The organism is Mesorhizobium sp. P3_B5, assembly GCF_056402815.1.
In genome coordinates this window covers 223,523-280,018 of sequence record NZ_JBFUGR010000006.1, presented here as the reverse complement: position 1 = coordinate 280,018, position 56,496 = coordinate 223,523, and the positions used below count along the sequence as shown (strand labels likewise).

Here is a 56,496-nt window from a genome sequence, read left to right as displayed (position 1 = left end):
GATGCGGATGGCAAGGCTGGCGCCGACGCGGGCGCCAAGGAACTGGGCGACACCCATCATCAGGCCGATCTTCCAGTAGACGACGCCGACAGAAGCGAAAACGATGAAGCCGCCGATGTTGGAGGCGAAATTGAGCAGCTTGGTGTGTGCGGTTGCCTTCAGCACGCCATAGCCGGCAAGGGTGACGAAGGCCAGCATGTAGAAGGAGCCCGCGCCCGGTCCGAACAGACCGTCATAGAAGCCGACCAAAGGCGCGACCGTCAGCCCGAACACGAACGGCGACAGGCGCTCCGCGCGGTCGACGTCGTCCATGTTGGGTTTGAGGGCGAAATAGAGCGCAATGGCAATCAGCAGCAGCGGCAGGAGCGCCCGCAAGAAATCGCCCGGCACGATGGTCGCCAGCAAGGCACCGGCAGCACTGCCGGCAAGCGCCAGCAGCGCCGAGGGAAGCTGCCGGCGAAGGTCGACATGGCCTTTCGAGGCGTAGTGGATGGTCGCCGAGCCGGAGCCGAACATGCCCTGCAGCTTGTTGGTTCCCAGTGTCGCGACCGGCGAAAACCCGGCGAGAAGCAGCGCTGGAATGGTGATCAGGCCGCCACCGCCGGCGATTGAATCGACGAAGCCGGCGGCAAAGCCGGCGAAGGCGAGCATGGCGACGGTCTGGGTGGCGAGGTCGAACATCGGATTTCGGGATGCGTTCGGGCGGGAAAACGGTGCAGCGGGTTCGACCACGACCACCCAGTTTGCGCAAGGCCGATTCCGCGCTACCTATGGACGATTCGAAAAGGGATTGATGGCGATGGCATTGCTCGACCAGATACGTTCGATCTTCGAGGGCGACCCCGGCGTGCGCAAGGTTGCCGACGATCCGGTGCTGTCGGCGGAACTGCTGATGCTGTTTCGCATGATCCTGGCCGACGGTTCGGTCTCGGAGAGCGAAATGGTCGCCTTCAGGCGCATCTGCAAGGAAGCCTTCGGCATTCCGGAAGCCAGCATCGACAGCGTCATCGAGTATCTCAACGAGTTCGGCTACGAGACCAACGGCTCGCAAGCCATCGCGCAATTCCGTGACCTCGACATCGAAAGGCGCAAGCTGCTCGCCCGCCATATGGCCGAGATCGCCAAGGCCGATTCGCACCTTGCCGAGAGCGAGGTGCGGCTGTTGCGCCGTACGCTCGACCTGCTCGACATCAGCCCGGTCGATGTGGTGAAGCCGGAGGAATAGGGGCAGGGCCGCCCGGCTGGGTCCCAGCTGCTTCGCTACGCGAACCGGTCGCTCACCCTTGCTCTTGCATCCGGCGTGCGATCGCGCGGTGCAAATCGGGGGCAGCCGTGACCAGCGCCTTGGCGGCCTCGGATTGCGGGTGGTCGAGCACCTCGTTGGTCCTGCCGCGCTCGACGATCTTGCCGTCATGCATCACCAGCACCTCGTCGGTGATGGCGCGGGCGACGGTCAGATCGTGAGTGATGAACAGATAGGCGATGCCGAGTTTCTGATTGAGCTCGGCGAACAGGTCGAGGATCTGGGCGCGGATCGAGACGTCGAGCGCCGAGACCGGCTCGTCGGCGACCACCAGTTTCGGCCGGGTGATGATGGCGCGGGCAATCGACAGCCGCTGGCGCTGGCCACCTGAAAACTCATGCGGATATTTGTCCATGTCGCGTGGGCTGAGGCCGACCTCATGCAACGCATGGGCCACCATTTCGCGCCGCTCGCCGGGCGCTGGCTTCTTCTCCAGCACATGCAGCGGTTCGGCCACCAGCTTTTCGACCTTCTGGCGCGGGTCGAAAGAGCCATAGGGGTCCTGGAAGACCACCTGCATGTCGCGCCTGACGGGCTTCAGCTCGGCTTCGCCCTTGCCGGTGGTGGTCTCGCCGCGAAACCGTATTGTCCCCGACGTCGATCGGTCCAGCGCCAGGATCATGCGGGCAAGTGTTGACTTGCCGCAACCGGAGCGTCCCACAAGCGCCACCGACTGGCCCGGCCCCATCGAGAAAGACACATCGTCGACGGCGCGGATCGGAACCGCGTGCTTGAACAGGGAGGTGCGCCGCCCCGGATAATCGCGGGTCACGCTTTCGACCTGAAGCAGAGGCTTGCCCTGGCCAGAATCGTGCGTTCTGGGGCGCGCCGGCACATGCATCGACGCTTGCGCCAGCTGGCGCGTGTAGGGATGCAGTTGTTCGGACAGCGTGCGCGCGGTGTCGCCGGCCTCCATCACCTCGCCATTGCGCAGAATGGTGATGCGGTCCGCCATCTCGGTCACGACAGCGAGGTCGTGCGAGATCAGCAGCAGGCCCATGCGGCTTTCCGCGACCAGGTCGCGCAAAAGGTCGAGGATCTGCGCCTGCAGCACCACGTCGAGCGCCGTGGTCGGTTCGTCGGCGATCAGCAGCTTGGGTTTCAGCGCACAGGCAATGGCGATGACGACGCGCTGGCGCTGGCCGCCGGACAGCTCGTGCGGATAGCGTGACAGCGGGAATTTTGCCGAGGGCAGGCCGACCCGATCGAGCATTTTTCGCGCCCGTTCCTCGGCATGGGCGCGGCTGGCCCTGGTGTGCCAGCGTATGCCTTCGGCAACCTGCTCGCCAATGGTCTTGACCGGGTTCAGAGCCGTCATCGGCTCCTGGAACACCATGCCGATGTCGTCGCCGCGCAAGGCGCACATCTGGTCTTCGCTCGCCGCCAGGATGTCGATGCCGTCGAAGCTGACGCGCCCGGTGGCGCGTGCCGCGAAGGGCAGCAGCCGCATCACCGTCAGCGCCGTCATCGACTTGCCTGAGCCGGATTCGCCGACCAGCCCCATCACTTCGCCGGGCGCGACGGACAGCTCGATGCCCTTCAGGATCGGTGTGTCGCCGATCGTCAGCGACAGGTTCTCGATGTCGAGCAGGCTCATCGCTGCCGCCGCGATTTTGGATCGAGAATGTCGGCGATGCCGTCGCCGAGTAGGTTCAGGCCAAGCACGGTGATGACGATCGCCATGCCGGGAAAGATCGCCATCCATGGCGCCACCACCATGCGGGTCTGCGCGTCGAACAGCATGCGGCCCCAGCTCGGCATCGGCGGCTGAGCACCAAGGCCGACATAGGACAACCCGGCTTCCGCCAGGATGCCGAGCGCAAACTGGATGGTGCCTTGCACCAGAAGCAGCGTGGCGATGTTGGGCAGCACATGTTCGATGGTGATCAGCGTCGTGCTCTTGCCGGCGGCACGCGCCGCGAGGATGAATTCGCGCGGCCAGATCGCCAGCGCGCCGGCGCGGGCGACACGCGCAAATACCGGAATGTTGAAGATGCCGATGGCGATGATGGCGTTGACCGCACCAGGCCCGAAGATGGCGGTGATCATAATTGCCGAGAGAAGCGCAGGGAAGGCGAAGACGAGGTCGTTCAACCGCATCACCGCTTCGTCGACGAGGCCGCCACGTGCCGCGGCAAAGGCGCCGAGCGGCACGCCTACACCCATGCCGATGCCGACGGCGACCAGCGCCACGGCGATCGAGTTGCGAGCGCCGACCATGATCATCGACAGGATATCGCGGCCAAAATGATCGGTACCGAACCAATGCACCAGCGAGGGCGCCTGGGTCTTGTCCGATATGACCAGTTTGGTGACGTCGTCGGGTGTCCAGACGTAGGAGAGGACCGCGATCGCCGCCACAAAGGCGGTGATGATGAAGCCGGCGAGGAACGAGCGGTTCTTGAATGCCTTGGCCAGAATGCCGGCAAGATTCTCCTCGGGAATGTCGAAGCGAAGCGTCATTGCCGGCTTCTCAGGCGCGGATCGATGACCGCATAGGAGAGATCGACCGCGAGGTTGACGGCGATGACGGCGGCGACCAGCAGCATGACGACGCTTTCGACGACGATCAGGTCGCGCTGGGTGATCGCCTGGAACACCAGCCGACCAAGGCCGGGCAGGTAGAAGACATTCTCGATGATGATGGTGCCGGCAAGCAGGAAAGCGAATTGCAGGCCCAGAATGGTCAGTACCGGGATCATGGCGTTGCGCAGCGCGTGCCGCCAAAGCACATTGCGATAGGGCAGGCCCTTGGCGCGGGCGGTGCGGATATAATCCTCGTTCAGCACTTCTATCAGCGCCGAACGGGTAACGCGGGCCAGGATCGCCGCTTGCGGCAAGGCAAGCCCCACCGCCGGCAGCAACAGCGATTTCAGTGCCGGCCACACACCGGCGCTCCAGCCGGGAAAGCCGCCGGCCGGCACCAGCCGAAGCCAGACGGCAAACAGGTAGATCAGCATCAGCGCGAACCAGAAGTTCGGTACGGCGACGCCAAGCTGGGCAGCGCCCATTGCAATCGTGTCGCCGGCCCGCCCACGCCGGCTGGCAGAGAACAGCCCGACCGGTATGGCAATCACCGTGGAGAGAGCGAGCGCGATTAGCGCCAGCGGCAGCGAGACGACAATGCGCTCGCGAACGAGGTCGATGACCGGCACCGAATAGGTGTAGGAGCGGCCGAAATCCAGGCTGAGCAAGCCGCCGGCCCAATGCAAATAGCGCAGGGCAAGCGGCGCGTTGAGGCCCATCTGGTTGCGCAGCAACTCGACCTGGTCGGCGCTGGCGTTCAGGCCCAGCATCAGCCGCGCCGGATCGCCGGGAATGATCTCCAGCACGGCGAAGACCACCATCGAAGCCAGCACCAGCGTGAGCACGGCGATGATGAGACGTTTGAGGAGGTAGGTGGTCATCGGCGCAGGACAACAGTAGCATCGTCATCCTGGGGCGAAGCAGGAGCGAAGCGACGTTGCGGAGACCCCGGGATCCATGCCGTGACGGAGGTCAAAGAGCGCGACGGTCCAAAACCAGCGTCGCCTCTCTCTGTCCCCACAGCTATGTCTCCCAGATTCTGCACCGCAGGGGCGCTAGTAAGTCACGGAATGGATCCTAGGGTCTACGCAGTTCGCTGCGCTCGCTGCTTCGCCCTAGGATGACGAAACCGAGTAAGCCTCACTCGCTCCACTTCACCTTGGTCAGGTCGTTGGCCTGGATCGGTGCGTTCTCCCACAGACCCTGCAGCTTGGCGTCCCAGACGCCGACTTTCGGCAGTTCGTAGAGGAAGCCGACCACGGCATCGTCCGCCAGGATTTTCTGCGCCTGCCCCAGCAGCTCTTTGCGCTTGGCCTCGTCGGAGGTGAAGTTGAGGTCGGCGATGATCTTGTCGAAGGCCGGATTGTCGTAGTTGAAATAATAGTCCTTGCGCGAATAGATATCGATGTCGTTGGGCTCGGTGTGGGAGACGATGGTCAGGTCGTAATCCTTCTTGGTGAACACCTGATCCAGCCACTGCGCCCATTCGACCGGAATGATCTCCAGGTCGATGCCGACGTCACGAAGCTGCGAGGCGATGATCTCGCCGCCGAGCCTGGCATAAGAGGGCGGCGGCAGCTTCAGCGTCGCCTTGAAGCCATTTTCCAGGCCCGCCTCCTTCAGCAGTTCCTTGGCTTTCGCCACGTCGTGCGGATAGCGGCCGGTGAGGTCGACATAATCCTTGCTGGCGGGCGACATGTGCGAGCCGATCGGCACGCCGAGGCCGGCCGAGGCGCCGTCGATGATCGCCTTGCGATCGAGCGCGTAGGAGATCGCCTGTCTGACCTGCAGCTTGTCGAAGGGCGGCTTCTTGTTGTTGATCGAGAGGATGGTTTCGCCCTCGGTGGCGCCGATCACCACCTTGAAGCGCGGGTCATCCTTGACCTGCGCGACGCTGTCGGGATCGAAGAACGGGAAAGCCTGGATATCGCCCGAAAGCAGCGCCGGTACGGCAGCAGCGGCATCAGGCACGATGCGGAACTCGGCCTTGTCGAGAGAAACAGGCGCGCCCCAGTAATTGTCGGATTTCACCAGCGTGATCGACGAGCCCTTGGCCCAGCTCTGGAATTTGAACGGACCGGTACCGATCGGCTTTTCCTTGTTGGTCTCGGCCGTCTCGGGCGCGACAATGACCGCGTCGCCCCAGCCCATATTGTAGAGGAAGGAGCCTTGCGGGTTCTTCAGCGTGACTTTCACTGTCGCCGGATCGACCACGTCGACCTTGTCGATTGCCGCGAACAGACCCTTTTGCGCGTTGACGGAATTGTCGGCGCGGGCGCGGTCGAGCGAGAATTTCACATCGTCGGCATTGAAGTCGGTGCCGTCATGGAATTTCACACCGGTGTGGAGCTTGAAAGTGTAGGTCTTGCCGTCATCGGAAATGGTCCAGCTCTCGGCCAGATCCGGCAGCACCTCGCCATTCGGACCGATACGCGTCAGGCCCTCGAACACGTTGGCGTAGAGCACCTCGTCGATCGCCGCCGCGGCACCGGCGGTCGGATCGAGATGCGGCGGTTCGAGCGGAATGCCGATGACCAGGTCGGTCCGCGCGGCAAAAGCCGAGGTGCCGGTGGCCAGCGCCAGTGCTGCAGCAGCGAGAATGGTTTTCCACAATTTCATCGTGCAACTCCCAATGTGCTCAAAACCCAATGTGCTCAAAACCAGGGGGATAGAAGCGTGATTTTCAGCCATAGTAAATCGCGTTTCATGCTGCGCGGGCCTGTCGGGGGGAATGTTTTTCTCAAACTGTAGGCCTGGCCAATCAAAGCGTGCCGCCGGGGCCGGCGCCCCTGAGCAGCACGTTGAGCCCGATCGCCATCACCTTCGCCGATTCCACCATGTCCGAGATACCGACCCATTCGTCGGGGCGGTGGGCGAGGTCGAGGATGCCCGGACCGTAGGCGATGCAGTCGTAGATGTGGCCGATGCGGGCAATGTGCTTCTGGTCGTAGGTGCCCGGCGAAATGACATAGTCGGGTTCGCGGTCGAAGATCGCCATGATGCCTTGCGCCACCGCCTTGACCACCGGCGCGTCGCGTTCGGTCATCAGCGGCAGCACCTCCATCAGGTCGCGGATCTCGTAGTTGAATTTTTTGCGCTCGCGCTTCAGCCGCTCGAGGATATCGGTCACTTCGCTTTTGACGGCGCCCAGATCCTCTTCCAGCAGGAAGCGGCGGTCGATGGTCAGCCGGCAGGAATCGGGCACGTTGGGCGAGGGCAGGCCGGGCCGGAAATCCTCGGTCTGGCCGCCATGGATCGAGTTGATGTTCATGGTCGAGCGCTTTGCCCCTTCGGGCACGACCGGCATGCGGGTCATCTTGCGGTCGAGGGCGGGAAACAGCTCATCCTCGAAGGCCTGCAGCACGGCACCCATGTGGCGCACCGCATTGTCGCCGAGGAAGGGCATCGAGCCATGCGCGATCTCGCCCTTGGTCTCGATCTCCGCCCACCAGACGCCGCGGTGACCAAGGCAGATACGGTCCTTGTTCAAAGGCTCGGGGATGATGACATGGTCGACCTTGGGTTTTGAGAAATAGCCGAGCCCGGCCAGATGGGCGACGCCGCCGAAGCCGCCGGACTCCTCGTCGACCGTACCCGATATTTCGATGGCGCCGGGAAAGTCCGGAAAGACTTCCATGAAGGCTTCGGCGGCAATGATCGAGGCGGCCAGGCCACCCTTCATGTCGCAGGCGCCGCGACCATAGACCTTGCCGTCCCTGACGATGCCGGCGAAGGGATCGACCGTCCAACCGTCGCCGGCTTCGACGACGTCGATGTGCGAGTTGAAATGGACGCAGGCGCCGGGCGAGCGGCCGTCGAAGCGGGCGACGACATTGACGCGCGGATAGCGGTCGCTGTCGCCGGGCGTGCCTTCGGCGCGGATGAATTCGATTTCGAAGCCGCGCTTCTTCAGTCGCGCGCCGACATATTCGGCGCAGGGCCGATAGGCCTCGCCGGGTGGGTTGATGGTCGGAAAGCGGATCAGCTCGGCAGTCAGCGTAACCAGATCATCGACGCGATCGTCGACTGCTTTGAAAAGTCGTTCGTTCATCCGGCGATTTGAGCAGGCAAAGGGGTGGTTTTGCAAGCCTGCCACCCGGTCGATATTGCGTGTCGCTGTAGCAACTATGGCGGGAAAATCGTTCAAATTCGCTGCTTTGGATTGGCGAATTTGTCAATGAGTGTGTGTTACTTCATTCACCTGTCTTTAAAAAAATGAAATACGGCGTGAAGCTGGGCAGGCAAAGGGCATCAAAGGGGTTTGATCGCATGAAGAAGTCCATTCTAGTAGCAGCAGTGATGCTGGCAACCGCGCTGTTTGGTGCGCCGACCGCAAGTTACGCGGCCATGTTGGAAGCGAGTATCGACGTGTCGTCGCAGACGATGACTGTCAGATATGGAATGTCGATCTACCGATGGACAGTCTCTACTGCTCGTCCTGGCTATTTCACGCCACGCGGCACCTACCGGCCGCAACGCACGGCGAAAATGTGGTATTCGAAAAAGTACCATATGTCGCCGATGCCTTATTCGGTGTTCTTCCACGGCGGCTACGCCATCCACGGCACGGGTGCGGTCAGGCAGCTTGGGCGTCCGGCCTCGCATGGCTGCGTGCGGCTGCACACCGCCAACGCGGCAACCTTCTATTCGATGGTACGCGAAGTCGGCTTCGGCAACACGCGGATCGTCGTTACCAACTAACTCGGCGACAAGACAGTCGATCTTATCGGACGCCGGTGTTTCACCTTCGTCTGTAGCATGCGGCTGGTTGTGTGGTTTCAAACAACTCTGACGCGAAATGTTGCAGGAATATCGCATTGGCCAACGGACTTGGTCCATGCGTCAGGTTTGGCGCTACTTATGCTTGCATCAGTGGACAGTAATGGTAGATGCCGAACAGGCAAACACGAGGGGGCTCTGTGATGTATCGACTTCTTCTTGGCGCGGCGCTTGCTGCAACAGCCACATCGGCCTTCGCCGCCGATGCCGTCGCTCCGATCGTCATGGATCCCGCTATCACCCAGCCGCATATTTCCGGCTACGTTGAGGCCTATCTCGGTGGGATTTATCTGTCGGCCGAAGGTGGTCACGAAACGGCAACGACCGCCGGCGGCGTGGGCCGCGTCAATTTCCCGATCGATTCCAGCTGGAACGTCCAGACTGACGCGTTCGTCGATTCGCTTTGGATCGAGGACATCAACATCTACGGCTACGGCGGTGCTGTTCACGGCTACTGGCGCGATCCGAGCGCCTATGCGCTTGGCGGCTTTGCGTCGATCACCGGCTATGGCGACGACTTCGGCGGCGGCCCGAACCTCTACAGCTTCGCGGTCGGACCCGAGGCCCAGGTGTACATGGGCAATGTCACCCTCTATGGCCAGGTTTATTACGGTCAGCTTCGGGCCTCAGGCGAATCCGGGCATTTCGACAATTGGGGTGGCCGGGGCGTAGTGCGCTATTTCGCCCAGGACAATCTTCGCTTTGACGGCGAACTCGGTTTTGCCCGGCTCTCGGGATTTGGCGGCCATCTCGACACCGTCACCGGCGCGCTGCAGGCCATGTACCGATTCTCCGGCACGCCCATCTCGCTGTTCGGCCGCTATCAGCTGGACCACATCTCCGCAGGCGGCGGCATAGGCGGCGGAAGCATAAACGTTCACAAATATGTAATTGGCCTGCGGGCAAGTTTCGGTTCGGACACGCTGCTCGACGAAGATCGCAACGGCGCCACGATGGATACCAATCGGCCAAACATTATTCTCCCATTGTTCTAGCAGCTTCCAACGGGCCAAAACGGACACGGATTAGACTGGAACCGCGGAGAGCAATCTCCGCGGCTTTTGTTTTTTTGCCTGCCATGGCGGACAGGCCCGGCAGCGGTGCAGGCAATGTTGCGACGCGAAGGCTTCGCTACTGGCTGGCGGCTTCCTTTGCCTGCCCGCGCCGACTGCGTCGGCGGCCGCTGATCTCCCACCTCTTGTGGAACCACATCCACTGGCCGGGATCCTCGCGCACCCAGCGCTCGACCACGTCGGCGAGAAGCTGGGTGGTGGCCGGAACATCGACGCTGCCGGCCTCGGTGCGCGGCAAAGTCAGCTTGTCCTCGATCTCCAGACGGAAACGGTTGCCCGGCAGCCGCACGCAGCGCGCGGGATAGACGTCGCAGTCATAGTGGCGGGCCAGCATGCCAAGCACCGGATTGCTCTGGCATGGACGGCCGAAAAAGGTCGTCTCCAGCCCACTCGAGAATTTCTGGTCGACCAGCACGCCGATATTGCCGCCGTTTTCCAGAATGGCGGCAAGCGCGAATGAAGCGCCGGTCGCAGAGGGCAACAAGGCGCCCATGGTCGAACGGCGCGTCGAGAGGATGTAGTCGGCCAGATAGGGATTGTTGGGCGGACGAAACAGCGCGGTTATCTTCATGCCGAAGGTGGCTGCCGCCACCGGCAGCAGTTCGAAATTGCCGAGATGGCCGGTGAACAGGATATGCGGCTTCTGCTCGCCGGCGATTTGCAGGAAATGATCGGCGCCGCCAACCTCGACCCGGCCAGGCTTCGTGGCTTTCGGATCGTAGTCGAAAAGAACGTCGAGGAAGATATACTCGGCGGCAAGGCGAGCCATGTTGCCCCACATGTCGGAGGCGATGGCTTCGATCTCGGCGTCGCTCTTTTCGGGGTAGGCGAGGCGCAGATTGCCGGTTGCGACACGGTGGCGCCCGACCAGCGGCCCGATGCGGCGGGCGACGCGATCGGCGAAATTGAGCGCCTTGTCGGCCGGCAGCAGGCGCAGCAAGGAGATGATCGTCATCGCGACACGCGCGACCAGCCAATGCTCCATCTGGCGAAGCCGCCGGCCGTAGCGAAACCCCAGGTCCCGGCGGGTTTTCTTGAAGAGTTTGTTCAAGGTTCTAGCCGACGCGCAGGATGATCTTGCCGAACACGTCGCGACCTTCCATGCGCTTCAGCGCGGCGTCGATATCGCCGAAGCCGACTTCGGTGTCGATGACCGGCGCGACGAGACCCGCCGCCATCTTCTGCATGGCGTTGGCCATGTTTTCCATGCGGCAGCCGAAGGAGCCGAGCAGCTTCAGCTGCTGCTGGAACAGCTGCATCAGGTTGATCTGCGTCGACACGCCGGAAGTCGAGCCGCAGGTCACCAGGCGTCCGCCGCGCTTCAGGCACAGCATCGAGGCGGCAAAAGTGTCTGCGCCGACATGCTCGAACACGACGTCGACGCCCTTCTTCTTGGTCAGCTTGCGCACGACGCCTTCGAAGCGGTCGTCGCGGTAGTTGATGACATGGTCGGCGCCTAGAGCCTTGGCCTTGTCGATCTTGTCGTTCGAGCCGACGGTGGTGATCACCGTGCAGCCCATCTTCTTCGCCAGTTGGATGGCTGCCGAGCCGATGCCGGAGCCGCCGGCATGGACGAGAATGGTCTCGCCGGGCTGCAGCCTGGCATTGTCGAACAGCATGTGCTCGACGGTGCCGAAGGTAACCGGCGCGACAGCCGCGCCAATGTCGGTCACGCCGGGCGGGGCCGGCACCAGCAGGCGCGCCGGCAGGTTGATTTTCTCCTGCGCAAAGCCGTCGAGATGGAAGCCATGAACGCCGGAGACATGCTCGCAGAGATTGTCGCGGCCTTCGCGGCAGGCGCGGCAGAGTCCGCAGGTGCGGGCGCCATAAATCGACACCAATTGCCCGGGAAGGAGATTGGAAACACCGGGGCCGACGGCTTCGACCTCGCCCGAAGCTTCGGCACCGACGACGAGCGGCAGCTTGCGCTTGGCGAAAGCCATGCCGCGCCAGCCCCAGACATCTATGTGGTTCAGCGCCACCGCCTTGATGCGCAGCGTGACTTCGCCGAGCGAAGGCGGTGGGGGAGACGGCAGGTCCACCGTCTCAAGACGGCGATCCTCGATAAGTTGCAATGCGCGCATTGAGCCTGTCGGTTCTGATTGGCGGAAAGAGGTCGCTTAGACCGGTTCCCGCGCCATGACAAGGCAAGTGTTCTGGCCGCCGAAGCCGAAGGAGTTCGACAAGACGGTGCCAACCTCGGCGTTGCGCTTCTTGTTGGGCACCACGTCGAGCACGATCGCCGGATCGGGATTGTCGTAGTTGATGGTCGGCGGGATGACGCTTTCGCGCATGGTCATCAGCGAAAACGCCGCTTCGACGGCACCTGCCGCCGATAGCGTATGGCCGATCATCGACTTGTTCGACGAGACCGGCATCGAGCCGATCCGATCGCCGAACACGGTCGACAGCGACAGATGCTCCATCTTGTCGTTTTCAGGCGTCGACGTGCCATGGGCGTTGACGTAGTCGATCTCGTCTTTGCTCAAACCGGCATCGGCAAGGGCGGCGCGAACCGCGGCGATCGCCGGCGAACCGTCGGGCTTGGAGCGGGTGCGGTGGAAATCGTCGGCTTTTTCGCCGCAGCCGCGCAGGATGCCGAGGATGGTCGCGCCACGGGCAAGAGCCGCTTCCAGCGATTCCAGCACAAGCGCACCCGAGCCCTCGGCCAGCACGAATCCGTCACGGTCCTTGGAGAACGGCTTGGATGCCTTCTCCGGGATGTCGTTGTGGGTCGACAGCGCCGACAGCAGCGAGAAGCGGATCAGCGCCTCGGCGGTCGCCGAGCCATCGGCGCCAATCGCCAGCGCCCGGTCGCATTCGCCGCGGCGGATCGCCTCGACGCCGAGCTGGATGGCCGTGGCGCCCGAGGCGCAAGCCGTCGATAGCGTGATCGGCAGGCCCCGTGTGCCGAAGGCGTCGGCAAGCCGGTCGGCGATCGACCCGAACTGGGTGGTTTCGAAGATGTCGAATTCCTTCAGTCCGCGCGCCACCCGCAGCAGCCTTTCGGCGCCGGCATCCTGGCTGTCAGAATTGTAGAGCGAAAATCGTTCGCTCCAGTCGAGTTCGACCGGCGGTGAGGCGAGGAACAGCGGTCCGCCGAAATCGCCGGAATCAAGACCGGATTCCGCGACCGCTTCGCGCGCGGCGGTCTCGGCCAGTTCGTAGGTCAGGAGGCTGGCTCCCTTGGAACTGGACGGCAGAAAGTCGACCATGCCCGAGATGCGCGTGTTCAGATGATCGACCGGAAAGCGTGTGATCGGATGGATGCCGGACTTGCCGGAGGTCAGTGCCGCCCAATTGTCGGTCTTGCCGACGCCGAGCGAGGTCACCACACCGATGCCGGTGACGGCGACGATCGGCCTGCCCATATGATCGTTCAGATTGGCCATTTTTTCTTGAACCTCAGTCGGCAGCGTTGACCAGCGCCAAGCCCTCGAATTGGTGATAGCCGATCGCCGTTGCAAGCACCGTCTTCGGAACGCCTTTAAATGGCTTCTCGGCAGCGGCATCGAAGGCGGGGTAGGCGGCCTTACGGTCGACGGCCAGCGCCGCCAGCGCCACGGCAAAGGGAAACTGCGCTTCCTTCATATGGCCGGTTAGCGTCGAGAAACCGCGCGCTGATATCGTCGGATTGGCATCGAGCGCCGATTTCTCGGCTGCGGTCGCGGCATGCGCGCCTGAAGCGCCGGAGATGGCGAGCAATTCGCCGTTCGGCAATGCGGCCTGCTTGAGCAGCGCGGCAATGCTGGCGTCGAGTTCGCCCTGCCGGCGCTTGGCGCGCCCTGAAACAACCGGGCCGAGTTCGGCATAGATTTTTCGCCCGCGGTTTGTCGCGTGTTCACGCTGTTCCAGCACCAGGAAGGCGCCGCCGGATCCGGTCACCACGCCGCCGCCCTCGGCGCCTTGCCTTTGCCAGACCGGCTTCCAGGCGCCGCGGTGCAGATAGCCGGCCAGTTCGTAGCCAAGCAGCATGTCGGAATGTTCGGTCTGGAAGGCGCCGCCGACCAGTATATGCGTCGACTGGCCGGAGCGGATGCGCGCGGCAGCCGTCTCTACAGCGGCGACGCCTGCCCCTTCCTCACCCATGAAGGTGCGCGAGGAACCGGTCACCTTGTGGACGATCGAGATGTTGCCGGCGAGCAGGTTGGAAAGCTGGGCTAGAAACAGCGTCGGGCGCAGTTCCGTGGTCAGCTTCTCGTTGAGCAGCACGTCGCGGTCGTTGCGGCTTTCCGAAGCGGCGAGAATGGCGGCGTCGACCGCTTCGTCGCGCTCGCCGCCGCCGGCGGCCACCACCATGTCCATGGTCGTGCAGAGCTCGTCATTGCCCTTGATGCCGGCATCGTCCAGCGCCAGGCCGGCGGCATAGGTGCCGAGCCGCTGCCAGGTTTCCATCTGCCGCTGGTCGCCGCGCTTGACGATCTGCAGGTTCCAGTCGATCTCCGGCAAGGGATGGACGGTGTAGGGCGAGAAGCGCGCGGCTTCGAGCACGGGGGTCAGACCCGGCTGGGCGAGCTTCTGCCAGTGCGCATCCGGTCCTTCTCCCAGCGAGGAGACAAGGCCAATGCCAGTGATGACGACGTCGTGGGGGCTCATGGGCGGCTGTTGTGGGTCAGGCTGCAAGGCGCGTCAAGGTCGCGCGGCTTGGACCACATCAGGCGTTCTTGGCCGCGACCAGCGCGTCGATCTTGGCGCACAGGTTCTTCATGACGAAATAGTCGTCGGTCGAAGCCTTGCCGTCATTGACTTCCTGGGTCCACTTTTCGAGCGGTACCTTGATGCCGAATTCCTTGTCGATGGCAAAGACGATGTCGAGGAAGTCGAGGCTGTCGATGCCGAGATCGTCAATGGTGTGGCTTTCAGGCGTGATGGTGTCGATATCGATTTCGCTGGTGTCGGCGATGATCTTGGCGACTTTGTCGAACGTGGTGGACAAGGGCTTTTCCTTCGGTTGCGGGCGGAATCTGTCCGCATGTGTTTGGGCGCTGTCTAATCGGTTTTTCCCGGCAGGAAAAGGCCTGATACGCCGGGCACAGATGGGATGGCCGTTTCGCGAACGCAAGAAGGGGCCGCCGGTGGCCCGGCGGCCCTTCCCATTAACGTTTCGTCAGCTCAGCTGTCGCGGAGCTTGACCAGGTCGTTGAGCAGCCCGGCCGTTCCGTTGTGGACGGTCAACCGCTCGACCTTGCCGGCGATGGTCTCCAGAGCCTCGAGCTCCTTCAACCGCAGCATCACCGGGTTCTCGGCCATCACCCTGGCCGTGTTGAGCAGGGAACGCGTGGCGTTCGTCTCCTCGCGGCGGCGGATGATGTTGGCCTCGGCCTGCTTTTCGGCCGACACCACCTGGTTGAGGATCTCGCGCATCTCACCCGGCAGGATGACATCCTTGAGGGCGATATCGCTGACCTCGACCCCGATCTCGGCCATGTCGGCACGGACCTTGCCGGCAGCCTCCTCGTCGATCGTCACCTTCTTTTCGAGGATCTGATCGAGCGTGAGCGCTCCTAGGGCCTTGCGGAAGGCATACTGGAGGGCGCGGTAGAGGGCTTCGGAGAAGTCCTTCACAGCGCTCACCGCCTTGACCGGGTCGACGACCCGGTATTCGGCGGCGATGTTGACGCGGATCGTGACGCGATCCTTGGTCAGCACTTCCTGTCCGGCGACATCGAGCGACTGGCGCTTGAGGTCGACGACCTTGATCTGCACCATGCGTCCAACGTTCCAGAAGCCATGCACGCCCGCCGTCAGCGTGCGCACAAGGGCGCCGTCGACGAAGAGCAGTCCGGCCTGACCGTCGACGACCGGATGGACGGACATCAGTTCCGTCTTCCTGCTCTGGCCGAGCCGGCGCATGACCGCCGGGTCAATCGTCAGATCGGCTGCGGTGTCGATCACCGTCACATTCCACGGTCCGGCATCGGTCCACAGCACGAGCTTGCGATCGGGCGCCAGAACGGCGTGGAGGTTGCCGTCACGCTCGATGATTGCGACGTCCGTGCGCCCGGTGCGAACGACGGTGAAATGACGCGCGGCCACATCCGGGAGCTTGTCGAACAACGCCTTCTCGTACGCCGAAACGAATTCCGGGTTCTTCAGATCGTGCCGGAACACCTCTAGGCTCTGGCGCCGGTTGGCGAGCCAATGCTCACCCGGCAGCAGCACAGCCTTGATCTCCCCCTTGTAGAGGGTGATGGCACGTTCGTTTTCCTTTACGAGGACGCGCTCGCGTCCAAGAACCTTATCGAGAATGGTCATTGTCATTACTCCTGTCGGGCATGGCCCCATGCGAGGCGTCACGTCATGCGTCGATCATCCTTTCGTTTCTCGTTTCACGTCGTCTCTCTGCTTCCTGGTCCGGACACGAATGATCCGGAGACTGGTGGCATCAATTCGCAGCGGGCCTTCGGGAGCGGATCGCGAGGCAGCGAAGCGGGCGCCGGAGGCCTAGGCCACCCTTGCCGGCAACGCTGCGCCTTGATCGTCACCGCGGCCTGGCCGCGAGCCGATGGCGTCAGACCCTTCAGGTCCGGCCCGCACCCGAAGGCTTGAGCCGTGCGTCAGATCTTCGGCATTCCAGTCCCCGGACCGTTTTCAGATAACACCTGCATGGTGCTTGGCTTGGAAGGCCAATGGAGAAGGAATCGAACCTTCGACAGTCAGATTAACAATCTGATGCTCTACCAAACTGAGCTATCCGTGGTGCAAACGGCAGGAATCGAACCTGCGACCTCCGGACCCAAATCCGGCGCTCTACCGCTGAGCTACATCCGCGATCCCAATCCCCAAAACGGCGCCGTACACAGGGTGGCAATGCCGCCTGCGCGGGCGGAGACAAAAGCTCCAACCGTTGTGCTCGCTTCGGTTTTCGTGACCGGGAGCGCGCCTATAGCCCCTGCGACGGGTTGTCGCAAGCGGCATTGTCGTGGCGGATTTGCGGCTTCTTTCAGTGGTTGTATTTCGGCAACACCTGCCTGTGGGCGTTCGCGCCGTCAGAAGGTGACGCGGCCGAGCACGCGCAAACCATCGCCCTGCGGCTCGACCACCACCGCTTCCCCTTCGCGCGGCGAGATGCCGGTCAGTGCCACGATGTTTTCGAGGTGGGTGACCATGACCAGATTGTCGGAGCCGGAATAGCCGCGAATCTCGGTCATGATCGCGGCGATCTGGGCTGCCTTTTCCGTCGCGTCGGTCTTCAGGAGATCGAGCGGTGCGAAGGGTTCCGGCTCGGCTTCGAAGGCGATGCGGGCAGTGTCGAGGCAGCGGCAGTAGCGGCTGGACAGCACGCGCTCGATGGGTGCGGCGCGGGCGGCAAACAGCGCGCCGATCTTGCTTGCCTGCTGCTGGCCGCGTGCCGAGAGGTTGATCTGGGTGGCGCATTTGGTGATGTCAAAATTTGCCGGATCGGTGGTGCCGGTGACCATTGCGTGGCGAAGCAGCACGACATGTCCGCCATCAGCCAGCAGCGCCCAGCCGGAATCCGTTGCATGGGCCACGGCGGGAATGACCAGCAGAAACAGTGCCAGGGCAAGTCGAAGCATCAGTTATCTTTCTCCCGGTCGCCGGCAGGCGGGTCCGGTGACAGGCATATAGGGACGGCAAAGTCGGGTGAAAGACAAGCGCAGGGGCTGAGGTCTATTTCTTCGCCATCTGCTTCTTCACCAACTCGATCTTCTGGTCGGTCAGCGCGATGGGGGCAGGGTACCCGGCTTCGGCAAAGCCCAGCTTGGCGTTTTCGAAGAACTCGATGGCCTTCTGGTATTCGGCATTGCCGCCGCCATAGCTGCCGCGATTCCAGCTGACGTCGCCGAGATTGTTCTGCTGGAAGGCCCATTGCATCGGCAGGCTCTCACGGGTGAACACTTTGAGCGTCGCCGAAAAGGCGGCTTCGGCGTCGTTCAGATATTTGTCGGTGCGTTCGAGGTTGCCGAGATTGAGCAGGCTCATGCCGATGCCGTTCTGTGCGTTCGCCCAATCGACGGGTGCGGTCTCGAAAGTCAGCACCTCCAGTGCTGCCCGTCGCGCGGCGATCGAATCGGCCAGGGTCTTGGGATCGGCATTGCTCATGCTCAGCCAATGCAGCGCCGAACCGAGGCCGGCTTGCGCCAGCGCCCATTGCCGCGGCGTCGTCTCGCGCTTGTACTCGCGCAACGCATCACGATAGGCCTCGATAGCATCCTTGTAGTGCTCGGGCTTGTCGGACAGGCCGCCGAGCAGTTGCAGCGTGTTGCCGAGATTGTAGTGCGTCATCGCCCAGTCGAGCGGGAAGTCCTTCTTGGTGTAGACCCGCCGCGCCGCCCGGAAAGCAGAGGCCGATTGATCGAGCTTCGCCGGATCGAGGGTACGCTGGCCGAGCGTCTGGTAGATCGAGCCGAGATTGTTTTGTGTAGACGCCCAATCCATCGGAAAACGCTGACGCGTGAAGATGGTCAACGCATCGCCATAGGCTGCCGCGGCTTCCTCGAGGTTGCCGGTGCCGAGTTCGAAACGGGCGGCACTGCTCAGCGCATTGCCGAGATTGAGCCGGCTGGTCGCCCAGGAGACCGGGAAGGTGTTGCGGGTTCGTATCTCGAGGGCGGCGCGAAAGGCGTCGGCCGCCTCGGTGATTTTCGCCTTGTCGTTGCGCAGCGTGCCGATCGAAACCAGCGTGTTGCCGAGATTGTTCTGCACCATGGCCCACTGCACAGGCGCCTTTTGCCGCGTGTATTCTTCGAGCGAGAGCCGATAGGCGGCTTCCGCCTCGGTCATATGCTCGCCACCTGGCTCACGCTCCGAGAGCGCGTAGAGCGCCAGGCCGAGATTCATCTGCGAAGCGGCCCAGTCCAGCGGGACTTTTTCACGCGGGCGCTTGTCCAGCGTCGCGCGCATCGCGGCAACCGCTTCGTTCAGGCGCTTCGGGTCGCTCTCGCGCTCGCCGATCTTCAACAGCACATTGCCCAGATTGTTCTGGGCGGCGGCCCAATTAAGGTCGTCCTTGTCACGCTCGAACACGGCCAGCGAAGCACGGAAAATGTCTGCCGCCTCTTCCAGCCTTGCGGTGTCGGTCTCGCGCTCGCCGATGGTCTGCAGCACCACCGCCATGTTGTTGCGGGTAATCGCCCAGTCGCGATTCTGTTCGCCATTGGGAATGAAGTTGAGGATGACATGGTAGGCGTCGATGGCGCGCTGCAGAGCGTCCTTGTCGCCTGTGGCATCGCCGTGGGCACCCAGCGCCTCAGCCTCCTGGTTCTTGTAGTTCCAGCGCAGTTTGTCGTCCCATTTCTCGACCAGCGAAAACGCCTTGCCGTAGTCGTTGGCGGCGGATTGGTAGTCGAAGACCAGCGCTGAGGCGTCGGCCCGCCTGGCATAGATGGCGGCGTCGGCAATGCGCTTGCGCTTCACCAGATCCTCTGCCTGGTCGACCGCGCCGCTGCCCTGCTCGACTCGGCCCACTGCGTCATCGAGGAATTTGCGCGCCGTGACGATGGCGCCCTGGCCGATGGCCTTGTCGGCGGAAGCGACCAGGCGCTTGATCTCGGGATCGTCGGTGCGCAAGGCATCGCGCTCGGAAACCATCTTCTTCAACCGCTCGGCCTGCGTGTCGAGCAGCTTTTGCAGGTCGGTCGGATCCTCGGGGATCTTTTCGGTGCCGAGCGCCTTCAACACGCCGTAGAGCGCATCGAGCGGCACGCCGTCCTGCAGCGAGGCCAGTTCCACTTGCGCCCGCCTGGGGTCGGGCAGGTCGGAAATGGTCAGCAGCAATTGCCGCCGCTCGCCGGTGATCAGCCCGTCATCGCCGGTCGGCTCCGGCGGCGCGACGCCGAAATAGAGCAGCCTGCGCAGGCTTTCATTGACCCACGGTCGCTGCTTCGCCCTGGTGTCGAGATAGACTTCTTCCGTCACCATGCGCATGACCGAGCCGAATTCGGTGCCTTTCATCGCCGCGAGGTGGCGCAGCAGTGCTGCCGCATAGGGGCTGTTTTCGCCGACGGCGCCATCCAGTGCCGGGCGTCCCGGCTCGGCGGCGAAGCCGATCACTGTGCCGAGGTTTTCCGTTGCTGCTGGCGCATCGCCGAGCGCCTTGGCGCCGCGCACCGGCTCCAGCCCGCCGGCGCCGATCGGCGATACCGAGGCCGTCGGCGCCCGGCGCACGACAGCATCCGGCGGAAACGGGTTGGTGCGGCAGGCGTCGAGCAGCATGATCGTCACCGGCACGGTCTTTTTCAGTTCGTCCATGACGGCGGAAATCGGCACCAACGCCTCATCGGCATCCCTCAGCGACGATACGTCGGCATCGACCGGCACCAGATAATTCTCGCCGCCGGCCTCGATGCCGTGGCCGGAATAGTAGATGAAGGCGACATCGGCTCCCTCGGCGTCCTCGACGAAGCGTTCGAGGTCGCGCTTCATTTTGGCGGCATCGCGATCGGTGACGATGCGGGCATCAAAGCCGAGATCGGTCAGCATCTTGGCCATGTCGCGGGCGTCGTTGGCCGGATTGGCAAGGGCGGTGATGTGCTCGTATTTCGACTGGCCGATGATCAGCGCCACGCCCTTGAGGCTGGTCGTCTCCGCAACAGCGAGCGCCGTCGCGGCAAGGCAGAGCAGCGCTGCGACGAAAGCCGTCAGCCATGCCTGTCTGAAAAGACGCTGTTTCGGCGTCGCGACCATTCGCTTTGTGTCCGCCCCGATGTTCCCAAGCCTGTATAGCGCTGCCACCCGACCATGATCAAATTCAGGCGCTGGCCGAATTGAGGATCGGCTTGCGAGGGATAGGGCGATTGCGCTGCCATCCGGGCTCGCCTATCACCGAAAAGAATGTCGCCGCTCACTGAAACCGTTCTTTTCGTCTTCAGCCTCGTCGCGCTCGGCTATCTCACCGGGCTCACCGGCTATTTGAAACCGGCCAGCGGGGACGGCATCTCCGAATTCGCCATCAACGTGGCGATGCCGCTGCTGCTGTTTCGGACGATGGTGAATTCCGATTTCCACGGCGTGGCGCCCTGGTCGCTGTGGGGTGCTTACTTCACGGCAGTGGCAATCACATGGGCCGCCGGCCATCTGGTGACGACGCGGGTCTTCGGGCGGGACGCCCGCACCGGCATCGTCGGTGGAGTGTCGTCGTCCTTCTCGAACGTGGTGTTGCTGGGCATTCCCTTCGTTCTCGGTGTATTCGGATCCAGCGGATTCGAAGTGCTGTCGCTGCTCGTTTCCGTGCATCTGCCGACCATGATGATGGCTTCAATCGTCATGTTCGAGATATTTGGCCGGGGTGGCAGCGAGCCCGTGCACCCGCTGCGCATCGTCCAGAGCTTTCTGAAAAGACTGTTCGCCAACCCTCTGATCATCGGCATCCTTGCCGGGCTGGCATGGCGCCTCAGCGGCGCGCCGCTGCCGAACCTTGCCACGCGGCTGGTCGATGCGCTGGCTAACACGGCCGGGCCGGTGGCGTTGTTTGCGATGGGGCTCAGCCTGCGCCGTTTCGGCATTTCCGGCAACATCCGGCCGGCGCTGGCGCTGTCGACGCTGAAACTGTTCCTGATGCCGGCGCTGGTGCTCGGCCTGGTCTGGCTGCTTGGCCTGCCGCCATTGACGGCCAAGGTGGCGGTGGTGGTGGCGGCACTGCCCTCCGGCGTCAATTCCTATCTGATCGCCGTGCAGTTCAACACCGGCCAGGCGCTGGCGTCGAACCAGATGACCATCGCGACGGCCAGCGCCGTTGTTACAACCGCCTTCTGGTTGACGGTGGTTGTCCACGTCTTCGGCTAGTTTGGCGCTGGCCCAACCCCTATATGCCATATTGCGATTGCTTGCCGGGCTTGCCCTAGGTAAAGAGCAGTGGCTCCAGCGTGCGGGATAGCGCACGCTTACCGAATACATCAAGAAACCGGCCCGTCAGAGCGCCGAACGGAGGCTAGACCATGCTTCAGAAAACCAGCCATTTCATGCGGCAGGCCAATCTCATCAACGGCGAATGGGTGCAGGCTGACAGCGGCCAGACGGTCGACGTCAACAATCCGGCGACCGGCCTCAAGATCGGCACCGTGCCGAAATCGGGCACGGCCGAGACCCACCGCGCCATCGAGGCCGCCGCTACCGCCTTCAAGACATGGCGCAAGACCACCGCGCTCGAGCGCTCGAAGCTGCTGCGCAAGCTGCATGACGCGATGATGGACAATCAGGACGTGCTGGCCGAACTGCTGACCATCGAGCAGGGCAAGTCATTGTTTGAATCGAAGGGCGAGATCGGCTCGGCCGCGGCCTACATTCTGTGGTTCGCCGAAGAAGGCCGTCGCACCTATGGCGACGTCGTGCCGTCGCCGTGGGCCGACCGCCGCATCCTGGTGACCAAGGAGCCGGTCGGCGTCATCGCCGCCATCACGCCGTGGAACTTTCCGTCCTCGATGCTGGCCCGCAAGCTCGGACCGGCGCTGGCCGCCGGCTGCACCGCCGTCGTCAAGCCGGCGTCGCAGACGCCTTATTCCGGTCTCGCCTGGGGCGCGCTGGCCGAAGAGGTCGGCTTCCCGAAGGGCGTGATCAACATCCTGACCGGTTCGGCCAGCGAGATCGGCGACGAGATCTGCGCCAACCCGCTGGTCTCGAAGATCACCTTCACCGGATCGACCGAGATCGGCAAGATGCTGATCCAGAAGTCTTCCGTCACCGTCAAGAAAGTATCGATGGAACTCGGCGGCAACGCGCCGTTCCTCGTTTTCGACGATGCCGACATCGAGCGTGCCGTCGCCGGCGCCATCACCGCCAAGTATCGCAATTCCGGCCAGACCTGCGTGTGCACCAACCGCTTCCTCGTGCAGGCCGGCGTCTACGACAAGTTTGTCGAGAAGCTGGTCGCCGCCAGCAATGCGCTGAAGGTTGGCTCGGGCCTGGAAGAGGGCGTGCAGCAGGGGCCGCTGATCGACGAGAAGGCCGTCGAGAAGGTCGAGGAATTCATCGCCGACGCCACGTCCAAGGGCGGCAAGGTCGTTGCCGGCGGCAAGCGCCACGCGCTTGGCGGCTCGTTCTTCCAGCCGACCGTCATCGCCAATGCGAAGCCTGACATGCGCTTCATGAAGGAAGAGATCTTTGGCCCGATCGCCCCGGTGTTCAAGTTCGAGACCGAGGATGAGGCCATCGCGCTCGCCAATGACACAGAGTTCGGTCTTGCCGCCTATTTCTACACCGGCGATCTTGGCCGTGCCTTCCGGGTCATGGAGGGCCTGAAATACGGCATGGTCGGCGTCAATGAAGGCTTGATCACCACGCCGGAAGCGCCGTTCGGCGGCGTCAAGGAATCGGGCCTCGGCAAGGAAGGCGGACATCAGGGCATCGAGGATTATCTCGACACCAAATATGTCTGCATCGGCGGTCTCGGCCTCTAGGAAACATCGAGGGCGGGGCAGGCCATGTGCCTGCCCTTGCCAGACGACATTCAGCCGGCCTAAGTCCATGGACCAACCAACCGACATATGGGCATAGCGATGAAGGACGGCGAGGTTTTCGGCACGACGCAAGCGGGCGAGGATGTCCGCCGCTTCACCATCAGGGGCGGCGGCCTCACCGCCAACATCATCGGGCTGGGCGCAATCCTTCAGGATCTGCGCCTGGCCGGGCACGACGCACCGCTGGTGCTCGGCTATGACCGTTTCGAACCCTATGAGACGGACAGGGCCTTCTTCGGCGCGGTGGTCGGACGTTTTGCCAACCGCATCCGCGATGGCCGCTTCACCATCGCCGGCAAGCGCTACCAGACCGAGCGCAATTTTCTCGACAAGCATACGCTGCATGGCGGCTCGCAGGGCTATTTTCACCGGCCGTGGACGGTGTCGCTGCATGGCAAGGATTTCGTCACGCTGACGCTGCACGATCCCGACGGCACGATGGGCTTTCCCGGCGCGCTCGACGTGACCTGCACCTACCGGCTGAAAATTCCCGGCACGCTCAGCATGGAACTGACCGCGACCTGCGAGGAGCCAACGCTGTGCAATCTGGCGCAGCATTCCTATTTCAACCTCGATGACGGCGGTGCCGGCGATATCCTCGACCACCGGCTGATGCTGAATGCCGGCGCCTATACGCCGGTCGACAGCGAGCTGATCCCGACCGGAGTGGTGAAGCCGGTCGACGGCACCCCTTTCGATTTCCGTCAGGCGCGGCCGCTGCGCATGGAAACCGAGGGCGAGCAGCTTGCCTACGACCAGAATTTCTGCCTGACCTCGACGCGGGGGCCGCTCAAGCAGGCATCCTGGGCGCAAGGGGCAAATTCCGGTGTCGAGATGGAACTCTGGACCACGGAACCGGGTGTCCAGCTCTATATCGGCCAGCACGTGGCGCCGTCCTCGCCGGGATTGGGCGGACGTCGCTACAAGGCCTTTTCAGGCTTTTGCCTGGAATCGCAGGTATGGCCGGATGCACCCAACCGGCCGTATTTTCCGCAAGCCACGCTATGGCCGGGCCAGATCTATCATCACGTGACTGAGTATCGGTTCCGTCTGCCTTAGGCCCCGAAGGCTGCCCGCAACGTTTCGAACGGCGCCAGCGCGCCGCGTACCTGCACGACGGCTGCAGCAACGCGATGCGCACGCTTTACCGCCTCGGCCGGGGCGTGGCCGGCAAGCCGGGCGGCGAGATAGCCGCCGTTGAAGGAATCGCCGGCGCCGGTGGTGTCTACAGGGGTGGCGACATGGACGGCCGGAACAGGCTGCAAATTGCCGTTTTCGGCGATCAATGCCGGTAGCTCACCGTTCTTGACGACGACCTCGCCGACCAGCTTTCCAAGCCGTTCGGCGGTCTTTTGCGGCACCGTGTCGCCGAACAGCATCTGCTCGTCGGGAAAGGTTGGCAGCGCGATGTCGGTGACGGCGAGCGCTTCGAGGATCGCTGCTTGCGCGTCTTCGCGGTTGTGCCAAAGGCGCGGCCGGTAGTTGGGATCGAAGGCGACAAGCGAGCCGGCTTCGCGCGCCTTGGCGACCGCCGCCAGCAAGGTCTTGCGCGCGCCAGCGTCCAGAATTGCCAAAGTGATTCCGGAGAAATAGACAAGCGCCTGGTTTTTAAGGCTTTTCGCCAGGGCGGCTGCGTCCGAGGCAAGCCGCCGCGCTGCTGCATCGCTGCGCCAGTAGGTGAAAGCGCGTTCGGCGCCGGTCAGCGTGATGGCGTAGAGCCCGGGCCGGGCGCCCGGTATGACCGGGCTGGCGCCGATGCCAATGCCGTTCTCGGCGAAGAAAGTGATCTGGCCCTGCGAAAACGGGTCGTCGCCGAAGGCCGAGACATAGGTCGCCGGCCTGTCGTAGCTCAGTGCATGCAGCGCCCAAAGCGTGTTGAACGTGTCGCCGGCAAAGCCCATGCGCCAGTTCGGCCCGGTCTGGCCCGAAAGTTCAAGCATGCACTCACCGATCGAAGCGACGCCGTTTGCTGCCATATGTCTTTCTCCTGGTGCATGTCGCCCAAAAGTGTGTAGCGGTTTGGGGCAACGAACATGCACGAAACCAAAGAGCCGGTGCTGTAGCTTTTTGCGGCCGGCAGCGCCATGGTTGGCTGCGGCGGTTTTTTGCGCCAGAAGCGTTTTCCCACAGGTGCGGCGGGACGCGAATTGCTCCCCGAGACGTTATGTTTGGAAGAGGAACCGGTTTGGCATCACTATGGCGTTATCTTCTCGCGGGTCTGGGTCTTGCTGCCTTGCTGGCCGGCATTCTCGCTATCGTCTATCTGACGGCGCCTCGGTCGGCGCAGTTCGCCGGCCTCGATGTATCCCGCTCGAAAACCACGGCGAGCGGCTTGTTCGTGGCGAGCTTCCAGCCGGAGCGGGGTGTCGTGCGGCAGGGCGAATTGCAATCCTGGCTGCTGACGCTGAAGACGGTCAAGGGCGCACCTGTGGAAGGCGCGGCGATTACGGTGTCAGGCGGCATGCCGCAGCACAGTCACGGCTTGCCGACCAGTCCGCAAGCGACCGACTATCTGGGCGATGGGCGCTATCGGATCGACGGGTTGAAATTCACCATGAGCGGCTGGTGGCAATTGCGCTTTGCCATCTCGGCGGCGGCCGGCTCCGACACGGTCGTCTTCAACGTGGTGCTGTGAGTTTTAGATGAGCCGCTTTTCGCGTTGTCTTGCCCTGCTGGTGGTGGCGATGCTTGCCGGCTGCGGCAAGCCGCAGTTTTCCGACGCCGAGAAGAAGATCATCGCCTCGCTGGCGCTGAACACGCTGCCGCCGCTGAAGACCGACACCACCAACCGCTTCGCCGATGTGCCGGCCGCCGCAGCGCTCGGATCGACGCTGTTCTTCGACGCCGGGATGAGCCGCGACGGCACGGTCTCCTGTTCGACCTGCCACAAGATCGACCGGCAGTTCCAGGACGACCTGCCGCAAGCGGTCGGCGTCGGCCGCACCAACCGGCGCAGCATGCCGCTGGCCGGGGTCGCCCACGATCCATGGTTCTTCTGGGACGGTCGGCGCGACAGTCTTTGGGCGCAGGCGCTGACGCCGCTGGAAAATCCGCTCGAACATGCCGGCAACCGCGCTGCCTATGTGCATTACATCAAGAAGCGGTTTGGCGAACGCTACGAACGCATCTTCGGGCCGCTGCCTGACCTTTCGACCGTGCCGGCCAATGCCAGCCCGCTCGGGACCGATGCCGAGAAGGCCGCCTGGAAAGCCATGCCCCCTGCCCAGGCGGAGGAGGTCAACCGCGTCTTCGCCAATATCGGCAAGGCGATCGCCGCCTTCGAGCGCTCTATCGAGCCGCCGCAGACGCGCTTCGACCGCTTTGCCATAGATCTGGGGGCAGGGGCCAAGCCGCAGGGCGACGATGCCTTTTCGCCAGAGGAAATCCTTGGGCTAAAGCTGTTCATCGGCAAGGCCAATTGCGTGACCTGCCACAACGGCCCGCGCTTCACCGACAACAGCTTTCACAACACCGGCGTGCCACCGGTTGCGGATTTGCCCTTGGATCGTGGCCGTGTCGATGCGGTGGCACAGGTCGAGGCCGACCCGTTCAACTGTCTGGGCGTCTTTCGTGACGGCGACGACAGCGCCTGCGGAGAACTGCGCTTCATGGTCAAGACAGGACCGGAACTGATCCGTGCCTACAAGACGCCGTCGCTGCGCGGCGCCGCCACCCGTCCGCCTTACATGCATGCCGGGCAGTTTTCCTCACTCGACGAGGTGGTGGCGCACTATGACAAGGCGGCGCCAAGCGTCGAGGGGACATCCGAAGTTCACCCGCTGCAGCTTTCGGACCGCGAGCGTGCGGCGCTGGTGGCGTTTTTGAAAACGCTGGCGGAGTAGGCTTACCGGTCCTTGACCGTCTCCATCGCCACGAAAGTCGAGGTCTGGGCGACGTGGGGCAGAGCCGAGATCCGCTCGCCGAGCACGCGGCGATAGGCGGCGATATCGGTGGTGCGGACCTTGAGCAGATAGTCGAAGCTCGACGCCATCATGTGGCACTGCTCGATTTCCGGCACGGCCTGCACCGCGCGGTTGAAAGCGTCGAGCGCGGCCGAGCGCGTGTCGGACAATTTCACTTGGACGAAGGCGACATGACCTTCGCCCATGCGCTCGCGGTCGATGATCGCCTGATAGCCCCTGATGTACCCGTCCTTCTCCAGCCGCTTCACCCGCGCTTGCACCGGCGTCTTCGACAGGCCGACCTTGGCGGCGAGTTCCGACATGGAAAGCCGCCCGTCGCGCGCCAGCGCCGACAGGATGTTTCGGTCTATGCGGTCCAATTGGTCTTCGGTCATCGAAATCATGGTCTATCTGGCTGAAATTTGACCTTATCATAGATCAATCGACCTATCCTGTCGATTTCTTTGGACCGATTGAGATACTGGTTTGTGCTAGCTTGCGCCATTCGGTCCGGTGACCGCCGGCCCGCTCCCTAACACTCGCTCCACAGGATCGCCATGCCCGCGCTCGATGCCATCCGTCAGCAGATTCGTGCCAACTATTTGCCCGACGAAGACCAGGCAGTGAAGCGGCTGGCCGAGGCGACGGGGCTATCGACCAAAGACCGCGACGCAATCTCGACCCGTGCCGCCGATCTGGTGCGGGCGGTGCGCGGCTCGTCCGATCCAAGGCTGATGGAGGTGTTCCTCTCGGCCTACGGCCTTTCCACCAAGGAAGGCGTGGCGCTGATGTGCCTGGCCGAGGCGCTGCTGCGCGTGCCCGATACCGAGACCATGGACGACCTCATCGCCGACAAGATCGCGCCGCACGACTGGTCGGCGCATTCGGGCGGTTCAAGCTCCATTTTCGTCAATGCCTCGACCTGGGCGCTGATGCTGACCGGCCGCGTGCTCGACGAAGGCGAGGGCGGCATCGAAGGCACGCTGCGTTCGATGGTGCGCCGGCTGGGCGAACCGGTCATCCGCAAGGCGGTGGCTGCTGCCATGCGCGAAATGGGCGAACAGTTCGTGCTTGGTCGCACCATCACCGAGGCCGTCAAGCGCGGCCGGCCGATGACGCAGAAGGGCTATCTGTATTCTTTCGACATGCTGGGCGAGGCTGCCCGCACCGAGGCCGACGCACTGCGCTATCTCAAGGCCTATGCCGACGCGATTTCCTCGCTCGACTCCGGGTCCAACGGTCCCGACATCCGCCAGAACCACGGCATCTCGGTCAAGCTGTCGGCGCTGCATCCGCGCTACGAGGTGGCGCAGAAGGAAAAGATGCTGCCGGTCATGGCCGAGCGGCTTTTGTCATTGGCACTCGCGGCGCGGCATTCGCGCATGGGCCTGAACATCGACGCCGAGGAAGCCGACCGGCTCGATCTGTCGCTCGACGTCATCGAAAAAGTGCTGGCCGAGCCGGAGCTGGCCGGCTGGAACGGCTTTGGCGTCGTCGTCCAGGCCTATGGTCCACGCGCGGCCTTCACCATCGACTGGCTCTACGCGCTGGCGAAGAAGTACGACCGCAACATCATGGTGCGGCTGGTCAAGGGCGCCTATTGGGACACGGAGATCAAGCGGGCGCAGGCGCTCGGGCTTGGCGGCTATCCGGTCTTTACCCGCAAGGCCAACACCGACGTTTCCTACATGGCCTGCGCGAAGAAGCTGTTGTCGATGACCGACCGCATCTATCCGCAATTCGCCACCCACAACGCCCACACCGTCGCCGCCATCCTGTCGATGGCTGATAACCGCGATGCCTTCGAGTTTCAGCGCCTGCACGGCATGGGCGAGGCGCTGCACGAGACGGTGCGCCAGGCCGAGGGCACGCGCTGCCGCATCTATGCGCCGGTCGGCGCGCATTCCGACCTCTTGGCCTATCTGGTCCGGCGGCTGCTGGAGAACGGCGCCAACTCCTCCTTCGTGCATCAGTTGACCGACGAGGAGGTCGAGCCTGAGGACATCGCCCGCGATCCGCTCGAAACGGTGGAGAACCAGGGCCAGGCCGCCAATCCGGCGATCGCTCGCCCCTCAGCGATTTTCGGCGCGAGCCGCAGCAACTCAAAAGGCTTCGACATCACCGATACGGTGTCGCTGGCCGCGATCGAGAAGGCCAAGGCAGGATTTGCCGGCTCGGAGCGCTGGCATGCCAAGCCGATCACCCGCGCCGCCGGCTACGGCAAGCAGAGGCCGATCGTCAATCCGGCCAAGCCTGACGAAATTGTCGGCACCGTCAGTGAGGCCGCCGCCAAGCAGGTCGCGACCGCGGTGCGCTTCGCCGTGGAGGCGCAACCGGCCTGGGCAAAGCGTCCCGTCGCCGAGCGCGCCGCCATCCTCAACCGTGCCGCCGACCTCTATGAGGCCAATGCGGTCGAGTTCTTTGCCCTCGCCACCCGCGAGGCCGGCAAATCGCTGGCCGACGGCGTCGCCGAAGTGCGCGAAGCCGTCGACTTCCTGCGCTACTACGCCACCGAAGCAGCCAACAACGAAGCGGGCACGCAAGCGCGCGGGGCGATCGTCTGCATCTCGCCGTGGAATTTCCCGCTCGCCATTTTCACCGGCCAGATCGCCGCAGCACTCGTCACCGGCAATTCGGTGATCGCCAAGCCGGCCGAGCAGACACCGCTGATCGCCTTCCGCGCCGTCGAATTGCTGCGCGAGGCCGGTGTGCCGGAAGACGTCATCCAGCTTCTGCCCGGCGACGGCCCGTCGGTCGGCGGGCCGCTCACCGCCGATCCGCGCATCGCCGGCGTCTGCTTCACCGGCTCGACCGAGGTCGCCAAGCTGATCGAGAAGCAATTGGCCGAGACCGCCGCGCCCGACGCCATGCTGATCGCCGAGACCGGCGGTCTCAACGCCATGATCGTCGATTCCACCGCACTGCCCGAACAGGCGGTGCGCGACATCCTCGCCTCGGCCTTCCAGAGCGCCGGCCAGCGTTGTTCGGCGCTGCGCGTGCTCTATGTGCAAAAGGACGTCGAGAAGAAGATGCTGGAGATGCTGAAGGGCGCCATGGAAGCGCTTAGCATCGGCGATCCCTGGCAGATTTCCACCGATGTCGGCCCAGTCATCGACGACGAGGCGCAAGCGTCGATCCGCGACTACTGCACGAAGATGGGCCTGCAAGGTCGGCTGATCGCCAAGCTCGAAGCGCCGAAGGGCGGCCGTTTCGTCGCGCCGCATGTTTTTCGGGTCAAAGGCATCGAGGAGATGGAGCGCGAGGTGTTCGGGCCGGTGCTGCATGTCGCCAGTTTCGACGCCGACAAGATCGACGCGGTGATCGCCGAGATCAATCGCAAGGGCTATGGGCTGACCTTCGGCCTGCACACCCGCATCGAGGGCCGCGTCCAGCATTTCGTCGACGGCATCCATGCCGGCAACATCTATGTCAACCGCAACCAGATCGGTGCTGTCGTCGGTTCGCAGCCTTTCGGCGGCGAGGGGCTTTCCGGCACCGGGCCGAAGGCCGGCGGCCCGCACTATCTCCGCCGCTTCCGCAAGGGGCCGGAGGCCGGTACGCATCTTGCCGAAGGCCACAAGGTGACGGCGACCGAGCTTGCCGACAATCTGACCGACCCGACGCTTGGCGGCTGGTCGACGCGGCCCGACCGCGTCGCCATCCTGCGCAAGCATCTGCGCGGTAAGGGTGCGGCAGCCATCGGCGCTGCCGCCGGCATCGATTTCGGCCAGGTCGACCTGCCGGGGCCGACAGGCGAAGCCAACACGCTGTCGCTGTCGCCGCGCGGCCGCGTGCTCTGCCTCGGTCCTGACGGCGATACGCTGCTTGCCCAGACGATCCAGGCGCTCGCCGCCGGCAATGCCGTGCTCGCCGTCGCGCCTGGTGCTCCTGCAGCGCTCTCGGCGCTGACTGGCAAGGGCCTGCCTCTGGCGGCCATAGACGGCCGGCCCGATCCGGTCGAGGCGCGCTCGCTGCGGGTCGACGTCGTCGCCTTCTCGGGCACGCCTGAGGCAGCTCGCATCGTGCGCAAGGTCATTGCCGACCGCGCAGGACCGATCGTGCCGCTGGTCAGCGAAGTGCTCAACCCGGCGGCCTACGCGCATGAGCGCGCCGTCTGCGTCGACACCACGGCGGCAGGCGGCAATGCCAGCCTGCTGGCCGCGGCTTAGGGTGCATTGATATTCAGGTGATGCCGGCCTGCAAACGATGGTTTCCTGCGCTTCCGGTGCTCACGTACTTCAAGTACGCTCCGCTCCGGTTCTCGGAAACCATCGTTTTCGACTCGGCCTGACCTGAATCTCAACACACCCTAACCGTCAGCGGAGGTCTTGCCTTAGCGCGTTAGCGGTCAGGCGCCTTCGACGACCGAGAACCCCTCGAACTGGGGGTGACCAAGATAGTGCACCTTGCTGGAACCGGCGTTGCGATGCGCGGCACGGAAATTCTCGGATTTGGTCCAGGCGACAAAATCCTCATGGCTCGCCCACACCGTGTGCGACGCAAACAACGTATAGCCCTCGGCGTCGTTGACCGGGCCGCGCAGCAGATGGAATTCCTTGAAGCCCGCCATTTCCGAAAGTGTCGAGTCGCGTCCCTTCCAGACGTCCTCGAAGGCGACCTCCGAGCCGTTCTGGACCTTGAAGCGGTTCATGGCGATGTACATTGGCTGTCCTTTCGGGATGGGTGAATGTGTGACGTGATGAGGGTTTGAGACGGTGAGGCGGAGCTAGTACGGACCGATCCGCGCCCTGAACACCCAACTTGACCTGCCGGTCTCGGCTGGAATGGGAGGGAACGGCGCCTGCTGGCGCACCAGCGTCAAAGCGAATTGATCGAGCTCCGCGGACCCTGAGCTTTCGGCAAGCTGTATGTCGCCGATGCTGCCGTCGGCCATGACGACGAAAACAACCCTTGCATTGTTGCTGGCCTTGGCTTGTACCGATTTCGAAACACGACGGTTGGCGCGGGCAAGCTTCTTCTGGATTTCACCGCTGTAGCGGGATTCTATCGCATTGCCTGCTGCGCCCTGCTTCTTGCCCGTGCTGGACGTCACCGCGTCACGTTCCTCGCCATCCGCCGCACCGCGCGCGTCATTGGTTTCGCCCACGCCGCCAGAACCTGTCGTGCTTGGCCTTGCGGTCGGGATCGGCGGCTGTCCGATATCGGCAGGAGGCGCCTCGGCGCTTTCGGTCGGAGTAACCGGCTCTGCCGGCGTTTCAGCTTTCGGGGCCACGCTCTGCTCGTCATGGCGTGGGGTGTCGGCCGTCAGTATGTCCGGCGCGGCGGTGGGTTGTTCGACCGCGGGCGGCAGGGGCGCGGGGGGCTGTGCCGCCATTTCCTTGGCGGGCTGCTCGGCAGGCGGCTTGGGCTTCACCTGAGGCTTGGCGGGCTGCGGGTCGGGCACCACGGTAACCTCCATCACGCCAGGGGCCTGGCCATCCAGGGCGCTGCCGACCACGTTGGCGCCTGATTGATCGGCACCCTCCATCTGGATTGCATCCCTGGACTCGAATGTGCCGGCGGGTGTGATGAGAAAAGCCGCCGCTACCGCGACATGGAGCAGGCAGGAGACGATGATCGCCGCCATCCATTTGCGGCTGATGGCTGACGGCCGCGCTGACGCAAGCGGCTCGGCTGGCGTGATCGCCAGTTCGCTGCCGGCATCGGGGAGGGGGCTGGTTTCTTGCATGTTTCGCGGCGAGACCTGCCGCGAGCGGCGTGGACTTGTCAAATCAAGATCGGTTGCCAGCGGCAACGCGCCAACCACCAAAGGCCACGCCACGGTGTTTCGGGCGAATATGGATTCCAATCCCGAAGCGGACACCATCGGGTTCAGCGCGCAAGGCCGAGCGGTAAGGCGAACGCCCAGCTCGATCGGCCGGCATCCGTCGGGATGGGCGGGAAGGGGGCCGCGAGGCGTATGACCGCGAGGGCCGCCGCATCGAGTTCAGGCGAGCCGGAACTGCGCGCGATGCGGATGCCGCCGACCCCGCCATTGGCATCGACGGTGAAGCTCACCTGGACATCGTTGCGCGCCTTTGCCCGCGCGGAACTCGAAATGCCACGCAACGCGCGCCGCAGTTTTGCGACCACTTTGCCGGGATAGTTGGACACGGACGCATTGCCAACGCCTGACTTGCCGCCCTGGCTTTTGCTCGTTGTCTTGCCGTCGGTCTGGCCATCGGCGACGCCGCGCCTGGCATCGGCTTCATTCTGGCCGCCGGAGCCGGACCTGGCCTGTTTGGCTGGCACCTTTTCCGCCTTCTTCAGCTTCTCAGCCTCCTGCGCCTTCTTGATCGGCCTCTTCACCGGCTCGGCTTTCCTGGTTTTCGCAGGCTGAGGCTTCGCCGGCTGCGGCTTTTTTTCCGCGGGCGCCGGTTGCGGCTCCGTTTCGGCCGTGATTTTCTCGACGGTTTCGACCGACGCCGTTTTCTCGGCCGTGGTCGCCTTTACGGTCGTGGCCGACTGCTCGGCGGGCTTCTGGACGGAATTGTCGTCTTCGACCGCCTGATCGACGGCCAAAATCTCGGGCACGGGAGTGACAGTCGTGGCCGTCGCCGGCTCGTCGGGGACAGGGTCGACGCGGTCGGGCGCGGACGCAGGCCGATCCAGCGTTTCCCGCACAGGTTCCAAAATTGCCGTGGCAGCCGCTTCTGCTTCCATGGTTTCGACCGGCTGGGCCGTTTCGGTCGCCGCCACCGGTTGCGCCTCCACGGTCTCCACGGACTTGGGGGCAAGCATGGTGACCAGCGTCACCTCAGCCGCTTCCAGTGGGGCCATGTCGCCGGCCGCCGACTGGTCCTCGGGCGCGGTGCCGAGCAACATGACGCCGGACTGGTCGGCGCCTTCGATCAGGATCGGCTCATCGTCGGTGGCAAGGAAGGCCATTGCCGCTGCCGCATGAAGCACCAGTGAGACAACCACTGCGGCCTTCCATTTGCGCCTTGGCTGCCCAGTTCGTGTGCCCAGCGGCTCGGCTGGTATGGTGGTCAGCTCGCCGCTGGCGTCCTTGATGTAGTTCTTCTCAGGTGTGTCGCGCAGCGAAGACTGCAGCGAGCCGTGCGGAATGGTGAAATCGGGGTCGTCCGGTTCCAGCGGCAACACAAAGGGCCCGGCCAGGGGCCAGGCCACGGTGTTTTGCGAAAATGCCGGTTCGAGCCCCAATGCCGCCCCCTGTCACAGGCCGAAGGCGATGCCGGTCTTGGTCGCGGTCTTCAGACTGCGCAGGCATGTCGCCGGCTCTATGCTGGCGCCCACGCACTCCGTCGCGCTGTTGATCAGCACGCGGCCGAGTTTGGTGCAGTCGGTGCCGGCAAGATCGAAACGCGTCACCTTGGTCTTGCCGGCCGGCAGGTCCTTGAAATCGAGGACGGTCAGCCGGTCCACCACGCCCGCATCGTTGAACAGCGCGATCTCGAACGCCGCCTTGGAAAGATCGGCGCCGAGATTGTTGGCAACCACGAATGTCAGCCGGCAACCCTTTTCGGAGGGCTGCGCGCCGTTGAGCTCGAGCGAGAGCCCCTGGCCCGGCGTCTCTGCTTGTACTGGGCCGGCCACGGCGGCGACAAATGTCGCTGCGATCAGGAAGGATGTCGTAGCCGCCGTGATGCTCATCGTTCTCACCAGTCCAGTTGTTTTGCCAATGTCAGCTTGAAGGTCCGGCCCTTGGCGTAGTCGAGCGCGATCGCGTCGCGGTAGTAGGCGTTGAAGATGTTGTTGATGCCGAACTGAGCCTGCCAGCCTTCGAACTGGCCGGATTGCGGCTTCCACGATGCGAAGAGGTCCACCGTGGTCCAGGCGTCGGCTGGAACCACGGTAGCGCTCGGTGTTGCCGACGAAGATGCCGTGCCCTGAATGCTGTTGGACGCCTCGAAGGCGTGGGTCACCCTGCCACCGAACTCCAGATCGCGATCCGGCATGCGCGCGCCCAATGAAAATACGATCTTGTGCGCCGGAATGGTCGAGAGCGGCTTGCCGTAGTTCAGGCCCGGCGTCAGGTTCTCGCCCTTCACGCCGGTGTAGGCAAGGTTGGCGAAGACGTAGTCGGAATCGTAGGCGCCCTCGATCTCGACGCCGTAGATGCGTGCCTTGCCGACATTGTAGAAGTAGCGGGAAGCGCCGGTCGCCGTCAGCTGGATGAGATCGGTGAGCTCGTTGTAGAAGCCGGTCGTCTTCAGGCTCAGCGCGTCGCCCTCCTGGAGAATATCGTTGCCGGAAGTGGTAAAGCCCACTTCGTAATTGTTGGATTTTTCCTTTTTCAGGTCGACGCTGACGCCCTTGGACCAGGTGTAGAGTTCGTCAAGCGTCGGCAGCCGCTCGGTGTGGGCAATGGAGCCGAACACGCCGAAATTGTCGTTGAGCTTGTAGAGCGCCGCGATCTTCGGCGACCAGGCCTGATCGTTGACGTCGACCGCATTGCCAAGCGATTCAGCCGCTTCGCCGGGCTGGCGCCAGACAAAGTCGCCGCGCATGCCGGCGATCAGCGTCAGCTTTTCGTTCCAGACATATTCGTTTTCCACGAACGCGCCGAGCTTGTTGTCGGTGCCTTCCGGGTGAGTGTTGATGGCATCGCCGGTGCCGGTGATGAGCTGGCTGACCCCGATACGATCCTGGTGGCTGGCCTGAACGCCATAGGTCAGGAAATTCTGATAGGCCTCGCCGCTGAATTCGGACGTGTTCTGCAGATTGGCTTGCCAGGTGCGATAGCCGTAATCCGCATCGATGATGTTCGAACCGGCCAGCGTGCCGTTGCGCTGTTCCACCGCTGTGTCGGAATAGGAGATGTTGGCTTTGATATCGAACCAAGGATTGTCGCTGACCGGGTTCTCGTAACTGAGGATCGCCGTGCTGTCGACGACATGGCGATCGACCGTGCCGAACGCCGCCTGGGTGCCGGTCTGGGCGTAGGCCTGGTTGTCGGCATCGCTGTCCCAGCGCTGGTAGGAGAGGCGCACGGCCTGCTCGTTGTTGTCGCCGAAGTGTGCCGTTCCCTTCATCAGTCCCGACCAGGCGTTGAAATCCGACCCTAAAAGCTTGGTGCCGTTGCCCAGCGTGAACTCGTCGGCGGTGCGATAATTGCCGGTGGCGAGGAACTCGACATTGTCGTTGAGGCGGCGGGCATAGATGGCCGAGCCCAGCAGTCCGTTGCCGTTTGTCTCATAGGAGCTCTTCAGCCGCAGCGCGTTGTTCTTGCCGTCCTTGAGGAAGTCGGAAGCGTCCTTGGTGACGAAATTGATGACGCCGCCGAGGGCGCCTGAACCATAAAGCGTCGAGGAGGCGGGTCCGCGCAGGACCTCGACCTTCTTGTAGAGCTCGGGATCCGAGAAGAACGAGCCCATGCGGTACTGCTCGTAGAATTTCTGCGCGCCATCGACATTGACGATGATGCGGGAGCCGTCGGCCGAGTTCTCGGTGGAGCCGATGCCGCGAATGTTGAAGGCTTCGCCGAAAACGCGTTCGCTGCCGACCATGGTTACGCCCGGTACCGACTTGAACAGCCCGCCGGTCGTCTCGGCTTGTTCGCGATCGATGTCGTCCTGATTGAGAACCGTCACGGCCTGTGGCGTGTTGATGGCGATCTTTTCAGCGCCGGCGCCCAACACGAGCCGCTGCAGCAGGGTCACGCGCCCCTTTTTCTCCGCTTCGTTGATCTTGGCTTCCTGGGCCTTTGCGCCATGCATCCCAACCAATACCGTCACCGCCGCTCCGCTCAGCAGAGCAGCCATATTCCTTGCCGCCGGCCCCATAAACCCCACTCCAAATTCCAGGTTCAATGCTGGCTGGCGTGGCGCTCGCTGGCATTTTTCATTCGATCCGGCGTCTTAAATGTTGACTCATTTAGTCCGGTATTGCACTGACTAGTAAACATGATTATTCGAGTCAAGAAATGAATCGGCATTTTTGCAACGCCTAGCCAGATGCCCGGCACAGAAAGGGATCGAACCAGATGAACACGCACAATCCCAATGACTTCCGCTACCGCGTCCGCCGTCCCGAAGACGCTTCGGCTCGCTTCGACCGGGTGCCGCTGGCGGTGAGGACCTTGTCCTCGAACACGCTGTTCCAGGGCGAGCACGAGATCGGCATCGAACATCACGGCGCGCTCTACCGGCTCAAGATCACCCGCCAGGGCAAGCTCATCCTCAACAAGTAGGCTTTCAAGAACAGCAGGGGCTAAGAACCATGGACCAGCGCGTGAAACCGTCGCCGCATGAAATTCGGCGGGCGCGGACCGACAATCCGAAGACGCGCGAGCGTGATCTTGCCGCCCAGCTCGGCATTTCGGAAGCCGAGCTTGTCGCGGCGCATTGCGGCGACGGCGTCGTTCGCGTCGAGCCGCGCGTCAACGATCTTCTGACGGGCCTCGAAACCGTCGGCGAGGTGATGGCGCTGACCCGCAACGAAAGCGCGGTGCACGAGAAGATCGGCGTCTACGACAAGGTCGTCACCGGCGACCACAATGCCATGGTGCTGGGCGAAAACATCGACCTGCGCATCTTCCCCAAAATCTGGGCGCATGGCTTTGCCGTGGAAAAGCGCGACGACGGCGAGATCCGCCGCAGCCTGCAGTTCTTCGACGCGGCCGGCGAGGCGGTGCACAAGGTGCATCTGAGACCCTCGTCCAACCTCTATGCCTACCAGAAGCTGGTCGCCGGGCTCGAATCGTCGAACCAGGAGCCGACAGGGATGATTTCGGGCGGTGGCGCCGAGGAGGAGACCGAGATGTCGGACAACCCCGCAAGCATCGACGATTTGCGCGATCGCTGGAGCCGGCTGACCGACGTGCACCAGTTCTTCGGCATGCTGAAGACACTGAAGCTCAGTCGCCGCCAGGCGGTGCGCATGGTTGGCCAGGACTACGCCTGGCTGGTCGACAATGACGCCGTCGGCGCCATGTTGCATCATGTGGCCGCCGGCAACATGCCGATCATGTGCTTTGTGGGAAACCGCGGCTGCATCCAGATCCATTCCGGCCCGGTCAAGTCGATCAAGCCGATGGGACCGTGGATCAACGTGCTCGACGAGACTTTCCATCTGCATCTGCGGACCGACCACATTGACGAGGTCTGGGCCGTGCGCAAACCGACCAAGGATGGCCATGTCACCTCGCTCGAGGTCTATGGCGCCGACGGCAAGATGATCATCCAGTTCTTCGGCAAGCGCCATGAAGGCGAAGGCGAGCGCGACGACTGGCGCTTCCTGGCGGAGAACCTGCCGCGCATTCCAAGCCCGACGGCGGCCTGAGGACAACGTCAATGATTTCATTTTTCAGATTGATGTTGGGGCCGGCGGTCGCTCTTGCCCTGGCTGCTGGTGCGCTTCCGGCCAGCGCCGCCGAAGGCAAGGCTGTCTTTTCCGACCCGTCGAGGATCGCCGCCATTGGCGGTTCGATCACCGAGATCGTCTATGCGCTGGGCGAGCAGGACCGTCTGATTGCCCGCGATTCGACCAGTCGCTATCCGGAGGCGGCGCTGAAGCTGCCCGATGTCGGCTATATGCGTCAGCTGTCGCCGGAAGGCGTGCTTTCGGTCAATCCGTCGGGAATACTAGCGCTGCAAGGCAGTGGCCCCAAGGAAGCCATCGACGTGCTGAAAAAGGCGAGCGTCCCCTTTATCGAGGTGCCGGACCGCTTCGACAATGAAGGTATAATCGAAAAGATTCGCATCGTCGGCAAGGCGCTCGGCGCCGATGCCAAGGCCAAGGTGCTGGCGGCTGAGGTCGATGCCAAACTGAAGGCAGCCGAAAAGCAGACCGCCTCGATCAAGGAGCGCAAGCGCGTGCTGTTCGTCCTGTCGATACAGGGCGGCAAGATCCTCGCGTCAGGCAGCAAGACGGCCGCCGACGGCATCATCAAGCTGGCCGGTGGCGTCAATGCGATCGAAGGTTTTAGCGGCTACAAGCAACTGTCCGATGAGGCGCTCGTCACCGCCAGACCGGACGTCATCCTGATGATGAACAATGCCGGGCCGGCGACCTCGGATGACCAGTTGTTCGCCATCGCGTCGGTCTCCTCGACGCCGGCGGGCGCCGCCCGCAAACTGATCCGCATGGATGGCGGCTATTTGCTCGGCTTCGGCCCGCGCACGGCCGACGCCATCCACGAACTCGCGGTCTCGCTGTATGGCGGGCAGGTTACGGACTGAGCAGGCAATCATGGCCAATCAATCGATCGCCGGCCCGGCGGGTACGATAAGGACCGCAGCCGATGGCGACCGTTCGGTCCGAGCCCGCATCGTCATCCTGCTTTTGTGCATTGGCCTTGCCGTCGCCGTGCTGTTGTCGCTGACCTCAGGCGCATCGGACGCGTCGGCCGTCGGCGTCGTTCGCGACTGGCTGCTGGGAGCGGTGCCAAATGATGCGGCACTCGGCGCGCGCGACCGGCTGATCGTCTATGACATCCGCCTGCCGCGCGTCATTCTCGGCATGCTGATCGGCGCATCGCTCGCCGTCTCCGGCGCGGTCATGCAAGGGCTGTTTCGCAATCCGCTGGCCGACCCCGGCCTGATCGGCGTTTCCGCCGGATCGAGCCTTGGCGCGGTCGCCGTCATCGTCCTTGGCGGCACCGTTCTGGCGCCCTTCGTTGCGGCACTGGGCACGCTGGCCTTGCCGCTGGCGGCATTCTGCGGCGGGCTGGCGACGACGCTGGTGCTCTACCAGGTCGCGACGCGGCAAGGCCGCACTTCGGTCGCTACCATGCTGCTCGCCGGCATTGCGCTGGCGGCGCTCGCCATGGCGCTGACCGGCATCCTGATCTTCATGGCCGATGACCGGCAGTTGCGCGATTTGACTTTTTGGCAACTCGGCTCGCTGGCCGGGTCGACGTGGCAAAAAATCGGCTCCGTCGGGCCGGTCATGGTGCTGGCGCTGGCGGCCATGCCGTTTCTGGCGCGCGGCCTCAACGCATTGGCGCTCGGCGAAGCCACCGCCGGTCATCTCGGCATCCCGGTGCAGCGGCTGAAATACACGGCCATCGTCGGCGTCTCGGCGGCGGTCGGCGCGTCTGTCGCCGTCAGCGGCGGCATCGGCTTTGTCGGCATCGTCGTGCCGCATCTGTTGCGCCTGGCCATCGGCCCCGACAACCGCTATCTGCTGCCGGCGTCGGCACTGCTTGGCGCCTCGCTGCTGCTTTTGGCCGATGCCGTCGCCCGCACCATCGTGGCGCCGGCCGAGCTGCCGATCGGTATCGTCACAGCGATATCAGGCGCGCCGTTCTTCCTGTGGATCCTGCTGCGCAAGCGCGGCGTGATAGACCTGTGAGGCCGTCATGATCGAAGCACGCGATGTCTCGGTGGCAATTGGCGGCAAGCGCATTGTCGCCAATGTCGATTTCGCCATGCGGCCGGGCGAAATCGCGGCCATCGTCGGCCCCAACGGCTCGGGCAAGACGACATTTCTCAAGGCGCTCTCCGGCGACCTTGCCTATTCGGGCCACGTCACGATCAACGGCCGCGATCTGTCGGCGATGAAGCCGGTCGAGGCCGCGACGTTGCGCGCCGTGCTGCCGCAGGCGACGACACTGTCCTTTCCCTTCACGGTGCGTGAGATCGTCAGGCTTGGCCTCATTGGCGGGCGTTCCGGCGCGCTGCCCGGCGAAAACGAACGCTTGCCGGAACGGGCGCTGGCGCGCGTCGATCTCGACGGCTTTGCCGGCCGTTTCTACCAGGAGCTTTCGGGCGGCGAGCAGCAGCGGGTGCAGCTTGCCCGCGTACTGTGCCAGGTGTGGGAGCCGGCGCTCGACGGCAAGCCGCGCTACCTGTTCCTCGACGAGCCGGTCTCCAGCCTCGACATCAAGCACCAGCTGATCATCATGAACATCGCCCGCGATTTTGCCAGGCGCGGCGGCGGCGTGGTCGCCATTCTGCATGACCTCAATCTGACGGCCATGTATGCCGACCGGATCTTCGTCATGCATCGCGGCAGGCTTGCCGCCACCGGCTCGCCGCATGACGTGCTCAGCGACGAACTCATCGAAAGAGTGTTCGATTGCCGGCTGAAAGTCGGCGTGCTGCCGGCCGCAAATATGCCGTTCGTGTTGCCGCAGTCTGCGGCGTAGTCAGGCGGCTGGCGCTCGACGCTCCAGCATGTCGATGCCGAGGAGATGGCGCATATTCGGGCGCGCCGCCACCATATCGGCGATGGTGTAGCGCGACAGCACGGCGAAGAAGGCGTTGAGCGCTTCGCGCAGCGCCGAATTCAGCGCGCAGCTGTCGATCAGCGGACATTCGGCGGCGTCGTTCTCGAAGCATTCGGCCATGGCGAAGCTCTCTTCCGTCACCCGCACCACATCGAAAAGGCTGATCTGCTCGGCGGGGCGGCCAAGCCTGACACCGCCATTCCTGCCGCGCACCGTCTCGACCATGCCGTGTTCGACCAGCGGCTGCAGGATCTTGAACAGAAACAGCTCCGATACCGAATAGGCGGCTGCGATCTCGGGAATGCGGCTCAACCGTTCGGTGTTGGCGGCGCAATACATCAGGATGCGCATGGCATAGTTGGTCTGGCGGGTCAGCCGCATTTTATCCTCACGAAGCAGTAGCTTGAGCCCAATATGGCCCATACCTTGGAACAATTCCAGACTGGCACCGCATAATAGATGAATACACCCGTCAACTTTATGTGCGCCATCGCGCAGACCGTGAACCGGCTTCTTCGGCGGCGGGCATTCCGGCAAGCGCGATACTAGATAATATCGAAAGATCGACCAGGAAACGCATATCCATGTCACGAGCCGTCCAGGCCTTTGCGCCCATCCAGTCAGACGCGGATACGTACGCCAAGCTGTCTGCGCTCAGGCGCACCAAATTCGTCGCCACCGCCGCGCTCGTGCTTTGCGTCCTCATCTTTGCCGTGGCCAAGTCGTTCGAGGGCCGCCACCCCTGGCTGGGTTTTGTCGCCGCCTTCGCCGAGGCGGCGACGATCGGCGGGCTGGCCGACTGGTATGCGGTGGTGGCACTGTTCAAGCGGCCGCTCGGCCTGCCGATCCCGCACACCGCCATCATCCCGGAGAATCAGAGCCGCATTGCCGATAATCTCGGCCGGTTCATCGAGGTCAATTTCCTGGCACCCGAACCGGTGCGCGAAAAGCTCGCCGAGGTCGACTTTTCGGCGCTCGTCGCCGACTGGCTGTCGGACCATGAGCGCGCCGCCGGCCTGTCACATTTCGTCGGCCGGCTGGTGCCGCAGACGCTGGCGGCCGTTGAGCAATCCGGCCTGCGCGGTTTCGTCACCAGCCGCATGCTGGAGCAGATCGAAAAGGTGCCGCTGGCGCCGCTGGCCGCCGAACTGCTATCGGCCCTGACCGACGACCGCCGCCACCAAAAACTGTTCGACGAGTTCACCAAGGTGATCGGCCGGTTCCTCAGCGACGGGCAGGCGCTGGCGACGATGCGCGAAAAGATTCGCGAGGAACTGCCGTCACTGTTCAACCTGTTCAGAGCCGACGCCTATCTGTTGAAGAAGATCGTCGCTTCCGCCGGTTCGTTGCTCGACGAGGTGCGGGCCGATCCCGATCACCCGATGCGGGCCGAATTCGACCACTTCGCCCAGGCCTTCATCGAAAAGCTGAGGACATCCAAGCAGTATGCCAAGCGCGCCGAGAAGCTGAAGCGGGATTTCCTTGCCCGACCGGAGCTGAAGGCGCTGGCCGGCGACATGTGGGAGAGCATGCGCCTGTTCATCGAACAGGATGCCAAGGCGCCAAATTCGATGATCCGCAGCCATCTCGCCAACATGTTCGTCGAAGTCGGCCGCCATTTGGCCCACGATCCGCAGATCAGGGCCGACATGAACCAGGGCTTTGTCGTGGCGCTGTCGTCCTTCGTCGAGAGCCAGAAGAGCGGCGTGTCGAAGTTCATCGCCGACCAGGTCAAGCGCTGGGACCTTGCCCAGCTGACAAGGCTGATCGAAATGAACATCGGCCGGGACCTCCAATATATCCGGTTCAACGGCATGGTCATCGGCGGTCTTGCCGGCGTCGTGCTCTATGTTGTCGAGCGGTTGTTTCTCGCCAACTAGCGTAAAGCGATCCCCGGGCTCTTTCGCGACAGGTGATTCTACTGCGCGTGCGAATGGACACGCGGCACGCGAGTGCTATTCTGCCCTGCGGGTGCCCAGCATCTGCGGCAACAGGGGAGAGAACGACAATGGCAAAACGACCTGAGACTGACTCCTTCATGGACATGTTCAGCCGGTTCGGCCGCGACCTGAAGGTGCCCAATGTCGATGTCGAGGCGATCCTCAGTCATCATCGCAAGAACCTCGAAGCGCTTGAAAAATCAGCCAAAGCGGGCGCCGCCGGGGCGTCCTCGCTATTGTCCAGGCAGCGCGAGATGCTGCAGGACACGCTGCGCGAAATCACCGATATGGCGCAGAGCTACAGAGCGCCAGGCAATCCGCAGGAGTTCATGACCAACCAGGCGGCATTCGCCCGAAAATCCTTCGAGGCAGCGTTGAAGAATGCCGGCGAGGTCGCCGAACTGGTCAAGAGTTCCGGCACAGAATCTGTCGAAATCCTGCGCAACCGGATCAAGGAAGCGATGGAGGAGATCCGCGCCGGCTACGACAAGAAGTGATTTCTGCAGCGTGCGCCGTCTTCTCCTGGCGCAGTCTGACCGCTTCCGGCGCGGCCGCGAGCCAAAGCGCCATCCACCCCGAAATGGCGGAACGGATTTGCACGCGGCGAATTGACAGAGGCTGTCGGTTCGTGGTCCGGAGGCAGGCGAAGCGATCGGGAAAGCAGGAATGACGGAAATACGGCCTAAAACGCCGCCGACCTTTGAACAGCTGCGGACAATGGCCGGGCAGGAGCTCGGCGTGTCGGAATGGACGACGGTCGATCAGCACCGCATCGACCAGTTCGCCGAATGCACGGGCGACCATCAATGGATCCATGTCGACCCGGAGCGGGCGAAGCGGCAAAGCCCGTTCCGCACGACGATCGCGCATGGCTATCTGACACTGTCGATCATCGGCGCGCTGGCGCTCGGCATGGGCATCGTGCCCGAAAACACCCAGGCTGCCTTCAACTACGGTTTTGACAAGGTGCGTTTCCTGTCGCCGGTCAGGGTCGGCAAGCGCATCAGGCTGCGCACCACGCTGCTTTCGGTGGAAGACAGGGGGCCAGGCCAGTATCTGATGAAGGCCGCAAACACCGTCGAGATCGAAGGCGAGCCGAGGCCGGCGCTGACCGCCGAAACGCTGGTCATGCTTTATGAGCGCCGCAAGCGCGCAGGCGCCTGAGGGTATATCGATATTCAGGTGATGCCGGCCTGCAAATGGCGACTTCCTGCGCTTCCGGTGCTCACGTACGAAAAGTACGCTCCGCTCCGGTTCTCGGTATCAGCCATTTTCGGCGCGGCCTGACCTGAATCTCAACATACCCCGAATGGCGCGCGTCAAGACTGTTGTGCGGCGGATGTGCTAGGTATCCGGCTAGCAAAACGGGCCGAAAGAACTGCCAGGATCAGCGCTACCAGCACCAGACCGCTTGCCGCTTCGAAAGTGGCCCGCATTCCCTGCGCGGCCGCGGCCGGCGATAGGATCGTCGTGTCCGCACCGCCTTGGCCCGTAGCGACCGCGAACACAGCGCCCATCACCGATGCGCCGGTGATGAGGCCGAGATTGCGCGACAGGTTGAGCAGGCCGGAGACGACGCCACGCTCGCCAGCACCGACACCGGTCATGACGGCTGCATTGTTGGCGGTCTGGAACAAGGCGTAGCCAACACAGGTGACAGCGACCGGCATGATATAGCTGGCAATGCCCAGTTCCATCCAGGCCAACGACAGGAGGAAGCTGCCAGCGGTGAGACTGAACAGGCCGGCAATCATCATCCGATGGGCGCCGAAACGATCGACCAGCCGTCCTGCCAGCAGCGCCGACAGGGAGGAAACAAGCGGACCGGTCGAAAGCACCAGCCCGACCCTGGCGGCGTCCAGCCCGAGCCCGCGCGACAAATAGAACGGGGCAACCACCAGCGTCGCCATCATCACGGTGGCGACGATGAGGTTCATGGCAAGGCTTGCATTCAACGCATGGTCGCGGAATTTCGCAGGCTGGATCAAAGGGTTCTCGACCCTTGTCTGCGCAAACACGAACAGAACGACACCGACACCAGCCGCGATCAGCAGGCTGACATTGATGGCGCCAAAACCACCGCGGCCAAGCGTCATGGCCAGCGCATAGGCGGCCAGCATCAGGGCGAGCAAAGCCGTGCCGATCCCGTCGAAACCTTGGCCTGCTCCCGCTGCCTTGTTTGCTGCCGGCAGAGCGCGCCAGGCCAGGGCAAAGGCTAGCAGACCGAGCGGCACATTGACGAGGAAGATCGCGCGCCAGCCGAGGCCGGCGATCAGCAGGCCGCCAAGCGAGGGGCCGAGTGTGGTGCCGATCGCCGACATGGCGCCGAGCAGGCCCATGGCGCTGCCGGTCCTTTCCCTGGCGACGGTTTCGGCGACGAAGGCCAATGTCAGGGCCATCATCATGGCCGCACCAAGCCCTTGGGCGGCCCGCGCGGCGATCAACAGCCAAAGGGTTGGCGCCAGGCCGCATAGCACCGATGCCGATGTGAACAAAGCGATGCCGCCAAGCAGCAGCGGCCGGCGGCCGAAAATGTCGGCGAGCCGCCCGGCGCTGACGATCAAGGTGGTGATGGCGAGCAGATAGGCAAGGACCACCCATTGCACGGACTGGAACGACGCGCCGAACGCCTGCATCAGGGAGGGAAGCCCGACACTGGCGATGCTGGTGCCGAGCGACGACAACAATGTGCAAAGCGCCAGGCTTGCCAGCGCCCATCCCGCCGATTGGATTTTTCCAGGCGCGGATGCCCGCAGATTTTGCTCAGCAACTGTCATGTGACTTCCTTTCCGTCAGATCCCGAAACCAGGGCTTTCAGAGATCTAATCTCCTAGGTGATGTGGCGGAACGCGCAGCATTTGCATCTTATTCATGCATGAAACGCCATTGCCGATCTGTGCTAGGGTCGGCTGATGTCATCGCCTGATCTCAACCTGCTTGTCGCCCTGGATATCCTGCTGACCGAAGGCAGCGTGGCGCGCGCCGCCGAACGGCTAAGGCTTAGCCCCTCGGCGATGAGCCGGACGCTGGCGCGGTTGCGCGAGACGACAGGCGATCCGCTGCTGGTCCGCGCCGGTCGCGGCCTGGTGCCGACGCCGCGCGCCCTGGAATTGCGCCAGCAAGCGGGCCGTGTCGTTCAGGATGCGGAAGTGCTGCTGCGCCCAGCCAGGCTGCTTGACCTCCCAGGTCTGGACCGCACTTTTACGCTGCGCACCAACGAAAGCTTCGTCGAGGAGTTTGGCCCACGCCTTGTCGCCCGCATCGAAGCCGACGCGCCTCACGTGCGGCTGCGTTTCGCGCCCAAGTCCGACAAGGATGTCATGTCGCTGCGCCAGGCGGCGGTCGATCTGGAGATTGGCGTCGCCGGGGAAACCGGGCCTGAAGTGCGCATCCAGGCGCTGTTTCGCGATCGCTTCATCGGCGCCGTGCGAAGCGGCCATCCGCTGAGCGAAGGCATCGTGACAGCGGAGCGCTATGCGGCCGGCCGGCACATCAATGTTTCACGGCGTGGCCGCGAAAGAGGGCCGATCGACGAGGCCTTGAGCCGGCTTGGGCTGCAGCGGACAGTCGTGTGCATGGTCTCCGGCTTCTCGGCCACGCTCGCCATGGCGCGCGCATCCGACCTGATCGCCAGCGTCCCCGAGCGGCACACGGAAGGGGCTCGTGCCGGCATGCACAGTTTTGCGCTGCCCGTGGTGACGCCGGAGGTCACCATCTCCATGCTCTGGCATCCGCGCCTCGATGCCGATCCGGCGCAGCGCTGGCTGCGCGACTGCGTGCGGGAGATCTGTGCGTCGTCCCGCTGAAGGTGGCGCTAGAACTTGGTCACAACCCCAATGCCGATGCCCTCGAAACCGCCCATCGCCATCAAGGCCGCGGGCGCTTCGTCGAGGCTGATCTTCTTGCCGACCAGCAGTTCGGGCTTCAGCTTGCCGCTGCGGATCATCTCCATCATCGCGGGATAGCGATAGGCCTGCATGCCATGGCTGCCGAGGATTTCGAGCTCGAAGGCGATCACCTTGTCCATCGGCACTTGCGGGCGGGCGTGCTCGCCCAGCATCAGGCCGACCTGCACGTGGCGGCCTCGCCGGCGCAAATTCGCAATCGAGTTGAACGAGGTGGTGGGGTGGCCGAGCGCATCCATCGACATATGCGCGCCGCCATTGGTGATCTGCTTGACCGCCTTGACCACGTTCGGCGTCTTGGACGCATTGATGGTGGCGACAGCGCCGATCTTGCTGGCGAAGTCGAGTTTTTCGTCGGTGAGGTCGATGGCGATGACGTTGGCGCCCATGGCGCTGGCGATCATGATCGCCGACAGGCCGACGCCGCCGCAGCCATGCACGGCCACCCATTCTCCGGGTTTCACGCGGCCCTGGTCGACGATGGCGCGAAACGAGGTGACGAAGCGGCAGCCGAGGCTGGCGGCGGTGGCGAATTCCATCTCGTCGGGCAAGCGCACGAGATTGGTGTCGGCATGGTCGATGGCGACATATTCGGCGAACGAGCCCCAGCTGTTGAAGCCGGGCTGCGACTGGTGCTCGCAGACCTGATGGTTGCCGGAAGTGCATTCGAAGCAGCGGCCGCAGCCGACGGCGAACGGCACGGTGACGCGCTCGCCGGCCTTCCAGCGGGTGACCCGCTTGCCGACGGCGACCACGATGCCGGCCAGTTCATGGCCCGGCACATGCGGCAGCGTGATATCGGCGTCATGACCCATCCACCCATGCCAGTCGCTGCGGCACAGCCCAGTCGCCTCGACCTTGATGACGACGCCTTCCGGCGCCGGCTTCGGATCGGCAACGGTCTGGATCGTCGGCGCTTCGCCGAACTTTTCGAAGACGACGGCTTTCATCGGCAGTTCCTCATGCTTTTATCCCAATCGCCTATTCGGCATCGATCTGCTTCTCTGGCGCCGCCTTCTGGAAGGCTGGCAGCGCCATGCAGGCGGCGTGGATACGCGATATCGTGGGGTATGGCGTCAGGTCGACGCCGAAGCGGGCGTTGCTGGCGATCTGGGCAACCAGGCAGATGTCGGCCAAGCCGGGCGTGTCGCCATTGCAGAATGTTTTTGTCTGCGGCGACGAAGCCAGAATCTTTTCAAGCGGCTGGAAACCTTCGTTCACCCAGTGCCGGAACCAGTTGACGACATCCTGGTCGCTGGCGCCGAACAAATTGCGCAGCGAGGTCAGCACACGCAGATTGTTCACCGGGTGGATATCGCAGGCGATCATCTGCGCCAGCATCCTGACGCGGGCACGGCCAAGCGCATCCCTGGGCAGCAGCGGCGGGTCGGGCGTCGTCTCGTCGAGATACTCGATGATCGCCAGCGACTGCGTCAGCAGCGTGCCGCCCTCCAGGATCAGCGCCGGCACCAGCCCTTGCGGGTTGACCGAGAGATAGGTGGGCTCGAGATGCTCGCCATGGCGCAGATGATGCGGCACGTAGTCATAGGTCAGGCCCTTCATCTCCAGCGCGATCCGCACGCGGTAGGAGGTGGAGGAGCGGTAGTAATTGTGGAGGACGAGGTCGCTCATCGGATCACTCCCTCGGCTGACCGATGGTCACTTCGATTGCGCCGATGCCATCGACGCCGCCGGTGATCGTCTGGCCCGGCCCAACCGCGCCGACGCCGGCCGGCGTGCCGGTGAAGATCAGGTCGCCGGGCTGCAGTTCCACCGCCTCGCTGCAGATCGAGACGATGTCTGCTATCGGCCAGATCAGCTCGGCGAGGTCGCCGTCCTGTCTCATCTTGCCGTCGACGGCGAGCCAGATGCGGCCTTTTTCAGGATGCCCGGACTTCGATGCTGGAACCAGCGGACCGCAAGGGGCGGAACGGTCGAAGGCTTTGGACCAGTCCCACGGCCGCGCCGCTTTCTTGGCTTCATCCTGCAGGTCGCGGCGTGTGAGGTCGACGCCAACGCCGTAACCCCAGACATGATCCAGCGCCCGGTCACGCGCAATGCGGAAGCCGGCCTTGCCGATCGCGACAACCAGTTCGATCTCGTGGTGCAGGTTCTTGGTCAGCGGCGGATAGGGGATCGCGGTGCCGGAATCGACCACCGCGTCGCTCGGCTTGGTGAAGAAGAAGGGCGGATCGCGCTCGTCATTGCCGAGTTCGCGGGCATGCGCGGCGTAGTTGCGACCGACGCAGAAGATGCGGCGCACCGCAAAACGCTCCGCCGAGCCGGCGACGGCCACGGAAGGTGTTGCGGGCAAGGGAAGGACGTAGGCTGTCATGCACTGTCTCTGCTCGGGGTTTGCGCCGGCACATTCGACCGATTTGGACGGCCGGGCAAGGCATGGTGGTTGAGAAAGCCGGACATCACCGGTTGGCAAAAGATGGCGATAGACTATTTGCCAATAAGCTGGCCATGGTCGCGGGTCTATTGTCGGCCAGGGAGAAAGCAAAACGAACGCCATGACCACAGTCCACGATCGCGCCCGGTTTCTCATCATCGACGACCATCCGCTGTTTCGCGAGGCGCTGCACAGCGCGGTGCAGATGGCCTATCCCGAAGTCGACACGGTGGAAGCGCGCTCGATCACCGAGGCGCTCGACCTTCTGGCTGACGCCAAGCCGTTCGACCTGGCGCTGCTCGACCTCAGCATGCCTGACGTGCATGGCTTTGATGGACTGCTGCAGCTGAGGACCCGCTATCCGCGCCTGCCGGTGGTCATCGTTTCGGGTCACGAAGAGCCAAAAATCATTTCCGAGGCGCTGTCCTACGGTGCGGCCGGCTTCATCCCGAAATCGGCGCGCAAGAGCGACCTGGCCGCCGCCATCCGTTCGGTGATGGAGGGCGCGATCTATGTACCGGAAACCTATGAGGGCCAGCCGCCGGACGCCGACAGCACCGACCGTGCCGACATGGTGCAGCGCCTGGCCAAGCTGACGCCGCAGCAACTCAGGGTGCTGCAGATGCTGCGCCAGGGCCTGCTCAACAAGCAGATCGCCTATGAGCTGCAGGTCGGCGAGACGACGGTCAAGGCACATGTCTCCGAAATCCTGCGCAAGCTCAACGTGTACAGCCGCACGCAAGCCGTGATCGAGGTGTCGAAGTTGGACAACGCGGAGCTGTTTCGCGATCAGGCTGGGTTTTGAAGCTCTAAGCCAACAAATGCGCCAATAGTGCCCGCAATTGCGCCGGCTTCAACGGCTTGCGCATCAGCTCGATGCCGGCCGCGCGGGCGGCTTTCACCACCGCTTCGGAACTGTCGGCGGTGACGATCAGCGCCGGCACGGCACGGCCGACATAGTCGCGAACCTCGGCGATGGTGGCGGTGCCGAGGTCGCCGCCGTCGAGATGCTGGTCGGCAATGACGATGTCCGGCACCCAGTCGGTATCGCCGAGCAGGCTGAGCGCGTCATCGGTCGAGGTGGCGGCGCGCACCAGGCATTGCCAGCGCTCGAGCAGGAAGGTCATCGCCTGCAACACGTCGGCGTCGTTTTCGACCAGCAGCACCTTGGTGCCGAACAGGCCGTAGCCGCGCGGCCGTTCCATGTCGGCGGCGCTGGCGATGGCGTCGGCCGTCGCCCCTATGCCGACCGGAACGTCGATGTGGAAAATCGTGCCGCGTCCGACCTTGGATGAGAAGGTCACGGGATGGCCGAGCGCGGCGGCCATGCGCCGCACGATGGCCAGGCCCAGCCCCAGCCCGCCGCCGGCAAGTCCGGCATCGGCCGGCGTGGTGCCGCGCTGGAACTCCTCGAACACCGTCTCGCGCTGGTCGTCTGGAATGCCGCAGCCGGTGTCGGCGACGTCGATACGGATGGTGTCGCCACGATGCCTGGTGCCGATAAGGACGCCGCCGGAGCGGGTATAGTGCAGCGCGTTGGAAAGGATGTTCTGCAGAATGCGGCGCAACAAGGTGCGGTCGGAACGCACGACGGTGCTGACCGGGCGAAACTTCAGCGTCAGCCCCTTCATCTTGGCAACTGGCAGGAAATCCGAACGCAGCGACGAAAACAGCGTCTCCAGATTGACGTCGCCAATGTCGGGCTGCACGACGCCGGCATCGAGCTTGGAAATGTCCAGCAGCGTGCGCAGCAGGTCTTCCATCGTCTCCAGCGACCGCTCGACCTGGCGGACCAGCTTTCTGCCTTCGTCGCTGGTCTGCACCTCGGCCAGCGCCGAGACGGACAGATGCGCCGCGTTCAGCGGCTGCAGCACGTCGTGACTGGCCGCCGCCAGGAACCTGGTCTTGGAGAGGTTCGCCAGCTCGGCGTTTTCCTTGGCGGCGCTGAGGTCGATATTGGACTGTTCGAGCCGGCGCAAGGTCGAATGCAGTTCCTCGGTGCGCGTGCGCACCCGGTTTTCCAGCGAAATCGCTGTCTGAAACAGCGAGAAGGCGTTGCCCTGCTGGTCCATCGAGCGCTCGACCCGGCTGACCAGTGCGGCATTGATCTTCTTCAGCTTCTCGAGGTCATTGATGTCCCTCAGCGGCATGGAAAAGATCCTATTCCGCCGCCTGGCGTTCGCCGAAGGCAATGCCGGTAAAGGTCTGGTTCAAATGCATCGAGCGGTACTGTTCGCCATAGGTGCCGAAGCCGATGACATTGTTGACCCGGTAGAGCTCCGAAATGTCGCGAAAGACCTGGCGGTTGCGGGCGTCGAGCCGGCGCAGCACGCAATCGAAACCGAGGATCATGTCGATGCCGCCCAGCCGCTGCTCGACGTCTCTCAGTGCAGCGCGCGTCGATTCCACCATGTCTTTCGGCTGGGCAATCGACAGCACCACGCCGTCGTCGATGGCGCAGAAGAACGACAGCGAGCCGTCCGGGTGCATCTTCTGGATCGAGCGGCAGTAATATTCGCCACCCACCTTCACCACCACCGGATGCGAGGCGAAACTCAGCGGCGTCAGCGTCTGCGGCATGATACCGACCGAGGCGGCATATTCCTCGGCGGCATTGATGGCGTTGAATTCGCGCACGATGCGGTGATCGGGGTCGGACGCCGTCACCACCAGCTTTTCGTCGGTCGGAACGAAATTGTCGGTCTTGAAGACGTGGAAAGGAATTTCCGTTGATATCAGCACGATGATGGCGCTGTCCGAGGTGACCTTGCCGTTCGAGATCAGCCGCGTCGTCTCGAATTTCAGATCATCGCCCGCCGATCCGCCAATCAGCGGAATGTCGTCGAGCCCCCAATGGATGGCCGAGGTCACCGCCTCCTCGGCATAGGACAGGCCGTCGATGAAGCAGAGCGCAAACGTGCTTTTGGCCGGTTCGTGCGCGACGCGGCCACGCAGCAGGCGCCTTAGTGCCCCGACTTCGCCGGTGATCCTGTCCATCCCCGACGAGGAGAGATTATCGACCATGGTGCAGGCCACCGAAAATGCTGAGGAGGGGAGCAGCAAGGCAAGGATATGGCCTTCCTCCAGGCCTTGCGGGGTGATTTCGCCAGCAGTCGAGCAACCGGCATAGGCAAGCGCCGGCGCGTGGGCCTTCAGCGCTTCCGACAAGGCCGTTGCATCGACGAGGCTCTGGGAGAAAAAGATGAGCGCGAAGCCGGCATCGATGAGTAAAGCTTCGGCCGCTATCGCCCGGGCAAAAGCATCCGCGTCGGGCTCGTCCGTGGTGAGCGCCGACAGGCCGGATGCGTAGCTCCTGCGTGAACTGGCCAGCTGCTTTCTCCTGCGTTTCCCTCCGACGCCTTTTTTGTGCGCATCGGGCGCGCGGGCGTCGAAAGGGATTGTTGTCTTCAAGCGAGGCTTTGGCAATGGGCCAGGCCTATTCGGCGTGACCGAAAGTACAATATGCGGAATTTCGGACGAACTGCATGCTCGCAACCTCGGAATTCGTAGCCTTTTTCCCGCGCGTTATGCGGTATAGCAATAGCGAAAGCCGGAGCGCCCAGGCACCACCCGGCGGCCAAACGACCAAGGTAGTACCCAGGGAGGTTTCATGTCTGAAATATCGTTGATGGTGAACGGAAAGCGGATTAGCGGTGTTGCCGAGGGCCGCACACTTCTGGTGCATTTCCTGAGAGAGAATCTCGGCCTCACCGGGACCCATGTCGGCTGCGACACGTCGCAGTGCGGCACCTGCGTCGTTCATGTCGACGGCAAGGCGGTGAAGTCCTGCTCGATGCTCGCCGTGCAAGCCTCCGGGTCGAGCATCGTGACCATCGAAGGGCTGGCCAACGGCGCCGACCTGCATCCGGTGCAGGCGGCATTCAAGGAACATCACGGCCTGCAATGCGGCTTCTGCACGCCAGGCATGATCATGACGGCAACCGATATGATCGCCCGCCATCCCGAAGGCCTCGACGAGGCGACGGTACGCGCCGAGCTGGAAGGCAACATCTGCCGCTGCACCGGCTACCACAACATCGTGAAGGCGATCCTCGCGGCATCGAAGACGATGTCGAAGGCGTCGAAGGGCAAGGCGAAACAAGCTGCGTGAGGGATGAAGCGAGTAGCGAATAGTGAGTAGCGAGTAGTCGGCTTTCTCTGACCGAGCTCCAACTCACCACCATTCACCTACTCGCTATTGGCTACTCACTACTCGCTATTCTGGGAGGAATTTCTGCGATGGGCATTGAAGGTATTGGCGCTCGGGTCGTGCGCAAGGAAGACAAAAGGTTCATCACCGGCGCCGGCCGTTATGTCGACGACATGGTGGTTCCAGGCATGAAGCATGCGGCCTTCGTGCGCAGCCCGTACGCGCATGCGCAGATCAAGAAGATCGACGTCAAGAAGGCGCAAGCCATGCCTGGCGTGATCGGTGTCCTCACAGGGAAGGAGCTCAAGGCCGACGGCATCGGCAACCTCATCTGCGGCTGGATGATCCACTCCAAGGACGGCTCGCCGATGAAGATGGGCGCATGGTCGCCGCTGGCCTTCGACAAGGTGCGCTATGTCGGCGACGCGATCGTCATCGTGGTGGCGGAAACCAAGGGCCAGGCACGCGACGCCGCCGAGGCCGTCGAGATCACCTACAAGGAACTGAAGGCCGTCGTCGATGCCTCCAAGGCGATGGACAAGGGCGCGCCGCAGATCCACCCGGAAGCCGACAACAATCTGATCTTCGACTGGGACATCGGCAATGCCGACGACACCGCGGCCGCCTTCAAGAAGGCTGCCCATGTCGTGAAGATGGACATCGTCAACAATCGGCTGGTTCCCAACGCCATGGAGCCGCGCGCTGCGCTCGGCCACTACGACAAGGCCGAGGATCACTACACCTGCTGGACGACCTCGCAGAACCCGCATGTCGCGCGGCTGGTGATGAGCGCCTTCTACAATGTCGCTCCGGAAAACAAGCTGCGCGTCATTGCGCCCGATGTCGGTGGCGGCTTTGGCTCAAAGATCTACATCTATCCCGAAGAGATCGTCTGCCTGTGGGCCTCGAAGAAGACCGGCGTGCCGGTCAAATGGGTGGCCGACCGCACCGAGAGTTTCCTCACCGACGCGCATGGCCGCGACCATCACACCCACGCCGAAATGGCTTTTGACAAGGACCACAAGATCCTCGGTCTCAAGGTCGAGACCAAAGCCAATCTCGGCGCCTACATGTCGCTGTTTTCGTCGGCGACGCCGACCTATCTCTACGCGACGCTGCTGTCGGGCCAGTACAATATCCCGGCGATCCACGCCAACGTGAAGGCGATCTACACCAACACGGCCCCGGTCGATGCCTATCGCGGGGCAGGGCGGCCGGAGGCGACCTTCGTCATGGAACGGCTGATGGAGACGGCGGCGCGGCAGTTCGGCGTTTCGCCGGCAGAACTGCGCCGCAAGAATTTCATCACTTCGTTCCCGCACCAGACGCCGGTCATCATGTGCTATGACGCCGGCGATTATGCCGCCTCGCTCGACGCGGCGATGAAGGCTTCCGACTATGCCGGCTTTGCCAAGCGCAAGGCGGCGGCCGCCAAGAAGGGCCTGCTGCGCGGCATCGGCATGAGCTGCTACATCGAGGCTTGCGGCATCGCGCCGTCGGCGGCGGTTGGCTCGCTCGGCGCCGGTGTCGGCCTCTGGGAATCGGCCGAAGTGCGGGTCAACGCGGTAGGCACGATCGAGGTGCTGACCGGCTCGCACAGCCACGGCCAGGGCCATGAGACGACTTTTGCCCAGCTGGTCAATGAGCGCTTCGGCGTGCCGCTCGACAGTGTCTCGATCGTCCATGGCGACACCGACAAGGTGCAGATGGGCATGGGCACCTATGGTTCGCGCTCGGGCGCCGTCGGCATGTCGGCCATCGTCAAGGCGCTCGACAAGGTCGAAGCCAAGGCCAAGAAGATCGCCGCCCACCTGCTCGAGGCAGACGAGGGCGACATCATCATCGAAAACGGCGCGCTGAAGGTCGCCGGCACCGACAAGACCGTGCCATGGTTCCAGATGGCGCTCGCCGCCTACACCGCCCACAATCTGCCGGGCGGTATGGAGCCCGGGCTGAAGGAGACGGCGTTCTACGATCCGTCGAACTTCACCTTCCCGGCCGGCTGCTACATCTGCGAAGTCGAGGTCGATCCGGAAACCGGCACGACCGAAATCATCCAGTTCGTCGCCGCCGACGATTTCGGCAACATCATCAATCCGATGATCGTCGAGGGCCAGGTGCATGGCGGCATCGCGCAAGGGGTCGGCCAGGCCTTGCTCGAAGGCGCCCACTATGACGCCAGCGGGCAACTGCTGACGGCGAGTTATATGGACTATACGATGCCGCGCGCGGGCGACCTGCCGTCGTTCAAGGTCTCGACCTCGAACACGCCGTGCCCGGGCAATCCGCTCGGCATCAAGGGCTGCGGCGAGGCCGGCGCCATCGGTTCGCCGCCGGCGGTGATCAACGCCATCACCGACGCCATCGGCACCAACGATCTTGCCATGCCAGCATCGCCGTCCACTGTGTGGGCTGCGATCCGCACGACGACGAAACACTGAGGAGGAACAACCATGTATTCGGTCAACTACCACCGGGCCGCCTCGGTCACTGAAGCCGCAAAGCTGATCAAGACGGGCGATGCCAAGCTGTTGTCGGGCGGCATGACGCTGATCCCCGCCATGAAGACGCGGCTTGCCGCACCCTCCGATCTCGTCGACCTGTCGCGGATCAAGGAGCTGCAAGGCGTCAAAGTGTCGGGCAAGACCATCACCATCGGCGCCGCCACCACCCACTTCGATGTCGCCAACGACGAGAAGCTGCGCAAGGCCTGCCCGGCACTCGCTCATATGGCGTCGCTGATCGGCGATCCGGCGGTACGCCACAAGGGCACGATCGGCGGCTCGATCGCCAACAATGATCCGGCGGCCGACTATCCGGCAGCACTCTTGGCGCTGGGAGCCACCATCGTCACCAACAAGCGCGCGATCGCGGCCGACAAATTCTTCAAGGGCCTGTTCGAGACGGCGCTGAAAGAAGGCGAGATCGTCACCGCGGTGAGCTTCACCGCGCCTGCCAAGGCGGCTTACGAAAA

General features: G+C 63.5%; 50 protein-coding genes and 2 tRNA genes (2 of these 52 only partly in view). 22 read left to right on the top strand and 30 right to left on the bottom strand.

The annotated features are described in order from the left end of the window. On the bottom strand, window positions 1-681 hold the 5' portion of the coding sequence (locus AC1DVW_RS17975) for a TSUP family transporter (RefSeq protein WP_477324774.1). 105 nt of this gene lie to the left of the window's left edge; only the first 681 of its 786 coding nucleotides appear in the window; the start codon lies at window positions 679-681; the stop codon falls past the left edge of the window. A gap of 112 nt (window positions 682-793) precedes the next feature. On the opposite strand from AC1DVW_RS17975, the gene AC1DVW_RS17970 reads away from it, so the two are divergent. After that, the gene (locus AC1DVW_RS17970) at window positions 794-1,225 is read left to right on the top strand and encodes a TerB family tellurite resistance protein (protein ID WP_477324772.1); all 432 of its coding nucleotides are present in this window, start codon (window positions 794-796) and stop codon (window positions 1,223-1,225) included. 52 nt (window positions 1,226-1,277) lie between these two features. Here the strand turns inward: AC1DVW_RS17970 and AC1DVW_RS17965 are convergent, their stop codons facing one another. The 5 genes from AC1DVW_RS17965 to AC1DVW_RS17945 form a co-directional block, all read right to left on the bottom strand. Further along, window positions 1,278-2,900, bottom strand: a complete 1,623-nt coding sequence (locus AC1DVW_RS17965; RefSeq protein ID WP_477324771.1) for an ABC transporter ATP-binding protein — start codon at window positions 2,898-2,900, stop codon at window positions 1,278-1,280. After that, window positions 2,897-3,766, bottom strand: a complete 870-nt coding sequence (locus tag AC1DVW_RS17960) for an ABC transporter permease (RefSeq protein ID WP_477276822.1) — start codon at window positions 3,764-3,766, stop codon at window positions 2,897-2,899. Before AC1DVW_RS17960 ends, AC1DVW_RS17965 begins: the two co-directional genes overlap by 4 nt. Continuing rightward, window positions 3,763-4,710, bottom strand: coding sequence for an ABC transporter permease (locus tag AC1DVW_RS17955; RefSeq protein ID WP_477276820.1), 948 nt, complete (start codon window positions 4,708-4,710; stop codon window positions 3,763-3,765). The genes AC1DVW_RS17960 and AC1DVW_RS17955 overlap by 4 nt, the downstream gene beginning before the upstream one ends. Window positions 4,711-4,969: 259 nt before the next feature. Continuing rightward, window positions 4,970-6,448, bottom strand: coding sequence for an ABC transporter substrate-binding protein (locus tag AC1DVW_RS17950; RefSeq protein WP_477276818.1), 1,479 nt, complete (start codon window positions 6,446-6,448; stop codon window positions 4,970-4,972). 142 nt (window positions 6,449-6,590) lie between these two features. Next, a complete protein-coding gene (locus AC1DVW_RS17945) occupies window positions 6,591-7,880 on the bottom strand; it encodes an acetylornithine deacetylase/succinyl-diaminopimelate desuccinylase family protein (protein WP_477324769.1) in 1,290 nt (429 codons plus the stop codon). A 218-nt stretch (window positions 7,881-8,098) separates the two neighbouring features. Between AC1DVW_RS17945 and AC1DVW_RS17940 the strand changes: the two genes are divergently transcribed. Both AC1DVW_RS17940 and AC1DVW_RS17935 read left to right on the top strand, forming a co-directional pair. Then, window positions 8,099-8,530, top strand: a complete 432-nt coding sequence (locus AC1DVW_RS17940) for a L,D-transpeptidase (protein WP_477247846.1) — start codon at window positions 8,099-8,101, stop codon at window positions 8,528-8,530. Between the two features lie 221 nt (window positions 8,531-8,751). Further along, complete coding sequence (locus AC1DVW_RS17935) at window positions 8,752-9,603, top strand: hypothetical protein (protein WP_477324767.1); 852 nt, start codon at window positions 8,752-8,754, stop codon at window positions 9,601-9,603. A gap of 136 nt (window positions 9,604-9,739) precedes the next feature. Here AC1DVW_RS17935 and AC1DVW_RS17930 read toward each other — a convergent pair whose 3' ends face one another. The 10 genes from AC1DVW_RS17930 to AC1DVW_RS17885 all read right to left on the bottom strand — a co-directional run bounded on the left by AC1DVW_RS17930 (window position 9,740) and on the right by AC1DVW_RS17885 (window position 20,328). Next, window positions 9,740-10,732: a lipid A biosynthesis lauroyl acyltransferase gene (locus tag AC1DVW_RS17930; protein WP_477324765.1), complete on the bottom strand. Its 993-nt coding sequence runs from the start codon at window positions 10,730-10,732 to the stop codon at window positions 9,740-9,742. Between the two features lie 4 nt (window positions 10,733-10,736). Next, on the bottom strand, window positions 10,737-11,765 hold the full coding sequence (locus AC1DVW_RS17925; RefSeq protein ID WP_477247852.1) for a zinc-binding dehydrogenase: 1,029 nt from the start codon (window positions 11,763-11,765) through the stop codon (window positions 10,737-10,739). A gap of 36 nt (window positions 11,766-11,801) precedes the next feature. Next, window positions 11,802-13,073, bottom strand: a complete 1,272-nt coding sequence (locus AC1DVW_RS17920) for a beta-ketoacyl-ACP synthase (RefSeq protein ID WP_477276813.1) — start codon at window positions 13,071-13,073, stop codon at window positions 11,802-11,804. Window positions 13,074-13,086: 13 nt separating this feature from the next. Further along, window positions 13,087-14,277 carry a beta-ketoacyl-ACP synthase gene (locus AC1DVW_RS17915; RefSeq protein WP_477324763.1) on the bottom strand — a complete coding sequence of 397 codons (1,191 nt, stop codon included), beginning with the start codon at window positions 14,275-14,277 and terminating at the stop codon, window positions 13,087-13,089. 58 nt (window positions 14,278-14,335) lie between these two features. Next, entirely contained in the window at window positions 14,336-14,617 is a 282-nt protein-coding gene (locus tag AC1DVW_RS17910) for an acyl carrier protein (protein ID WP_006335407.1), read from the bottom strand. Between the two features lie 176 nt (window positions 14,618-14,793). Continuing rightward, window positions 14,794-15,936: a slipin family protein gene (locus tag AC1DVW_RS17905; protein ID WP_477324761.1), complete on the bottom strand. Its 1,143-nt coding sequence runs from the start codon at window positions 15,934-15,936 to the stop codon at window positions 14,794-14,796. 364 nt (window positions 15,937-16,300) lie between these two features. Beyond that, a tRNA-Asn gene (locus AC1DVW_RS17900) sits at window positions 16,301-16,376 on the bottom strand. 2 nt (window positions 16,377-16,378) lie between these two features. Then, a tRNA-OTHER gene (locus AC1DVW_RS17895) sits at window positions 16,379-16,452 on the bottom strand. Window positions 16,453-16,670: 218 nt separating this feature from the next. Beyond that, on the bottom strand, window positions 16,671-17,219 hold the full coding sequence (locus tag AC1DVW_RS17890) for a histidine phosphatase family protein (RefSeq protein WP_477247858.1): 549 nt from the start codon (window positions 17,217-17,219) through the stop codon (window positions 16,671-16,673). 94 nt (window positions 17,220-17,313) lie between these two features. Then, a complete protein-coding gene (locus AC1DVW_RS17885) occupies window positions 17,314-20,328 on the bottom strand; it encodes a caspase family protein (protein ID WP_477324759.1) in 3,015 nt (1,004 codons plus the stop codon). A gap of 147 nt (window positions 20,329-20,475) precedes the next feature. Here AC1DVW_RS17885 and AC1DVW_RS17880 point away from each other — a divergent pair, with 147 nt between their 5' ends. The 3 genes from AC1DVW_RS17880 (at window position 20,476) to AC1DVW_RS17870 (ending at window position 24,155) form a co-directional block, all read left to right on the top strand. Continuing rightward, window positions 20,476-21,426, top strand: a complete 951-nt coding sequence (locus tag AC1DVW_RS17880) for an AEC family transporter (RefSeq protein ID WP_477324757.1) — start codon at window positions 20,476-20,478, stop codon at window positions 21,424-21,426. Between the two features lie 152 nt (window positions 21,427-21,578). Next, window positions 21,579-23,036 carry an NAD-dependent succinate-semialdehyde dehydrogenase gene (locus AC1DVW_RS17875; protein ID WP_477324755.1) on the top strand — a complete coding sequence of 486 codons (1,458 nt, stop codon included), beginning with the start codon at window positions 21,579-21,581 and terminating at the stop codon, window positions 23,034-23,036. A 93-nt stretch (window positions 23,037-23,129) separates the two neighbouring features. Continuing rightward, complete coding sequence (locus AC1DVW_RS17870; protein ID WP_477324975.1) at window positions 23,130-24,155, top strand: aldose epimerase family protein; 1,026 nt, start codon at window positions 23,130-23,132, stop codon at window positions 24,153-24,155. Here AC1DVW_RS17870 and AC1DVW_RS17865 read toward each other — a convergent pair. After that, window positions 24,152-25,072: a sugar kinase gene (locus tag AC1DVW_RS17865; protein ID WP_477324753.1), complete on the bottom strand. Its 921-nt coding sequence runs from the start codon at window positions 25,070-25,072 to the stop codon at window positions 24,152-24,154. The genes AC1DVW_RS17870 and AC1DVW_RS17865 overlap by 4 nt on opposite strands. Window positions 25,073-25,281: 209 nt before the next feature. Between AC1DVW_RS17865 and AC1DVW_RS17860 the strand changes: the two genes are divergently transcribed. After that, on the top strand, window positions 25,282-25,731 hold the full coding sequence (locus AC1DVW_RS17860) for a FixH family protein (protein WP_477247870.1): 450 nt from the start codon (window positions 25,282-25,284) through the stop codon (window positions 25,729-25,731). A gap of 7 nt (window positions 25,732-25,738) precedes the next feature. Then, window positions 25,739-26,938 carry a cytochrome-c peroxidase gene (locus AC1DVW_RS17855; protein WP_477324751.1) on the top strand — a complete coding sequence of 400 codons (1,200 nt, stop codon included), beginning with the start codon at window positions 25,739-25,741 and terminating at the stop codon, window positions 26,936-26,938. Window positions 26,939-26,940: 2 nt separating this feature from the next. On the opposite strand, the gene AC1DVW_RS17850 is transcribed toward AC1DVW_RS17855, so the two are convergent. Next, window positions 26,941-27,393: an Lrp/AsnC family transcriptional regulator gene (locus tag AC1DVW_RS17850; RefSeq protein WP_107650411.1), complete on the bottom strand. Its 453-nt coding sequence runs from the start codon at window positions 27,391-27,393 to the stop codon at window positions 26,941-26,943. A gap of 162 nt (window positions 27,394-27,555) precedes the next feature. Here AC1DVW_RS17850 and putA point away from each other — a divergent pair, with 162 nt between their 5' ends. Continuing rightward, window positions 27,556-31,167, top strand: coding sequence for a bifunctional proline dehydrogenase/L-glutamate gamma-semialdehyde dehydrogenase PutA (gene putA, locus AC1DVW_RS17845; protein WP_477324749.1), 3,612 nt, complete (start codon window positions 27,556-27,558; stop codon window positions 31,165-31,167). Between the two features lie 179 nt (window positions 31,168-31,346). Here the strand turns inward: putA and hmuQ are convergent, their stop codons facing one another. From hmuQ to AC1DVW_RS17820, 5 genes are all read right to left on the bottom strand, one after another. Continuing rightward, on the bottom strand, window positions 31,347-31,661 hold the full coding sequence (gene hmuQ, locus AC1DVW_RS17840) for a heme-degrading protein HmuQ (protein ID WP_477324747.1): 315 nt from the start codon (window positions 31,659-31,661) through the stop codon (window positions 31,347-31,349). 63 nt (window positions 31,662-31,724) lie between these two features. Beyond that, window positions 31,725-32,585 (bottom strand): energy transducer TonB family protein, encoded by an 861-nt coding sequence (locus tag AC1DVW_RS17835; RefSeq protein WP_477324745.1) that lies wholly within the window; start codon window positions 32,583-32,585, stop codon window positions 31,725-31,727. 245 nt (window positions 32,586-32,830) lie between these two features. Then, window positions 32,831-34,129, bottom strand: coding sequence for a cell envelope integrity protein TolA (gene tolA / locus AC1DVW_RS17830; RefSeq protein WP_477324743.1), 1,299 nt, complete (start codon window positions 34,127-34,129; stop codon window positions 32,831-32,833). A 45-nt stretch (window positions 34,130-34,174) separates the two neighbouring features. Further along, window positions 34,175-34,606 carry a hypothetical protein gene (locus AC1DVW_RS17825; RefSeq protein WP_477324973.1) on the bottom strand — a complete coding sequence of 144 codons (432 nt, stop codon included), beginning with the start codon at window positions 34,604-34,606 and terminating at the stop codon, window positions 34,175-34,177. An 11-nt stretch (window positions 34,607-34,617) separates the two neighbouring features. Further along, window positions 34,618-36,723, bottom strand: coding sequence for a TonB-dependent hemoglobin/transferrin/lactoferrin family receptor (locus AC1DVW_RS17820; RefSeq protein ID WP_477324741.1), 2,106 nt, complete (start codon window positions 36,721-36,723; stop codon window positions 34,618-34,620). Between the two features lie 221 nt (window positions 36,724-36,944). Here AC1DVW_RS17820 and hemP point away from each other — a divergent pair, with 221 nt between their 5' ends. The 5 genes from hemP to AC1DVW_RS17795 are packed head-to-tail and all read left to right on the top strand — an operon-like array spanning window position 36,945 to window position 41,051. Then, entirely contained in the window at window positions 36,945-37,151 is a 207-nt protein-coding gene (gene hemP / locus AC1DVW_RS17815; RefSeq protein WP_477247881.1) for a hemin uptake protein HemP, read from the top strand. Window positions 37,152-37,180: 29 nt separating this feature from the next. Further along, window positions 37,181-38,242: a hemin-degrading factor gene (locus tag AC1DVW_RS17810; RefSeq protein WP_477324739.1), complete on the top strand. Its 1,062-nt coding sequence runs from the start codon at window positions 37,181-37,183 to the stop codon at window positions 38,240-38,242. Window positions 38,243-38,253: 11 nt separating this feature from the next. Beyond that, window positions 38,254-39,141, top strand: a complete 888-nt coding sequence (locus tag AC1DVW_RS17805) for a heme/hemin ABC transporter substrate-binding protein (RefSeq protein WP_477324737.1) — start codon at window positions 38,254-38,256, stop codon at window positions 39,139-39,141. Window positions 39,142-39,151: 10 nt separating this feature from the next. Then, the gene (locus AC1DVW_RS17800) at window positions 39,152-40,255 is read left to right on the top strand and encodes a FecCD family ABC transporter permease (RefSeq protein WP_477324735.1); all 1,104 of its coding nucleotides are present in this window, start codon (window positions 39,152-39,154) and stop codon (window positions 40,253-40,255) included. 7 nt (window positions 40,256-40,262) lie between these two features. Continuing rightward, entirely contained in the window at window positions 40,263-41,051 is a 789-nt protein-coding gene (locus AC1DVW_RS17795) for a heme ABC transporter ATP-binding protein (RefSeq protein ID WP_477324733.1), read from the top strand. Here AC1DVW_RS17795 and rirA read toward each other — a convergent pair whose 3' ends face one another. Beyond that, the gene (rirA, locus tag AC1DVW_RS17790; protein ID WP_477324731.1) at window positions 41,052-41,513 is read right to left on the bottom strand and encodes an iron-responsive transcriptional regulator RirA; all 462 of its coding nucleotides are present in this window, start codon (window positions 41,511-41,513) and stop codon (window positions 41,052-41,054) included. It lies immediately after the preceding gene. A gap of 203 nt (window positions 41,514-41,716) precedes the next feature. On the opposite strand from rirA, the gene AC1DVW_RS17785 reads away from it, so the two are divergent. The 3 genes from AC1DVW_RS17785 (at window position 41,717) to AC1DVW_RS17775 (ending at window position 44,236) form a co-directional block, all read left to right on the top strand. Further along, window positions 41,717-43,012, top strand: coding sequence for a DUF445 domain-containing protein (locus AC1DVW_RS17785; protein ID WP_477276773.1), 1,296 nt, complete (start codon window positions 41,717-41,719; stop codon window positions 43,010-43,012). Between the two features lie 128 nt (window positions 43,013-43,140). Then, a complete protein-coding gene (locus tag AC1DVW_RS17780; RefSeq protein WP_477276771.1) occupies window positions 43,141-43,569 on the top strand; it encodes a phasin family protein in 429 nt (142 codons plus the stop codon). Window positions 43,570-43,738: 169 nt separating this feature from the next. Continuing rightward, complete coding sequence (locus AC1DVW_RS17775) at window positions 43,739-44,236, top strand: MaoC family dehydratase (protein WP_477324729.1); 498 nt, start codon at window positions 43,739-43,741, stop codon at window positions 44,234-44,236. A gap of 155 nt (window positions 44,237-44,391) precedes the next feature. Here AC1DVW_RS17775 and AC1DVW_RS17770 read toward each other — a convergent pair whose 3' ends face one another. Further along, the gene (locus AC1DVW_RS17770; RefSeq protein WP_477324727.1) at window positions 44,392-45,849 is read right to left on the bottom strand and encodes an MFS transporter; all 1,458 of its coding nucleotides are present in this window, start codon (window positions 45,847-45,849) and stop codon (window positions 44,392-44,394) included. 135 nt (window positions 45,850-45,984) lie between these two features. On the opposite strand from AC1DVW_RS17770, the gene AC1DVW_RS17765 reads away from it, so the two are divergent. Then, complete coding sequence (locus AC1DVW_RS17765; RefSeq protein WP_477247899.1) at window positions 45,985-46,878, top strand: LysR family transcriptional regulator; 894 nt, start codon at window positions 45,985-45,987, stop codon at window positions 46,876-46,878. Between the two features lie 8 nt (window positions 46,879-46,886). On the opposite strand, the gene AC1DVW_RS17760 is transcribed toward AC1DVW_RS17765, so the two are convergent. Genes AC1DVW_RS17760 through AC1DVW_RS17750 form a run of 3 tightly spaced genes read right to left on the bottom strand, consistent with a single transcriptional unit; the run spans window position 46,887 to window position 49,312 of the window. After that, on the bottom strand, window positions 46,887-47,927 hold the full coding sequence (locus AC1DVW_RS17760; protein WP_477247901.1) for a zinc-dependent alcohol dehydrogenase family protein: 1,041 nt from the start codon (window positions 47,925-47,927) through the stop codon (window positions 46,887-46,889). 31 nt (window positions 47,928-47,958) lie between these two features. After that, a complete protein-coding gene (gene maiA, locus AC1DVW_RS17755; RefSeq protein ID WP_477247903.1) occupies window positions 47,959-48,609 on the bottom strand; it encodes a maleylacetoacetate isomerase in 651 nt (216 codons plus the stop codon). A 4-nt stretch (window positions 48,610-48,613) separates the two neighbouring features. Further along, window positions 48,614-49,312, bottom strand: coding sequence for a fumarylacetoacetate hydrolase family protein (locus AC1DVW_RS17750; RefSeq protein WP_477276761.1), 699 nt, complete (start codon window positions 49,310-49,312; stop codon window positions 48,614-48,616). A gap of 181 nt (window positions 49,313-49,493) precedes the next feature. On the opposite strand from AC1DVW_RS17750, the gene AC1DVW_RS17745 reads away from it, so the two are divergent. Then, window positions 49,494-50,177, top strand: coding sequence for a response regulator (locus tag AC1DVW_RS17745; RefSeq protein ID WP_477247906.1), 684 nt, complete (start codon window positions 49,494-49,496; stop codon window positions 50,175-50,177). Between the two features lie 4 nt (window positions 50,178-50,181). On the opposite strand, the gene AC1DVW_RS17740 is transcribed toward AC1DVW_RS17745, so the two are convergent. After that, window positions 50,182-51,522: an ATP-binding response regulator gene (locus AC1DVW_RS17740; RefSeq protein WP_477276748.1), complete on the bottom strand. Its 1,341-nt coding sequence runs from the start codon at window positions 51,520-51,522 to the stop codon at window positions 50,182-50,184. Between the two features lie 10 nt (window positions 51,523-51,532). After that, entirely contained in the window at window positions 51,533-52,783 is a 1,251-nt protein-coding gene (locus AC1DVW_RS17735; RefSeq protein ID WP_477324725.1) for an FIST N-terminal domain-containing protein, read from the bottom strand. Between the two features lie 199 nt (window positions 52,784-52,982). On the opposite strand from AC1DVW_RS17735, the gene AC1DVW_RS17730 reads away from it, so the two are divergent. From AC1DVW_RS17730 to AC1DVW_RS17720, 3 genes are all read left to right on the top strand, one after another. Beyond that, window positions 52,983-53,483, top strand: coding sequence for a (2Fe-2S)-binding protein (locus tag AC1DVW_RS17730; protein WP_477247912.1), 501 nt, complete (start codon window positions 52,983-52,985; stop codon window positions 53,481-53,483). A gap of 128 nt (window positions 53,484-53,611) precedes the next feature. Further along, the gene (locus AC1DVW_RS17725; protein ID WP_477324723.1) at window positions 53,612-55,963 is read left to right on the top strand and encodes a xanthine dehydrogenase family protein molybdopterin-binding subunit; all 2,352 of its coding nucleotides are present in this window, start codon (window positions 53,612-53,614) and stop codon (window positions 55,961-55,963) included. Between the two features lie 12 nt (window positions 55,964-55,975). Then, window positions 55,976-56,496: the 5' portion of an FAD binding domain-containing protein gene (locus AC1DVW_RS17720; RefSeq protein ID WP_477324721.1), read on the top strand. Its footprint extends 277 nt past the window's final position; 521 of the gene's 798 nt are visible here — the first part of the coding sequence; the start codon lies at window positions 55,976-55,978; its stop codon lies off the right edge, out of view.

What these genes read in the sequence shown, in the direction of transcription:
- AC1DVW_RS17970 (WP_477324772.1), top strand. Translation starts at nt 794, where the DNA reads ATGGCGATGGCATTGCTCGACCAGATACGTTCGATCTTCGAGGGCGAC.
- AC1DVW_RS17965 (WP_477324771.1), bottom strand. Translation starts at nt 2,900, where the DNA reads ATGAGCCTGCTCGACATCGAGAACCTGTCGCTGACGATCGGCGACACA.
- AC1DVW_RS17960 (WP_477276822.1), bottom strand. Translation starts at nt 3,766, where the DNA reads ATGACGCTTCGCTTCGACATTCCCGAGGAGAATCTTGCCGGCATTCTG.
- AC1DVW_RS17955 (WP_477276820.1), bottom strand. Translation starts at nt 4,710, where the DNA reads ATGACCACCTACCTCCTCAAACGTCTCATCATCGCCGTGCTCACGCTG.
- AC1DVW_RS17950 (WP_477276818.1), bottom strand. Translation starts at nt 6,448, where the DNA reads ATGAAATTGTGGAAAACCATTCTCGCTGCTGCAGCACTGGCGCTGGCC.
- AC1DVW_RS17945 (WP_477324769.1), bottom strand. Translation starts at nt 7,880, where the DNA reads ATGAACGAACGACTTTTCAAAGCAGTCGACGATCGCGTCGATGATCTG.
- AC1DVW_RS17940 (WP_477247846.1), top strand. Translation starts at nt 8,099, where the DNA reads ATGAAGAAGTCCATTCTAGTAGCAGCAGTGATGCTGGCAACCGCGCTG.
- AC1DVW_RS17935 (WP_477324767.1), top strand. Translation starts at nt 8,752, where the DNA reads ATGTATCGACTTCTTCTTGGCGCGGCGCTTGCTGCAACAGCCACATCG.
- AC1DVW_RS17925 (WP_477247852.1), bottom strand. Translation starts at nt 11,765, where the DNA reads ATGCGCGCATTGCAACTTATCGAGGATCGCCGTCTTGAGACGGTGGAC.
- AC1DVW_RS17920 (WP_477276813.1), bottom strand. Translation starts at nt 13,073, where the DNA reads ATGGCCAATCTGAACGATCATATGGGCAGGCCGATCGTCGCCGTCACC.
- AC1DVW_RS17915 (WP_477324763.1), bottom strand. Translation starts at nt 14,277, where the DNA reads ATGAGCCCCCACGACGTCGTCATCACTGGCATTGGCCTTGTCTCCTCG.
- AC1DVW_RS17905 (WP_477324761.1), bottom strand. Translation starts at nt 15,936, where the DNA reads ATGACCATTCTCGATAAGGTTCTTGGACGCGAGCGCGTCCTCGTAAAG.
- AC1DVW_RS17890 (WP_477247858.1), bottom strand. Translation starts at nt 17,219, where the DNA reads ATGCTTCGACTTGCCCTGGCACTGTTTCTGCTGGTCATTCCCGCCGTG.
- AC1DVW_RS17885 (WP_477324759.1), bottom strand. Translation starts at nt 20,328, where the DNA reads ATGGTCGCGACGCCGAAACAGCGTCTTTTCAGACAGGCATGGCTGACG.
- AC1DVW_RS17880 (WP_477324757.1), top strand. Translation starts at nt 20,476, where the DNA reads ATGTCGCCGCTCACTGAAACCGTTCTTTTCGTCTTCAGCCTCGTCGCG.
- AC1DVW_RS17875 (WP_477324755.1), top strand. Translation starts at nt 21,579, where the DNA reads ATGCTTCAGAAAACCAGCCATTTCATGCGGCAGGCCAATCTCATCAAC.
- AC1DVW_RS17865 (WP_477324753.1), bottom strand. Translation starts at nt 25,072, where the DNA reads ATGGCAGCAAACGGCGTCGCTTCGATCGGTGAGTGCATGCTTGAACTT.
- AC1DVW_RS17855 (WP_477324751.1), top strand. Translation starts at nt 25,739, where the DNA reads ATGAGCCGCTTTTCGCGTTGTCTTGCCCTGCTGGTGGTGGCGATGCTT.
- AC1DVW_RS17850 (WP_107650411.1), bottom strand. Translation starts at nt 27,393, where the DNA reads ATGACCGAAGACCAATTGGACCGCATAGACCGAAACATCCTGTCGGCG.
- putA (WP_477324749.1), top strand. Translation starts at nt 27,556, where the DNA reads ATGCCCGCGCTCGATGCCATCCGTCAGCAGATTCGTGCCAACTATTTG.
- hmuQ (WP_477324747.1), bottom strand. Translation starts at nt 31,661, where the DNA reads ATGTACATCGCCATGAACCGCTTCAAGGTCCAGAACGGCTCGGAGGTC.
- AC1DVW_RS17835 (WP_477324745.1), bottom strand. Translation starts at nt 32,585, where the DNA reads ATGGCGGCGATCATCGTCTCCTGCCTGCTCCATGTCGCGGTAGCGGCG.
- AC1DVW_RS17820 (WP_477324741.1), bottom strand. Translation starts at nt 36,723, where the DNA reads ATGGCTGCTCTGCTGAGCGGAGCGGCGGTGACGGTATTGGTTGGGATG.
- hemP (WP_477247881.1), top strand. Translation starts at nt 36,945, where the DNA reads ATGAACACGCACAATCCCAATGACTTCCGCTACCGCGTCCGCCGTCCC.
- AC1DVW_RS17810 (WP_477324739.1), top strand. Translation starts at nt 37,181, where the DNA reads ATGGACCAGCGCGTGAAACCGTCGCCGCATGAAATTCGGCGGGCGCGG.
- AC1DVW_RS17805 (WP_477324737.1), top strand. Translation starts at nt 38,254, where the DNA reads ATGATTTCATTTTTCAGATTGATGTTGGGGCCGGCGGTCGCTCTTGCC.
- AC1DVW_RS17800 (WP_477324735.1), top strand. Translation starts at nt 39,152, where the DNA reads ATGGCCAATCAATCGATCGCCGGCCCGGCGGGTACGATAAGGACCGCA.
- AC1DVW_RS17795 (WP_477324733.1), top strand. Translation starts at nt 40,263, where the DNA reads ATGATCGAAGCACGCGATGTCTCGGTGGCAATTGGCGGCAAGCGCATT.
- rirA (WP_477324731.1), bottom strand. Translation starts at nt 41,513, where the DNA reads ATGCGGCTGACCCGCCAGACCAACTATGCCATGCGCATCCTGATGTAT.
- AC1DVW_RS17785 (WP_477276773.1), top strand. Translation starts at nt 41,717, where the DNA reads ATGTCACGAGCCGTCCAGGCCTTTGCGCCCATCCAGTCAGACGCGGAT.
- AC1DVW_RS17780 (WP_477276771.1), top strand. Translation starts at nt 43,141, where the DNA reads ATGGCAAAACGACCTGAGACTGACTCCTTCATGGACATGTTCAGCCGG.
- AC1DVW_RS17775 (WP_477324729.1), top strand. Translation starts at nt 43,739, where the DNA reads ATGACGGAAATACGGCCTAAAACGCCGCCGACCTTTGAACAGCTGCGG.
- AC1DVW_RS17770 (WP_477324727.1), bottom strand. Translation starts at nt 45,849, where the DNA reads ATGACAGTTGCTGAGCAAAATCTGCGGGCATCCGCGCCTGGAAAAATC.
- AC1DVW_RS17765 (WP_477247899.1), top strand. Translation starts at nt 45,985, where the DNA reads ATGTCATCGCCTGATCTCAACCTGCTTGTCGCCCTGGATATCCTGCTG.
- AC1DVW_RS17760 (WP_477247901.1), bottom strand. Translation starts at nt 47,927, where the DNA reads ATGAAAGCCGTCGTCTTCGAAAAGTTCGGCGAAGCGCCGACGATCCAG.
- maiA (WP_477247903.1), bottom strand. Translation starts at nt 48,609, where the DNA reads ATGAGCGACCTCGTCCTCCACAATTACTACCGCTCCTCCACCTCCTAC.
- AC1DVW_RS17750 (WP_477276761.1), bottom strand. Translation starts at nt 49,312, where the DNA reads ATGACAGCCTACGTCCTTCCCTTGCCCGCAACACCTTCCGTGGCCGTC.
- AC1DVW_RS17745 (WP_477247906.1), top strand. Translation starts at nt 49,494, where the DNA reads ATGACCACAGTCCACGATCGCGCCCGGTTTCTCATCATCGACGACCAT.
- AC1DVW_RS17740 (WP_477276748.1), bottom strand. Translation starts at nt 51,522, where the DNA reads ATGCCGCTGAGGGACATCAATGACCTCGAGAAGCTGAAGAAGATCAAT.
- AC1DVW_RS17730 (WP_477247912.1), top strand. Translation starts at nt 52,983, where the DNA reads ATGTCTGAAATATCGTTGATGGTGAACGGAAAGCGGATTAGCGGTGTT.
- AC1DVW_RS17725 (WP_477324723.1), top strand. Translation starts at nt 53,612, where the DNA reads ATGGGCATTGAAGGTATTGGCGCTCGGGTCGTGCGCAAGGAAGACAAA.